At 61.8% G+C, this 54,346-nt stretch carries 54 protein-coding genes, 1 tRNA gene and 4 pseudogenes; 31 read left to right on the top strand and 28 right to left on the bottom strand.

All coding sequences use genetic code 11. The features are described 5' to 3' along the window. Positions 1-131 precede the first annotated feature (131 nt). On the top strand, positions 132-710 hold the full coding sequence (locus HJB83_RS18450; RefSeq protein ID WP_221132059.1) for a MarR family winged helix-turn-helix transcriptional regulator: 579 nt from the start codon (positions 132-134) through the stop codon (positions 708-710). A 115-nt stretch (positions 711-825) separates the two neighbouring features. Continuing rightward, positions 826-1,314 (top strand): Rrf2 family transcriptional regulator, encoded by a 489-nt coding sequence (locus tag HJB83_RS18445; protein WP_221132058.1) that lies wholly within the window; start codon positions 826-828, stop codon positions 1,312-1,314. Here the strand turns inward: HJB83_RS18445 and HJB83_RS18440 are convergent, their stop codons facing one another. The 4 genes from HJB83_RS18440 to HJB83_RS18425 form a co-directional block, all read right to left on the bottom strand. Further along, positions 1,315-2,796 carry a mechanosensitive ion channel family protein gene (locus tag HJB83_RS18440; protein ID WP_221132057.1) on the bottom strand — a complete coding sequence of 494 codons (1,482 nt, stop codon included), beginning with the start codon at positions 2,794-2,796 and terminating at the stop codon, positions 1,315-1,317. It lies immediately after the preceding gene. Positions 2,797-2,890: 94 nt separating this feature from the next. Continuing rightward, positions 2,891-3,310, bottom strand: a complete 420-nt coding sequence (locus HJB83_RS18435) for a cupin domain-containing protein (protein ID WP_221132056.1) — start codon at positions 3,308-3,310, stop codon at positions 2,891-2,893. Between the two features lie 61 nt (positions 3,311-3,371). Next, complete coding sequence (locus HJB83_RS18430) at positions 3,372-4,127, bottom strand: SDR family oxidoreductase (protein WP_221132055.1); 756 nt, start codon at positions 4,125-4,127, stop codon at positions 3,372-3,374. A 68-nt stretch (positions 4,128-4,195) separates the two neighbouring features. Then, positions 4,196-4,675 (bottom strand): carboxymuconolactone decarboxylase family protein, encoded by a 480-nt coding sequence (locus HJB83_RS18425; protein ID WP_221115751.1) that lies wholly within the window; start codon positions 4,673-4,675, stop codon positions 4,196-4,198. A gap of 132 nt (positions 4,676-4,807) precedes the next feature. On the opposite strand from HJB83_RS18425, the gene HJB83_RS18420 reads away from it, so the two are divergent. Together HJB83_RS18420 and HJB83_RS18415 are read left to right on the top strand one after the other, a co-directional pair. Next, entirely contained in the window at positions 4,808-5,725 is a 918-nt protein-coding gene (locus HJB83_RS18420; RefSeq protein WP_221132054.1) for a LysR family transcriptional regulator, read from the top strand. Positions 5,726-5,804: 79 nt separating this feature from the next. Next, positions 5,805-6,932 (top strand): ATP-dependent RecD-like DNA helicase, encoded by a 1,128-nt coding sequence (locus HJB83_RS18415; protein ID WP_207581058.1) that lies wholly within the window; start codon positions 5,805-5,807, stop codon positions 6,930-6,932. 124 nt (positions 6,933-7,056) lie between these two features. On the opposite strand, the gene HJB83_RS18410 is transcribed toward HJB83_RS18415, so the two are convergent. Beyond that, complete coding sequence (locus tag HJB83_RS18410; protein ID WP_221132053.1) at positions 7,057-7,749, bottom strand: MerR family transcriptional regulator; 693 nt, start codon at positions 7,747-7,749, stop codon at positions 7,057-7,059. 456 nt (positions 7,750-8,205) lie between these two features. Between HJB83_RS18410 and HJB83_RS18405 the strand changes: the two genes are divergently transcribed. Both HJB83_RS18405 and HJB83_RS18400 read left to right on the top strand, forming a co-directional pair. Continuing rightward, positions 8,206-8,958: a pyridoxine 5'-phosphate synthase gene (locus HJB83_RS18405; protein WP_221132052.1), complete on the top strand. Its 753-nt coding sequence runs from the start codon at positions 8,206-8,208 to the stop codon at positions 8,956-8,958. Positions 8,959-9,134: 176 nt separating this feature from the next. Beyond that, positions 9,135-10,967 (top strand): WG repeat-containing protein, encoded by a 1,833-nt coding sequence (locus HJB83_RS18400; RefSeq protein ID WP_311044282.1) that lies wholly within the window; start codon positions 9,135-9,137, stop codon positions 10,965-10,967. Positions 10,968-11,081: 114 nt separating this feature from the next. On the opposite strand, the gene HJB83_RS18395 is transcribed toward HJB83_RS18400, so the two are convergent. Next, positions 11,082-11,990 (bottom strand): SDR family oxidoreductase, encoded by a 909-nt coding sequence (locus tag HJB83_RS18395; protein WP_207581055.1) that lies wholly within the window; start codon positions 11,988-11,990, stop codon positions 11,082-11,084. 123 nt (positions 11,991-12,113) lie between these two features. On the opposite strand from HJB83_RS18395, the gene HJB83_RS18390 reads away from it, so the two are divergent. After that, a complete protein-coding gene (locus tag HJB83_RS18390; protein WP_207581054.1) occupies positions 12,114-12,530 on the top strand; it encodes a helix-turn-helix domain-containing protein in 417 nt (138 codons plus the stop codon). 37 nt (positions 12,531-12,567) lie between these two features. Here HJB83_RS18390 and HJB83_RS18385 read toward each other — a convergent pair whose 3' ends face one another. The 5 genes from HJB83_RS18385 to HJB83_RS18365 form a co-directional block, all read right to left on the bottom strand. Beyond that, positions 12,568-12,750 carry a DUF6429 family protein gene (locus HJB83_RS18385; protein WP_246762763.1) on the bottom strand — a complete coding sequence of 61 codons (183 nt, stop codon included), beginning with the start codon at positions 12,748-12,750 and terminating at the stop codon, positions 12,568-12,570. 165 nt (positions 12,751-12,915) lie between these two features. Beyond that, entirely contained in the window at positions 12,916-14,139 is a 1,224-nt protein-coding gene (locus HJB83_RS18380; RefSeq protein WP_207581053.1) for an MFS transporter, read from the bottom strand. A gap of 104 nt (positions 14,140-14,243) precedes the next feature. Then, positions 14,244-14,867, bottom strand: coding sequence for a TetR/AcrR family transcriptional regulator (locus tag HJB83_RS18375; protein WP_207581052.1), 624 nt, complete (start codon positions 14,865-14,867; stop codon positions 14,244-14,246). 59 nt (positions 14,868-14,926) lie between these two features. Continuing rightward, the gene (locus HJB83_RS18370; protein ID WP_221132051.1) at positions 14,927-15,844 is read right to left on the bottom strand and encodes a bifunctional helix-turn-helix transcriptional regulator/GNAT family N-acetyltransferase; all 918 of its coding nucleotides are present in this window, start codon (positions 15,842-15,844) and stop codon (positions 14,927-14,929) included. A gap of 261 nt (positions 15,845-16,105) precedes the next feature. Continuing rightward, positions 16,106-16,855: an aspartate/glutamate racemase family protein gene (locus HJB83_RS18365; RefSeq protein WP_221115745.1), complete on the bottom strand. Its 750-nt coding sequence runs from the start codon at positions 16,853-16,855 to the stop codon at positions 16,106-16,108. A gap of 156 nt (positions 16,856-17,011) precedes the next feature. Between HJB83_RS18365 and HJB83_RS18360 the strand changes: the two genes are divergently transcribed. From HJB83_RS18360 to HJB83_RS18345, 4 genes are all read left to right on the top strand, one after another. Further along, complete coding sequence (locus tag HJB83_RS18360) at positions 17,012-17,476, top strand: Lrp/AsnC family transcriptional regulator (RefSeq protein WP_207581049.1); 465 nt, start codon at positions 17,012-17,014, stop codon at positions 17,474-17,476. Between the two features lie 225 nt (positions 17,477-17,701). After that, complete coding sequence (locus HJB83_RS18355; RefSeq protein WP_207581048.1) at positions 17,702-18,226, top strand: BA14K family protein; 525 nt, start codon at positions 17,702-17,704, stop codon at positions 18,224-18,226. Positions 18,227-18,512: 286 nt separating this feature from the next. After that, positions 18,513-19,778, top strand: coding sequence for an NAD(P)/FAD-dependent oxidoreductase (locus HJB83_RS18350; protein ID WP_221115744.1), 1,266 nt, complete (start codon positions 18,513-18,515; stop codon positions 19,776-19,778). A gap of 417 nt (positions 19,779-20,195) precedes the next feature. Further along, positions 20,196-22,163 (top strand): translation factor GTPase family protein, encoded by a 1,968-nt coding sequence (locus tag HJB83_RS18345; RefSeq protein ID WP_207581046.1) that lies wholly within the window; start codon positions 20,196-20,198, stop codon positions 22,161-22,163. 221 nt (positions 22,164-22,384) lie between these two features. Here the strand turns inward: HJB83_RS18345 and HJB83_RS18340 are convergent, their stop codons facing one another. Further along, on the bottom strand, positions 22,385-23,431 hold the full coding sequence (locus tag HJB83_RS18340; RefSeq protein ID WP_207581045.1) for an NAD(P)-dependent alcohol dehydrogenase: 1,047 nt from the start codon (positions 23,429-23,431) through the stop codon (positions 22,385-22,387). A gap of 200 nt (positions 23,432-23,631) precedes the next feature. On the opposite strand from HJB83_RS18340, the gene HJB83_RS18335 reads away from it, so the two are divergent. The 3 genes from HJB83_RS18335 (at position 23,632) to HJB83_RS18325 (ending at position 27,382) form a co-directional block, all read left to right on the top strand. Beyond that, positions 23,632-24,540, top strand: a complete 909-nt coding sequence (locus tag HJB83_RS18335; RefSeq protein WP_207581044.1) for an AraC family transcriptional regulator — start codon at positions 23,632-23,634, stop codon at positions 24,538-24,540. A 104-nt stretch (positions 24,541-24,644) separates the two neighbouring features. Then, positions 24,645-25,700 (top strand): glycosyltransferase family 2 protein, encoded by a 1,056-nt coding sequence (locus tag HJB83_RS18330; RefSeq protein ID WP_207581043.1) that lies wholly within the window; start codon positions 24,645-24,647, stop codon positions 25,698-25,700. After that, positions 25,700-27,382 (top strand): hypothetical protein, encoded by a 1,683-nt coding sequence (locus tag HJB83_RS18325; RefSeq protein ID WP_221115742.1) that lies wholly within the window; start codon positions 25,700-25,702, stop codon positions 27,380-27,382. Before HJB83_RS18330 ends, HJB83_RS18325 begins: the two co-directional genes overlap by 1 nt. Positions 27,383-27,400: 18 nt before the next feature. Here the strand turns inward: HJB83_RS18325 and HJB83_RS18320 are convergent. Further along, positions 27,401-27,765, bottom strand: a pseudogene (locus HJB83_RS18320) (DUF4087 domain-containing protein). 21 nt (positions 27,766-27,786) lie between these two features. Continuing rightward, positions 27,787-28,266 carry a hypothetical protein gene (locus tag HJB83_RS18315; RefSeq protein WP_207581041.1) on the bottom strand — a complete coding sequence of 160 codons (480 nt, stop codon included), beginning with the start codon at positions 28,264-28,266 and terminating at the stop codon, positions 27,787-27,789. A 141-nt stretch (positions 28,267-28,407) separates the two neighbouring features. Here HJB83_RS18315 and HJB83_RS18310 point away from each other — a divergent pair, with 141 nt between their 5' ends. Then, positions 28,408-29,073, top strand: a complete 666-nt coding sequence (locus HJB83_RS18310; RefSeq protein WP_221132050.1) for a TetR/AcrR family transcriptional regulator — start codon at positions 28,408-28,410, stop codon at positions 29,071-29,073. A 49-nt stretch (positions 29,074-29,122) separates the two neighbouring features. Then, a complete protein-coding gene (gene ilvC, locus HJB83_RS18305) occupies positions 29,123-30,142 on the top strand; it encodes a ketol-acid reductoisomerase (protein ID WP_207581039.1) in 1,020 nt (339 codons plus the stop codon). Positions 30,143-30,506: 364 nt separating this feature from the next. Here ilvC and HJB83_RS18300 read toward each other — a convergent pair whose 3' ends face one another. Continuing rightward, positions 30,507-31,466 (bottom strand): LysR family transcriptional regulator, encoded by a 960-nt coding sequence (locus tag HJB83_RS18300; RefSeq protein ID WP_221132049.1) that lies wholly within the window; start codon positions 31,464-31,466, stop codon positions 30,507-30,509. 83 nt (positions 31,467-31,549) lie between these two features. Between HJB83_RS18300 and HJB83_RS18295 the strand changes: the two genes are divergently transcribed. Next, a complete protein-coding gene (locus tag HJB83_RS18295; protein ID WP_221115739.1) occupies positions 31,550-32,074 on the top strand; it encodes a hypothetical protein in 525 nt (174 codons plus the stop codon). Positions 32,075-32,175: 101 nt separating this feature from the next. Here HJB83_RS18295 and HJB83_RS18290 read toward each other — a convergent pair whose 3' ends face one another. From HJB83_RS18290 to HJB83_RS18270, 5 genes and pseudogenes are all read right to left on the bottom strand, one after another. Beyond that, positions 32,176-32,763: a class I SAM-dependent methyltransferase gene (locus tag HJB83_RS18290; protein WP_221132048.1), complete on the bottom strand. Its 588-nt coding sequence runs from the start codon at positions 32,761-32,763 to the stop codon at positions 32,176-32,178. Next, entirely contained in the window at positions 32,753-33,085 is a 333-nt protein-coding gene (locus tag HJB83_RS18285) for a type II toxin-antitoxin system RelE/ParE family toxin (protein ID WP_221132047.1), read from the bottom strand. Before HJB83_RS18285 ends, HJB83_RS18290 begins: the two co-directional genes overlap by 11 nt. Beyond that, positions 33,072-33,320: a type II toxin-antitoxin system ParD family antitoxin gene (locus HJB83_RS18280; RefSeq protein WP_221132046.1), complete on the bottom strand. Its 249-nt coding sequence runs from the start codon at positions 33,318-33,320 to the stop codon at positions 33,072-33,074. Before HJB83_RS18280 ends, HJB83_RS18285 begins: the two co-directional genes overlap by 14 nt. 116 nt (positions 33,321-33,436) lie before the next feature. Further along, positions 33,437-33,655 (bottom strand): annotated as a pseudogene (locus tag HJB83_RS18275) (PIN domain-containing protein); the annotation flags it as partial. A gap of 66 nt (positions 33,656-33,721) precedes the next feature. After that, positions 33,722-34,822: a branched-chain amino acid aminotransferase gene (locus tag HJB83_RS18270; protein ID WP_207581034.1), complete on the bottom strand. Its 1,101-nt coding sequence runs from the start codon at positions 34,820-34,822 to the stop codon at positions 33,722-33,724. Between the two features lie 312 nt (positions 34,823-35,134). On the opposite strand from HJB83_RS18270, the gene HJB83_RS18265 reads away from it, so the two are divergent. After that, positions 35,135-36,355: a PLP-dependent aminotransferase family protein gene (locus HJB83_RS18265; protein ID WP_221115734.1), complete on the top strand. Its 1,221-nt coding sequence runs from the start codon at positions 35,135-35,137 to the stop codon at positions 36,353-36,355. Between the two features lie 293 nt (positions 36,356-36,648). Here HJB83_RS18265 and HJB83_RS18260 read toward each other — a convergent pair whose 3' ends face one another. Further along, on the bottom strand, positions 36,649-37,707 hold the full coding sequence (locus HJB83_RS18260; protein WP_207581032.1) for an aldo/keto reductase: 1,059 nt from the start codon (positions 37,705-37,707) through the stop codon (positions 36,649-36,651). 143 nt (positions 37,708-37,850) lie between these two features. Between HJB83_RS18260 and HJB83_RS18255 the strand changes: the two are divergent. The 7 genes and pseudogenes from HJB83_RS18255 to HJB83_RS18225 all read left to right on the top strand — a co-directional run. Then, positions 37,851-38,369: pseudogene (locus HJB83_RS18255) on the top strand (TOBE domain-containing protein); the annotation flags it as partial. A gap of 561 nt (positions 38,370-38,930) precedes the next feature. Next, positions 38,931-40,040 (top strand): endonuclease/exonuclease/phosphatase family protein, encoded by a 1,110-nt coding sequence (locus HJB83_RS18250; protein WP_221132044.1) that lies wholly within the window; start codon positions 38,931-38,933, stop codon positions 40,038-40,040. 8 nt (positions 40,041-40,048) lie between these two features. Then, positions 40,049-40,819, top strand: coding sequence for an NUDIX hydrolase (locus HJB83_RS18245; protein ID WP_207581030.1), 771 nt, complete (start codon positions 40,049-40,051; stop codon positions 40,817-40,819). Positions 40,820-41,052: 233 nt separating this feature from the next. After that, positions 41,053-41,964, top strand: coding sequence for a PhzF family phenazine biosynthesis protein (locus tag HJB83_RS18240; protein ID WP_207581029.1), 912 nt, complete (start codon positions 41,053-41,055; stop codon positions 41,962-41,964). A 221-nt stretch (positions 41,965-42,185) separates the two neighbouring features. After that, a tRNA-Lys gene (locus HJB83_RS18235) sits at positions 42,186-42,261 on the top strand. 154 nt (positions 42,262-42,415) lie between these two features. After that, positions 42,416-42,712 carry a hypothetical protein gene (locus tag HJB83_RS18230; protein ID WP_207581028.1) on the top strand — a complete coding sequence of 99 codons (297 nt, stop codon included), beginning with the start codon at positions 42,416-42,418 and terminating at the stop codon, positions 42,710-42,712. A gap of 60 nt (positions 42,713-42,772) precedes the next feature. Further along, positions 42,773-43,075 carry a hypothetical protein gene (locus HJB83_RS18225; protein ID WP_207581027.1) on the top strand — a complete coding sequence of 101 codons (303 nt, stop codon included), beginning with the start codon at positions 42,773-42,775 and terminating at the stop codon, positions 43,073-43,075. Positions 43,076-43,327: 252 nt separating this feature from the next. Here the strand turns inward: HJB83_RS18225 and HJB83_RS18220 are convergent, their stop codons facing one another. Then, positions 43,328-43,639: a hypothetical protein gene (locus tag HJB83_RS18220; protein ID WP_207581026.1), complete on the bottom strand. Its 312-nt coding sequence runs from the start codon at positions 43,637-43,639 to the stop codon at positions 43,328-43,330. Positions 43,640-43,953: 314 nt separating this feature from the next. Between HJB83_RS18220 and HJB83_RS18215 the strand changes: the two genes are divergently transcribed. Then, a complete protein-coding gene (locus HJB83_RS18215; protein WP_207581025.1) occupies positions 43,954-44,769 on the top strand; it encodes a chromate resistance protein ChrB domain-containing protein in 816 nt (271 codons plus the stop codon). A 1-nt stretch (position 44,770) separates the two neighbouring features. After that, positions 44,771-46,192 carry a chromate efflux transporter gene (gene chrA / locus HJB83_RS18210; protein WP_207581024.1) on the top strand — a complete coding sequence of 474 codons (1,422 nt, stop codon included), beginning with the start codon at positions 44,771-44,773 and terminating at the stop codon, positions 46,190-46,192. Positions 46,193-46,283: 91 nt separating this feature from the next. On the opposite strand, the gene HJB83_RS18205 is transcribed toward chrA, so the two are convergent. Further along, positions 46,284-47,615 carry a hemolysin family protein gene (locus HJB83_RS18205; RefSeq protein ID WP_207581023.1) on the bottom strand — a complete coding sequence of 444 codons (1,332 nt, stop codon included), beginning with the start codon at positions 47,613-47,615 and terminating at the stop codon, positions 46,284-46,286. A gap of 183 nt (positions 47,616-47,798) precedes the next feature. After that, entirely contained in the window at positions 47,799-48,182 is a 384-nt protein-coding gene (locus HJB83_RS18200) for a VOC family protein (protein ID WP_207581022.1), read from the bottom strand. A gap of 316 nt (positions 48,183-48,498) precedes the next feature. On the opposite strand from HJB83_RS18200, the gene HJB83_RS18195 reads away from it, so the two are divergent. After that, positions 48,499-48,825, top strand: coding sequence for an RcnB family protein (locus tag HJB83_RS18195; protein WP_221115731.1), 327 nt, complete (start codon positions 48,499-48,501; stop codon positions 48,823-48,825). A 269-nt stretch (positions 48,826-49,094) separates the two neighbouring features. Here the strand turns inward: HJB83_RS18195 and HJB83_RS18190 are convergent, their stop codons facing one another. The 3 genes and pseudogenes from HJB83_RS18190 to HJB83_RS18180 form a co-directional block, all read right to left on the bottom strand. Continuing rightward, the gene (locus HJB83_RS18190; protein ID WP_221131969.1) at positions 49,095-49,262 is read right to left on the bottom strand and encodes a hypothetical protein; all 168 of its coding nucleotides are present in this window, start codon (positions 49,260-49,262) and stop codon (positions 49,095-49,097) included. Beyond that, positions 49,259-50,466 (bottom strand): annotated as a pseudogene (locus tag HJB83_RS18185) (GTP-binding protein). The gene HJB83_RS18190 and the pseudogene HJB83_RS18185 overlap by 4 nt, the downstream one beginning before the upstream one ends. 119 nt (positions 50,467-50,585) lie before the next feature. Next, entirely contained in the window at positions 50,586-51,611 is a 1,026-nt protein-coding gene (locus tag HJB83_RS18180) for a zinc ABC transporter substrate-binding protein (protein WP_311044138.1), read from the bottom strand. Between the two features lie 102 nt (positions 51,612-51,713). Between HJB83_RS18180 and znuC the strand changes: the two genes are divergently transcribed. Genes znuC through HJB83_RS18165 form a run of 3 tightly spaced genes read left to right on the top strand, consistent with a single transcriptional unit; the run spans position 51,714 to position 53,840 of the window. After that, positions 51,714-52,637, top strand: a complete 924-nt coding sequence (znuC, locus tag HJB83_RS18175) for a metal ABC transporter ATP-binding protein (RefSeq protein ID WP_207581018.1) — start codon at positions 51,714-51,716, stop codon at positions 52,635-52,637. Beyond that, positions 52,630-53,445, top strand: a complete 816-nt coding sequence (znuB, locus tag HJB83_RS18170; protein WP_221131968.1) for a zinc ABC transporter permease subunit ZnuB — start codon at positions 52,630-52,632, stop codon at positions 53,443-53,445. The genes znuC and znuB overlap by 8 nt, the downstream gene beginning before the upstream one ends. After that, positions 53,442-53,840 (top strand): Fur family transcriptional regulator, encoded by a 399-nt coding sequence (locus HJB83_RS18165; RefSeq protein WP_207581016.1) that lies wholly within the window; start codon positions 53,442-53,444, stop codon positions 53,838-53,840. Before znuB ends, HJB83_RS18165 begins: the two co-directional genes overlap by 4 nt. Positions 53,841-54,107: 267 nt before the next feature. Here HJB83_RS18165 and HJB83_RS18160 read toward each other — a convergent pair. Continuing rightward, positions 54,108-54,346: hypothetical protein (locus HJB83_RS18160; RefSeq protein ID WP_221115728.1), on the bottom strand; the 239-nt coding region annotated here is incomplete at its 5' end.

Below are 54,346 nucleotides of genomic sequence, written 5' to 3'. Positions count from 1 at the left end.
CCTCCCGCTCGTATCGGCTGAACAAAGTATCTTCTCGAGAAGATATATTCTGAAAACTGTCTTCTTGTCAAGATATCTTCCTCGCCCCGGATGGAAGGTGTATGTCTTGCCTGTGGTGATAAGAGGCAGAGATGACGAATGGAATTGCAGGGGACGACCATCGCTCCCCGGACAAGGGGCGCTCCGGAGAGGACCATGTCGACCGGCTGCGTCGACAATGGGCTGTAGAGTTGCCGGACCTCGATACGGAGCCGATGGCGATTCTCGGGCGGACGTTTCGGCTGTCGAACCTAGTGCGCCCCAGCATCGAGGCGACCTTTGCCGATTTCGGCCTCGACCGCGGCGAGTTCGATGTGATCGCGACGCTTCGCCGGTCCGGACCGCCTTACCGGTTGACCCCGACCGACATATATTCGGCGCTGATGATCTCTTCGGGGGGCCTGACCCACAGGCTTGACAGGCTGGAGAAGGCGGGCCTGATCCGTCGCGAGAAATCGCAACGTGACGGGCGCAGCGTGCTGGTGGCATTGAGCGAGGCTGGCGCCGCACACGCCGAAAAGGCTTTCCGCACCGACATGGCGGGCGAATCCGCGTTTTTGCAAGCACTTGATGCGAACGAGCGCGAGGCGCTGGCGACGCTGCTGCGCAAGCTGCTTGCCGGAATTGAAAATGACCAGGCGCTAAGTGGGAACGAAGACACGGACAGCTAAATATCACCGCTCAAACAGAACACGCTGCTTTTACTGGTCGTTTACATCATGTCGATTTTCGGATAGCGTATATCCTTAAATCACTTCCTGAAACAGCCATCACGCGAGTTGCTGAATGATCCTGAAAAGCCAGGTCGAGTGGGCGCTTCATTGTTGCGCCATCCTCGCAGGCCTGCCAGAGGGCAGGTACCTTTCCACCAAGGCGCTCGCAGAGCTTCATGGTCTGCCGAAGGAATACCTCTCCAAGGCGCTCCAGAGCCTTTCGCAGGCGTCGCTGGTCGAGACCACGCTTGGCCCGACCGGTGGCTACAGGCTTGCGAGAGGGCCTTCGGAGATCAATTTTCTCGAGATCGTCGAGGCGGTCGAGGGAAAGGCGCTGATCTTCACCTGCACGAACATCCGCGAGAACAATCCATGCCGGCCGGCAGGCTATTGCGACAGCAAGCCCTGCGCAGTCGCCCGCATCATGTGGGAAGCCGACGAGGCCTGGCGCGATACGCTGAGACGGGTCCGGCTTTCCGATCTGGTCGGCACCTTGTCCGAGGAAGTGCCGGCCGAGCTTTGGCGGAGTACCTTCGAATGGGTTCTCAAGCGCGCCGGCTGATTACCCCCTGAAGATTGTCCTGATGGTTTTCAGGATAGCGCGCGCGCTGTGGGCGGGTTCCGCGGGCAGGGCGGCAACGTCGCGGAATCGCTCCGCGCGGAGGGCGAGGTCTTCGGCGATTTCTTCCGCCAGCGCCGGACGCTCATTCAGCAGCGGCGCGAAGGCTTGCTGATCGATTTCATAGACCGTCACGGCGGTAAGAGCCTCCAGGGTACAGACTTCCCGCATGGCCGCGAGCAGTCCGGTCTCTCCGAAAAAATCACCCGGCGCGAGCCGCCCGCGTTCCCAATCTCCGTGCCGCGCCGCGATAATGCCGGCCCGCACCATCATCAGGGACGGCAGCATTTCGCCCTCCCGCACGATCACGTCGCCCTTGCGGAACTCACGCACGGCGGTTGTCTCGGCGAGTTTCTGCTTTTCATCGGTCGTCAGCGCCGCAAAGATCGGTATGGCCTCGATCAGTTCGAGCGGCGTTACGCGGGGCGCCCGTGCGCTCTCTTCGGTCGGCAGATCGCCCGTCAGGACCGAGGCGGCCGCCGGAACGGCCAAAAGCAGGCCGGCCGATTTGCAGTGACGGTAGACGAGATCGAGCACCTCGTTTCGCGCCGTCGCGCGCTGGCTGGGGCTCGTCACCCGGAACTGTAGCTCGACCTCCAGTGCCGTGGCGTCCAGCCCCCTCAGCGCCACGACCGGCGGCGGCTCGCGCACGATGGAATTGCAGCTCGCGAGCGCCGACAACATCACTTGGCGGACCGATGCCGGCATCCGTGTCGGGGCGATGCGGATGGTGAGGATCAGCAGATGGCTTTCGTCCGGCCGGCTTACATTCGTCACGGCGAGCTTGGCCAGAAAACTGTTCGGCAGAACGACGAGATTGTTTGCGCTGGTCAGGATGTGCGTCGCACGCCAATTGCTTTCGACGACGCGTCCCTCTGTGCCGTCGCTCAAAAGAATCCAGTCACCGATGATGTATGGCCGGCCGAGGGTCAGCGCGATGCCGGAGAAGACGTCTGCGAGCGTGCTCTGCAGCGCAAGGCCGAGAATGATGGCGACGACGCCCGAGGTCGCAACGAGGGTGCCGATCGGCACGCCGAAGACGAAGGCCAGAACGGACAGGGCCATGCCGATATAGACGACGCCAATGACGAGATCCTGGAGCAGGCGAGCCTCTCGTGGACTGCCTTCCAGCACCAGATACAGCCTGATGAAACCGATGACGGCCCATGCCAAATGAATCCACCAGAGCGTTTTCGCGACGATGACGAGCAGGGCCTGCGGATCCTCGGACTCATATCCTTGAAACCGGTGGGGTTCGATGCCGCTGCCGACGAGGATCAAAGTCATCGCGGCGAAGAAGAATATCTGCACCACCAGCCGCGTCGTGGGCCGTTGGCGGGAAAGCAGGTGCCAGACGACGATCCCGGCGAAGCCGACTGTTATGAGCGATATCAGAGGCTTGCCGAAGAGCGCGTCGTAGATCATCTGTCTTTGTCTCCGGGAGGGGCGGGCGGCGTATGATTCAGCATGTCGGCCGCCAGCGCAAGCATCGGCCCGCGCGGACGGGTTTGGCGGCCACTTACTTCTTGAGGGGATAGGTCAGCTCTTTCTGGTTGGTGTCGACCACGAAGACGGCGAGCAGGCGGGCGGGCTTGGTTTCGCTGCCGTTGGCGCTGACGCCGTGCCGGTCGCCCGGCATTTCGGAGAAACTCTCGCCGGCATGATAGACCTTGACGGGGCCGTCATTGACCTGGCTGCGGATCGCTCCTTCGAGCACGGTGGCGTAGATGAAGGCCGTGTCCGGATGGGTGTGGCCTTCGGTGAAGCCGCCCGGCCCATATTCGACCAGCACGCCCTTGATACTCTTGCCCGGCACGTTCGGAAGCTCGTGCTCATAGACGAGGGTGACCTTCGCAGACTTGCTGTTGTCGTGGGCGCTGGCGCCGGTGGCAGTCAGAAAGGCGAGGGCGACGGCGGCGAGGACTGAGGTTTTGATCATTGGAATCTCCATATTGCTTGGATGAGCAGGACGCGCCTGAGCGGCCGCGTCCTGGCGCAAATCACTTCGGCTGGGCGGATTTTGCGAACCGTTGTTCGAAGGTGATCGAGCCGAGGCTGCGGCTGTCGTCGGAAACGAGCGACTGGTCGTTGAGCCGGACGCCGAAATATTTCGCTTCCGGATCGGCTTCGACGGTACGCGGGTCTTTCATCGCCTTCAGATATCGGGCGACGAGTTCGCTCAGGCGCGCCCGTTCCGGACCTGATATCTCGATTGTGGCGTTGGCGGGCGCGGAGAGCGCCACATCCGCCATGACGTCGGCGACGTCGTCGGAGGCGATCGGCTGGACATAGGCCGGCGACAGGCGAACTGTGTGGCCGACCGTTGCCGATTGGGCGATTCCGCCGAGGAATTCCATGAATTGCGTCGAATGCACGATGGTGTAGGGAATGCCAGACGCCTTGATCAATCTTTCCTGAGCGAGCTTGCCGCGGAAATAGCCGCTTTCCTGCAGTCGCTCGATACCGACGACGGAGAGAGCGACATGGTGTTTTACCCCGGCAACCTTCTCGGCGGCGAGAAGATTGCGGCCCGAGGTCTCGAAGAATTCGAGCACGGCCTTGTCTTCGAAGGATGGCGAATTGGCAAGGTCTAGCACCACTTCGGCGCCCGACAGCGCGTTCGCCAGTCCTTCTCCCGTGATCGTATTGACGCCTGAGTTCGGCGAGGCGGCAATCACGTCATGCCCGCGCTTGTGCAAGCGTTCGACAGTCTTTGAACCGATGAGGCCGGTTCCGCCGATGACAACGATTTTCATAACAGATCTCCGTTCGCTGCCGGGGTGCGACAGCGTCAAAGGTGAATCTTCTCAATGAATTGTGGGGTTTAGTTCAAGCCTGATTTGTCGAGGCCATAGGCCTTGTCGGCCGAGCCGGGGACCGTCTTGAAGCCGACATTGACGCGGTTCCAAGCATTGATGGCCATGACGACAAAGGTCAGATCGGAGATTTCCTTTTCGGAAAGCTGGCCGCGAACCCGTTCGTAAATCTCGTCGGGAATGCCGCCCTCGGGAAGCTTCGTCAGCGCTTCGGTCCAGGCAAGGGCTGCGCGCTCGCGGGGAACGAACAGGTTGGATTCCCGCCAGATGGCGACGTGATGGAGCCTGAGCTCGGTCTCACCATGGATCTTTGCCTGCTTCACATGCATGTCAAGGCAAAAGCCGCATCCATTGATCTGTGAAGCGCGGATCTCGATCAGGGCCTGAAGCTTCTCGTCGATCACGCTGCTCTTCAGCGCCATGCTGAATTCCATGAATTTCTTGAAAAGCTCGGGGGACTGCTGGGCGTAGTTCAATCGCTGGCTCATGTCATCTCTCCTCTAATTAAGGATATTTAGTATCCTTATGGATAAAAGATATCCTTAATTGCTGGACTGTAAAGCCATTCTCGCTTAGTTTGGCTGCATAAGGCCTATGCGCAAAAGTATGAGGGGGCAGGGATGGATATCGTTTCGGCATTGCGAGCCTTCCAACGCGTCGTGGAGACGGGCTCGTTTTCAGCGGCGGCGCATGATCTCGACGTGACACAGCCGGCGGTTTCACGGCAGGTCGCAGCCCTTGAAGGCCATTTCAACACGCGCCTCCTACATCGCACGACGAGCGGCCTGTCGCTGACGGCGGAGGGGGAACGGATGCTGCCGATGGCGCTGAGGATTCTTGAAGCGGTGGAGGAACTCGGCGATGCGGCCGGATCGGATGGGGCCATGGCTTCGGGGAGGGTCAGACTCAGCGTCCCCGCGCCGCTCGGCCTCTATCTCAGCGAACGGTTGGGCGATCTTCTTGCCGTCCATCCGAAGCTTTCGGTCGAACTGCTCCTCAGGGAGCAAAGCTCCGATATGATCGAGGAGCGCCTCGACCTCGAAGTGCGGCTGGGCTCGGTCGCTGACAGCAGCCTCGTTTGCCGGCGGATAGGTTGGACGACGGCCTTCCTTGTGGCATCACCCACCTATCTCGCGCGCAAGGAAGCGCCGCGGGCGCCGAAAGACATCAGGGAGCACGAATGTCTGTGCTACAACAGGGCCGGCGGAGCTTCCACCTGGTCGTTCTCGAATGGCTCGGAAGACATTTCGGTTCGGATTTCGCCGCGCCTGACCGCCTGCAGCGCCGTCGCCATTCACAGGGCAGCCCTTGCCGGCGCGGGCCTGGCGGTCCTCTCCCATATCATCGCCGTCCCGGATATCGCCGCTGGCCGGCTGATCCCCTTGATGGAGGATTTTCAACCAAGCCGCCTGCCGATCACGGTCGTATATCCCTCGAGGCGCAACATGCCGCTCCGCGTCAAGACGGTTCTGGATTTTCTGACCGATGCGATCGGGCGGGACCCGTCGATGTGCGCGAGCGGCATGGGCTGGCAGTAGAACGGATGATCGTCCCGCCGCGCGATTTGCCGTTTTCCGCCTTGCCTAACGCCCGCGAATCCTGCCAAGTCGTCCGATCATGCAATTTGCGCCGCAACAAGACGAAGCCCTCAAGGCTGTTTCGAAATGGCTGAATGAAGGGCGTTCGCCGCTCTTTCGCCTATTCGGCTATGCCGGAACGGGCAAGACGACGCTTGCCAAGCATTTCGCCGAGAATGTCGACGGTGATGTGCTGTTTGCGGCCTTTACCGGCAAGGCCGCACAAGTGTTGCGCTCGCGCGGCGCCTCCAACGCCCGGACGATCCATTCGCTGATCTACCGCCCGCGCGGCGAGGAAGCGGTGGAGGACGAAGAGACCGGCAAGACTTCGATCGCACCGATGTTTTCGATCAACCGGCAGAGCCCGGTCGCCAAGGCGGCGCTGATTATCGTCGACGAATGCTCGATGGTGGACGAGGCGCTCGGCAAGGATCTGATGAGCTTCGGCACGCCGATCCTGGTGCTCGGCGATCCCGGCCAGCTGCCGCCGGTCACCGGCGGCGGTTACTTCACCAATCAGGATCCCGATTACCTGCTGACCGATATCCATCGCCAGGCGCGCGATAATCCGATCATTAAGCTCGCCATGCAGGTGCGCGAGGGCAATGAGGTGATGTACGGCGATTACGGCACGGCCAAGGTGATCTCGAAGAACGAGGTGACGCAGCAGCTGGTACTCGATGCCGACCAGGTGCTCGTCGGCACCAACAGGACCCGGCGGCGCTACAATCAGCGCCTGCGCGAGCTGAAAGGCTTCAATGCCGATTACCCGCAGACCGGCGACAAGCTCGTCTGTCTCCGGAACGATCCCGCCAAGGGCCTGCTGAACGGCTCGCTCTGGCAGGTGATGACCTCGTCCAAGGAAACGACGAAGCCCGGCATCAATCTGCTCGTCCGGCCCGAGGATGACGACATGGACCGGGGGGCCGCCAAGATCAAGCTCCTGAAACAGGCCTTCGAGGATGTCGAAGGCGAGATTCCCTGGAACACCCGCAAACGCTACGACGAGTTCGACTACGGCTATGCGCTTACCGTTCATAAGGCGCAGGGCTCGCAATGGAACGACGTCGTGCTGTTCGACGAGAGCTGGGCCTTTCGTGATACGCGCGAACGCTGGCTTTATACCGCGATCACGCGCGCGGCGGAGACGCTGACGATCGTGCGCTGACCTCGATCGCGCCTCGCGATTTTGGGCGGGAAGTCGACGGTGGCGGCCGTCGGGAATGATGCGTGCAAGTTTGCACGCGGCTTGCGTTAGGCTTGCACGGGACGTGCGTTAGGCTTGCACGTGGTTATGCCTGGACGATGCCGAGCAGAACAGCCTTGGCGATCGCCTGGAAGCGGTTGTTGGCGCGGAATTTCAGGATGATTCCGGCTTCGAGATCCCTGGTTTCGTCATGTTTCAGGTCGAGCGCTCGGGCGATTCGCTGGGTGGAATAGCCCTCCGCCATCAGCTCCAGGCACTGCCGCTCCTGCGGGGTCAGGCTTGCGCTGTCCTGGTTGTCGTTCAACGGCGGCTCTTCGACACTGGCGTCATAATCCAGGAGGTCGCCGACCTGCTGGAGCTGGCGGTGCAGGGTCGACATCTCGGCCGTCAGCTCACGTTTGCGCACCTGCAGCGCTTCGCGGAACATCGCCTCGGCTCTTTCCTGCGACTCGGCCTTGCGAAGCTCGTCCATCAATTCCTGGATGACGGCGATCGGCATTCCGGTCTCACGGCAGACGGTGATGACCGCCATGCGCATCACATCGTCTTGTCCGTAGACCCGCATCAGGCCGATGCGATTGGCCGAAACCAACCCCTTCTCTTCGTAGAAATGCAGCGTCCTGTGCGTAACGCCGAATGCGTTGGCCATATCGGCGATTGGCACGGGACCGTCCGGTAGATCCGGCGGCAGCGCGGCCGAAGGCAGGAACCGGTATTTTGACCGGGCCTCCGAAGCGATACCGGCGGCAGCAAACAGGCGTTTGGAACCGTCTGGCATGAACCCTCCTAGGGCATAGTGTTGCACCTCATGCGGATTTGCCAGTTGCTTCCCAGGCGCGGCGAGTGGGGTTTTCCTCTGGGCGTTCTTGTCATTGGGAAAGAAGCAGTACGCGGCCTACGTTTACGCGATACAATGTCCATGTTATGCGTGAACGATCTTTTTTATAAGTGCTAAAAGTAATCTCTTTTAAATGGGATAGCAACGCGACGACGTGATTTGCCCGGGTTTCTGGGTGTGCTGCAGCAAAACACGCGCTGCATTGCAGCATCGGTCGGCCGTCTTCAAAGGCGACGGGAATTACTGTTTGCGGTACGCGGGGGAGGGTGAATACCCCCACCGACAGCGATGGCCATCAACAATCGGCATCGCATCCATCTGCGAATCTCCTTGGTCATCTCAAGGCACTTGGCTTAAAAGCAGGGGCCTTTGTTTTAGCACCGATGGATATCAGCCATGCCCGCCAAGCTCTCTGTGAACCTCAACGCCATTGCCATGCTGCGCAACCGGCGCGATTTGCCCTGGCCGAGCGTCGAAGCGCTCGGGCGCATTGCGCTTGCCTCCGGCGCCAGCGGCCTGACGGTGCATCCGCGCCCCGACCAGCGCCACATCCGCTTTTCCGACCTGCCGGTCATTCGCAACCTGATCGACGACGAATTCCCCGAGGCCGAGTTTAATATCGAGGGCTATCCCACGCAGGCGTTCTTCGAACTCTGCGCCGGGGCGGCACCGGAGCAGGTGACGCTGGTGCCCGACGATCCCGCCCAGGCGACCTCGGATCACGGCTGGGATTTCCGCAAGCACCGGGCATTTCTGACCGATGCCGTCGCGCGGCTGAAGGCGATGGGATGCCGGGTCTCGCTGTTTGCGGACGGCGATGGCGATGCTGAAGCCATTGATATCGCCAAGGCGGTCGGCGCCGACCGGATCGAACTTTATACCGGTCCCTATGGCGGCTGCTACGACGCGCCGGAACGGGCGGCCCCGATCCTCGACGCGCTCGGACGGACGGCGGATGCGGCGCTGGCGATCGGCCTTGCCGTCAATGCCGGCCACGATCTGACCGTCGAAAACCTGCCGGCGCTGGTGAAGCGCATTCCCCAGCTTGCCGAGGTTTCGATCGGCCACGGCCTGACCGCCGACGCGCTGGAATACGGCATGGCCGAGACGGTGCGGCGGTTCTGCCGGGCGTGCGGGCAGGCGGTTTAAGGAAGGGCTGTTTCCTTCTTGCGTATTGGCGGCAACTAATTTGATACGCTGCAAAGGTTTCCCGTGCTCATGGGGTGAAGGCGCTGGATTCCTGTACTCATGACCTCCGACCTGCGGATTGGCCATATTTCCAACACACGAGCATCTCCTAGTTCTTTCAACCGGGGGGCGTTAGGGTGAGCGTTGCTACACGTCAATTTATGTTTGTCGCGGCGGCATGGGCGAGTTTGCTCTGCTCCGTTGGAACCGGCGTCGCCGATCCCCGGCCGGAAAGATGGGTGGAAAGGTGCGGCGGCGTCTACGCTCTTTGCGGCTATATCGACAGAGCGACGTTAGAACCGCGGATTGATCGCAAGTTCGAAGTTGCGCTTCCTTTCTCGGAGGGGCTGGCCGCCGTGCGCTCCGAGGGGAAATTCGGCTATATCAATTCGAGTGGAGAGATGGTGATCGCGCCTGCGTTCGACCTTGCCCGCGGATTTCGCAAAGGCCACGCCGAAGTGGTGGTCGCTGACAAGGCAGGAATTATCGACAGAACGGGCAAGTTTCTGCTGTTGCCGTACTATGCGCGTGCCATTCCATTCGGAGCCGGGGCGGCGCTCGTTCGTCCCGGCAAAGCGGTCGCGTCGGATTCTTTCGGCTTCCTGCGTTTTATGTTCGGGGAACTGTTTTTTGAGAGGAGCGATCGACCCTATCTGCTCGTCGATCTGCCTTCAGGAAAGATACTGAAGGACGAGCTGGCCATTAAAGAATTCGAATTCGGCACTTTCGTTTGGGCAGCTCAGCCGGGAGATAAACGATACGGATTGCTTGCTCCCGACGGAACCTGGAAGGTCGAGCCTCGCTTCGAAACAGCCAGCAAACTCGGTGGAGGAAGAGCAATTGTCTGTTATGGCGGTTCGGCCGGACACAAAGGACAGTCCAGCCAACGTGACCGGGCCGACGCCACCCAATGCGGCGTGATCGGCCGGGACGGCCAAACTATTCTCGCCCCACAGCAATTTAGGATCCAGGATCATCGAAACGGGTTTTACCGTGTGGCCAAAGACCAGAAATTGGGCGTCCTTGACGAGGCGGGACGGTTGCTTGGCGGTCGTCTGTTTGACGATGCGAGACTGCCGGATTATTCCGGTGAGGTGGCCAGGGTATCGGTGGACGGCCAGTGGATCGGGCTCAACCGGGCCGGGGATCTGGTGCCCGACCCGGAGGACGGGAAGGCGTGGGCGGCATGTCCTTCGGGTCTCAAATTCATCCACCGCGGTAACCTTATTCAGGTCGTCGGAGCGGATGGAAAGCCGACCGTTTCGTATCTTTTTGACAACACGTACATGACCTGCGAATTCCCCGTATCGGTTCGGTACAATGGAAAATGGGGGTTTCTCAAGCAGGACGGTAAACTGCTTGTCGATCCACCATCATTTCAGAGCCAATCTGGTTTCAGCGGTGGCTATGCCGGCGTCGATGTTCAGGGCAAATGGGGAATACTGGACGCCAACGGTGTGTTAGCCGTCGCTCCGCAGTTCGATGAGTTGCAGCCCGATTCCGGTGCCTATGCGGTATCGAAGGATGGGCGGAAGTTTTGGATCGACGCATCAGGACGTGAAGTCTCCGAGCCGCGCCGCCTGGAAGACCGGCGATCAAAGTTGCGTTGCGGACCCGACGGCGGACAGCGCGTCTCGAGGAATTCGAACGGAACCTTGCTTTGGGGCATTGAGGATGCCGCCGGGAACACTGTCGTCGAGCCGAAATATCGGGCCATCACCTGTTTCCGGGATGGTCTCGCATGGGTTCCGCTCGACGAAGGACGAGAATGGTGTGCAATCGATCGGAATGAGCGGAAACGCGAGAGCGTCGCGTGTGTCAAGAACTGGGCTGACAGCAATGTCGCCGACGCGCGAACTGAGACAATGTCCGACGATCCCTATGAAAGCGGCGTGCTCTGGATGCGGGCCGAGCTTGAATACGGACTTGACCTCAGGGAAAAACCGCCTGGCTTCGTTTCGCAATTCTGAGGGGCGACCCTGCGCGTCGGTGCGGTGAGCGACACATCTGATGTGATCAGGGATCCAGTGTCCAGAATCGGAGTCCGCTCATCCCTGCCGCGAGCGCAGGGATGAGCGGAAAGCTCAATGGCCTCCGGCATTGCCTGAAGCCGTCAACGCAGCCTTGTGCGCCACGAAGAAATCCTTCAGCGGCTGCGGCTGTTTGCCGGTCAGCTTGGTGAAGTCTCCGGTGACGATGTCGAATTTGCCGGCGCGGATGTTGGCGTCGGCCGAAACCAGCATGTCGGCGACGAAACCGGGAAGGCCGGCGCCGCGGATGCCCTGGCCGAGCTGCTCGTCGTTGACGTCGACCACCTCGAGCGGCTTGCCGGCGACATCGGAGACGATGGCGGCGATCTGCCGGTTGGTGAGCAATTGCGCGCCGGTCAGCGTATAGGTGGCGCTCTCGGAGGTGCCGGAGGCAAGGGCGGCGGCGATTGCCAGGGCGCAGTCGTCACGCGAAATGGTCGAGACCTTGCCGTCGCCCGTGGCGCTGTACCATTTGCCGCCCTGCAGGTTGTGCGGCATGCCGTGCAGGTAATTGTCGTGATACCAGGCGTCGCGGATGATCGTATAGGCGATGCCGCTTGCCTTGATGGCGTTTTCGCTGCCGAGATGATCCGGCGCGAAGGTGACGAGCGAATCGTCCGGCGCCGGCATCGAGGTATAGGCGATGTGCTTGACGCCTGCCTTAGCGGCAGCGGCAACGGCTGCCTTGTGCTGGGTGAGGCGCTTGCCGGGGGTATCCAGCGCATCGGTGCTGATGATTAGCAGCCGGTCGATGCCGGCGAAAGCCTTCTCCAGGCCTGCCGCGTCATCAAAATCGGCCTTGCGGGTGACGACGCCCTTGTTTTCGAGTTCGGCGAGCTTTTCCGGGCTGCGCGTAGCCGCCACGATGCTGCCGGGAGCGACCTTATAGGTCTCGATGAGATGATGGATGACACGCTGGCCGAGCTGCCCGGCGGCGCCGGTGACAAGGATGGTTTCGTTCATACGTCGTTTCCTTCTGTGTTCTGGGGGTAGTCTCGAAAAGAGAGTAACACTAGAATAGGAATTGACTCGGCGATGTAAAGGAGGCAGTTTTTCGGCTCTACGTTACCAAAAGGGAACCAGCAGATGAGCGGTGCGGTCGTCAGTCTGAAGAACAGAATGCCGGGGGCGCGGCGCGAGATCGATCTGGCTGGCCTCGATTTTTCCAATTGTCCCGTCAGGGACATGATGCAGCAGATCGGCGGCAAATGGTCGACGCTGCTGCTCGAAGTGCTGGCGGCCGAGCCCCGCCGCTTCGGCGAGCTGCGGCGCATGCTTCCCGATATATCGCAGCGCATGCTGACGCAGACGCTGCGTGATCTGCAAAGGGACGGTTATGTCGCTCGCGAAGTCTTCCCGACCAAGCCGCCGAGCGTCGAATATTCTATGACGGATCTCGGCCGTTCGCTCTACCGGCCACTGTCGCAACTGTTGAACTGGGCGGAAGCGAACCACGACGCCGTTCGCGCCGCCCGTTCGCGTTTTGATTCAGCCGATAGTTAGTAAGGTAGGTCACGTTTCTAGAAACCGGAAACGGTGATCATTCCGGCGGTCGAGTAAAAAGAGCGCGGAACAATTCCTCAGATCGTCGCAAACCTTCGTCGCTCAGGACGACGGATTTGGCTTTGCCTGCGGGATTTGCGATCAGGCCCTTCCGATACAGACGGTCCATTGCGTCCCAGTCGAAGCCTTTCCAAGCTCTGTCCTCGTCATGCAGCGTCAGTCATAGCAATGCCAGAACAGCGTCATCGATCTTGTCTTCGTCTATGTCCATGCTGGAACATCCCATGCAGAAACGAAAATTCGGCAGCAGTGAGCGGATGCGTAGGCTGCTGCCGGGATGTCCGCATTTATAAGCCGGCACTGTCAAGGTTTTAGATATCCGGTCTCAGATTTTGCTTTCCTGCTTGCCGCGGTGTTCCGTCAGAAACAACAGGAAGGCGAGCGCCGGGAAGGCGAAGCCGATCCAGGCGGTCATCGTCCAACCGCCGGTCGCGTAGGCCCAGCCGCCGAGCGCCGAGCCGAGCGCGCCGCCGGCAAAGAAGGTGGCCATGAAGAGGCCGTTTAGCCGGCTGCGATGTTCCGGGTTCAAGCCATAGATGGCGCGCTGGCCGCAGACGAGATTGGTCGTCACCCCGAAATCAAGCATGATCGCCGCCACCGTCAGAAGGATCAGGGCGGTCAGCGAGCCGTCCGCGGCGAAATGGCTGATCAGGAAGGAAGCCATTCCGAGCAGCATGGCAAGCGTCGAGGCAATTTTCGTCATGCCGCGATCGGCAAGCCGGCCGGCGATCGGCGAGGCGATGGCACCGGCAGCACCGGCGAGCGCGAAGAGGGCGATGCCGTTCTGCGTCAGGCCGAAGGCCGGGCTTGCGAGCAGCAGCGGCGTCGTCGTCCAGAACAGGCTGAAGGCGCCGAACATACCGGCCTGATAAAGCGCCCGGCGCTGCAGCACGCGCGAGGTCAGCGCCAAGTGGCCCATGGAAGCCAGCAGCTCGCTGTAGCGTAGCTTCGTCTTCGGCACGCGGACCGGCAGGTTGGCGCGCAGGATGACGGCGAGCACGATCATCAACGCTGCGGTGACGTAATAGACCACATGCCAGGACGAGGCCTCGGCGACGAAGCTTGCGAAGGGGCGGGCCAGCATAATGCCGCAGAGCAGGCCGCTCATGACATTGCCGACGACCTGTCCCCGTGTCGCATCGGGGGCCATGTTGGCGGCAAAGGGAACCAGGACCTGAACGGCGACCGATGAAAGGCCGATGCAGAGTGAGGCGACGAGGAAGGCCGTGGGTGTTGAAGCCAGCGCCGCGCCGATCAGCGCAACAGCGGAGACGGCAACCAGCAGCAGCACAAGCCGGCGGTTCTCCGTGAGGTCACCGAGCGGCACGATCAGCAGCAGGCCGAGGCCGTAGCCGATCTGCGTCAGCGTGACGATCAGGCCGGTTGCGGCAGGCGTGAAGCCGAGCTCGGCGCTGATTAAGCCGGCAAGCGGCTGGCCGTAATAGAGATTGGCGGCCACCAGCCCGCAGGCGGCGGCAAAAAGAAAGGTGAGCCAGGGGGATAGCGCCCGTGGAATGGCCTTATCCGGCGCGGTGGCTGAAATGCTCATCAGAAACTCCGGTATGGTTGAAAGGATTAATCGCAAATCGGTCTGCCGGCAGCCACCCGTTTCCGGCCGCGCAGGGGAATGCTGGCATTCCCCTGGGGGAAATGTCAGGTCACCAGCTTCATCGCGGCTTCGGCAGCGGCAGCCATTTCTTCGCCGCTGCGTTCCGTCTTGCCGATGACGCGCATGCCCTTGGTGAGGCAGAGAAGCGCAAGTGCGACCGCCGATATATCGATATGCGCCGAAATCGAGCCGTCGGACTGGCCGAGGCGGATGAGGTCGGCGAGAAGCGTCTCGTCGGTCATGAAGGCGGTGGCGACACGTTCGGCCGCCTCTTCGTCGAAGAGGGCGAGATCGCTGGCGCTGCCGACGACGAGGCAACCCTGCCTGCCGATTTCACCGTGCGAAGAGCCGGCAAAGAAGGTGATGAGCGCATGGAGCTTGTCGCGGCCGGTCTCGGCACTTGCCAGCCTGGCATCGAGCAGGCCGCGACGCACGGCGCGGTAGCGGTCGAAGGCGGCGAGGAAGATGCCGCGCTTGTCGCCGAAGGCCTTGTAGACGCTTCCGGCGGCCAGCCCCATGGCCTCGGTGAGTTCGCTGATCGAGGCGGCATGATAGCCGCGCTCGGAAAAGACGCGCAGGGCTGCGTCGAGTGCCGCCTCCGCATCGAATTCCCGCGGACGACCGCGGCTCCGGGTCTTCTCTTGATGGTCGAGGGTCGTTGCGTTCATGTTCGCCTAATTAGGAAATGATCGTTTCCAAATCAAGCGAAATTTTGCGACGAAGCAAGTCAGAGGGTGAGGACCCAGGTCTGGCCATTCGCTTCGGGGCCGAACATTCGATGTCTCTCCTCGGAGACAAGCCGAAAGCCGGCCTTGATATAGATGACGCGGGCCGTCTCCAGCATGTCATTGGTCCAGAGCGAAAGCTCGCGGTAGCCCTTCTGCCTGCAAAAGCGGATGCATTCGTCGACCAGCAGCTTGCCGAGCCCGAGGCCGCGGGCCGATTTGTCGACATAGAGCAGCCGCAGCTTGGCGATGCCGTCGCCGCCATTGGTGACGAGGACCGAGCCGACATTGACGCCGCCACGTTCGGCGATCCAGCAATATTCCTTGGCGGGATCGAAGTTGGCGAGAAATTTGCCGGCGACCTCGGCGACCAGCGCCTCGAAGCGCAGGTCCCAGCCATATTCCTCGGCGTAGAAGCGGCCCTGGCTCTGAACGATCCAGCCGATATCGCCGGCGCGGTGGGCGCGGATGATGGCGGGTGCGGGCTTGGCCGCCGGGTCGAGCAGGGCGCGGATGGTATGCATGGCCGAGACGACGGCTTGCGGTTCGCCGATCGCCAGATCGTCAAAACGGGCGGCGATCTGGGCATTGGCGCGCCGGCCGAGTTCCTCGAACTGCGCGAGTCCCCGGTCGGTGACATTGATGATCTGGCTGCGCAGGTCGGCCGGATCCGGGCTGGTCTCGATCAGCCCCTCGGTGCGGAAACGCTTGAGGATGCGGCTCAGATAGGCCGGGTCGAGATGCAGGTCGCGGACAAGGGCTGCGGCGCTGACGCCGTCATGCGAGCCGATCTCGAAGAGAATGCGGGCATCCGTCAGGGTGAAGGGCGAGTCAAGATAGGCCTTGTTCAGCAGGCCGAGGAAGTTCGTGTAGAAGCGGTTGAAATCGCGGGCGGTTTCGATGAGGGCGGAATCGGACATGGGCGTGATCTCCAAGGGAGACACGGAGATCTCCAGATGGAGATCTCGCCAGACTGCGGGGCAAAGCACGCTCTTCACTCGGCGTCATCCTCGGCCTTGTGCCGAGGATTTGCTGCCTGTCAACCGGAGGCAGATGCTCAGGACAAGCCCGAGCATGACGAAGGAGGGGTGGCCGACTGTGCCAACAAACTGAAAAAAGATCTCCGAACGAAGACATTTTTCATGCATTTAGTTGACTGAGTCAACTAAATTGTGGCGCGGTCAAGCCGCCTCTTCTGTCTCCGCCTCTTCTGTCTCCGCCTCTTCTGTCTCCGCCTCCTCGTCGCCGAGAGCGAAATCCACCGCCGCGCGGGCATGGATCGCGGTAGTGTCAAAGCCCGGCAGTGGCAGGCGGTTGGGATCGAGGATCAGGCAGATCTCGGTGCAGCCGAGGATGATGCTGTCGGCGCCGTTATCCATGGCGCGGTCGATGATATCGATCAGCTTTTCGCGCGAGCTGTCGAGCACCCTGCCGGCGCAGAGTTCGTTGAAGATGATGTCGTGCACGATGGTGCGGTCGGCGGCGTCGGGCACCATGATGTCTAGGCCGAGGCTCTTCATCCGGTCGGCGTAGAAGCCGTGCTCCATCGTGTAGCGCGTGGCAAGCAGCAGCGGACGCTTGCGGCCGGCCGCATGCAGCGATTTCGCCGTCTCGTCGATGATATGGATTAGCGGCACGGACACCTTTGCCGCGATTTCATCGGCGATCAGGTGCATGGTGTTGGTGCAGATGAGGATACAGCCGGCGCCTGAAGCCTGCAGCCGTTCCGCAACTGCGCCGAGGCGGCGGGCCGCTCCAGCCCAGTCGCCGGCCTTCTGAAGAGCGACGATCTCCTCGAAATTGACCGAATGCAGGATGAGCTCGGCCGAGGCGAGGCCGCCCCTGCGGGCGCGCACCATCTCGTTGACGAAGCGGTAATAGACCGCCGAACTTTCGAAACTCATGCCGCCGATCAGGCCGATCGTTTCCATCTCTTCATGCTCCTCATGCTTCGAGTTTCGAAAATAATGCCGCAGTTCTGGCGCGGCGTGTTTGCATTATTTGTCCCTTACGTCCAATACATGCTATTATTTTGCGCGATTTGGAGAGATCGTGCAAAATCAGGGCGGAAGGGTTATTTCTTACACATGTTGGACGATCGCGACAGGCGCATTCTCGACATGCTGCAGAAGGATGCAGGCATATCCGTGACCGATCTGGCCGAGCGCGTGGCGCTTTCGGTGTCGGCCTGCTCGCGGCGGATCCAGCGGCTGGAAGAGAGCGGCCATATCGCCCGGCGCATCATCGTGCTCGACCGGGAAAAGATGGGCGTGCCGACGACGGTCTTTGCGCTGGTCAAGACGGCGCATCATTCCGACGAGTGGACAGAGACCTTCCGCCGGATCATCGCCGACATTCCCGAGATCGTCGAGGCGCACCGGCTGACCGGCAATCACGATTACATCCTGAAAATCGTGCTGCCGCGCGTCGAGCATTACGACGTGATCTACAAGCAGATCGTTCGCAAGCTCGAACTCTTCGATGTTTCGGCGTCGATCTCGATGGAAGAATTGAAACATGGAATGGCGATACCCGTGGGCTACGCCCGGTAGTCTCGCCAACGAACCTCAGCTTCTGGGGATCGACGATGCGCGACACGTTTACAGCCTTCTGGAAAAGGCAAGGTGCGGATTGCACGAGGAGCCGATAATTCTCAGCACCAGCGATAGCGATTAATTTGTCTCCAGACGGAACATTTTTCGACATATTGCGTTCACCTTTGGTTCAGGAGGAGGGGAAGATGTCTCCTCCACTTGGAGGAGCAGAGGAGAACAGTCATGAGAAAGCTAAGCGTCGCCGCGTTATGCTTGATCATAGGTGTGCCGGGCATCACGCCGGCTCAGGCGTTTCCGGCTATCAACCCACCCAGGATCGAAGCACAGCAGCAGATAGAGCAGGTGCAATGGCGTGGCCATGGCGGCCACGGGGGTGGCGGCCATTACGGGGGTGGCGGCCATTACGGAGGCGGGTATTACGGGGGGCACCACCATAGTGGAGCGGGCTGGGGCTGGGCCTTGGGTGGTCTCGCTGTCGGCACCATCATTGGCGGCGCCTTGTCACAGCCCTATTACGGCTCGTACTACGGGTCGCCCTACGGCTATTACGGCTCGCCATACGGCTACCGCCGGCCCTACTACGGCTATTACGGCCGGCCATATCAGAACTATGCATCATCAGCCTATTATGGAGGGGGAAGCAGCCACGAGAGTTGGTGTTATGCGCGCTATCGTTCGTACAGGGCGTTCGACAATACCTTCCAGCCCTATCACGGACCCCGTCGCCAGTGCGTCGGTGCCTATTGATTGGACGACGCATATGCCGCTTGTGAACTGGTTGCAGGCCCGACGACCGTCCTGCGACCCGTTCGCACGGCATGTCTGCCTTGCACCCAGCCGAAGCTCGCTCCGGGCAACTAAAACCCGACTGGCTTTCCGCGCCGGAACTTCGCCGGGATCATTGCAGGAGTAGCCGATAATCTCAGCGCCATCGACTGCGATCGGCGCAGGGGAGACATGCCGAAACGGCGGTTGCAACCATTGCGCCGAGGGCCACATTGGCTTTGTGCAAAATGGCGCAAAGGGGTATGTCATGAGCGACCATCATGTCGTCGTTGTCGGCGGCGGTTTCGGCGGGCTGCAGCTCGTCAACGGGTTGAAAGGTGCCGGCGTCAGGATCACGCTCGTCGACCGGCGAAATCACCATCTCTTCCAACCGCTGCTCTACCAGGTGGCGACGACCATTCTCTCCACCTCGGAGATCGCCTGGCCGATCCGCCGCCTCTATGCCGACCGGCCCGATGTGAAGGTGTTGCTCGGCGAGGTCACCGGTGTCGATAGCGGCGCCAGGACGGTGTCCCTCCGCAACGGCATGACTCTGGGTTACGATACGCTGGTGCTGGCGACCGGGGCGACGCATGCCTATTTCGGCCGTGACGAATGGGAGCCAGTGGCGCCGGGCCTGAAGACGCTCGAGGATGCGACGACGATCCGCCGGCGCGTGCTGCTCGCCTTCGAGAAGGCTGAGATGGAGAGCGATCCTGCCGTGCGCGACGCGCTTCTGACCTTCACCATCGTCGGTGCCGGGCCGACTGGCGTCGAGCTTGCCGGCATCATCGCCGAGCTTGCGCATTTCACGCTGCCGAAGGAATTCCGCAACATCGATACGCGCAAGACCCGCGTCGTGCTGGTCGAGGCCGGCCCGCGGGTGCTGTCGAGCTTCGCCGAGGAGCTTTCGGCCTATGCCCAGACGGTGCTGGAGAAACTCGGCGTCGAGATCCATCTCGGCAGGCCGGTGACCGAGTGCAGCGCCGACGGCGTGAAGATCGGCGATACCTTCGTCGCCAGCCGGACGATCGTCTGGGCAGCCGGCGTCACCGCCTCGCCGGCGGCACGCTGGCTCGGCGTTGCCGCCGACCGGGCAGGGCGCGTCGTCGTCGAAAAGGACTTGAGCGCACCGGGTCTGTCCGATGTCTTCGTCATCGGCGACACGGCATCGGTCATGCGCGAGGATGGCAAGCCGGTGCCGGGCATCGCACCGGCGGCCAAGCAGCAGGGCGGCTACGTCGCCAAGGTCATCCGCGCCCGCCTGTCCGGCAAGCCGGCGCCCGCATCCTTCCGCTACCGGCATCAGGGCAGCCTGGCGACGATCGGCCAGAGTGCGGCGATTATCGATTTCGGCCGCATCAAGCTGAAGGGCTGGATCGCCTGGTGGATCTGGGGCCTTGCCCACATCTACTTCCTGATCGGCACCCGCTCGCGCTTCTCCGTCGCCTGGAGCTGGCTATGGATCTATCTCAGCGGCCAGCACAGCGCCCGGCTGATTACGCAGCGGGAGACGATGCGGGAGGAGGGGTAGGACTCGGCGGTGTGTATGGCGATCCTGCGGATTGCCTAAAGTGCATCTCGGAATGCGCCCTCTCTCCGGCCTCATCTGAGGTGCCCCGGAGGGGCCTCGAAGGACGGGGCCGGCCACCGGCGCGTCACCAGCGATTCGGCCCGCAGCACGCTCCCGCATAGTCACCCGCCCTCGTGGTTCGAGACGGCCCTCTGGGCCCCCTCACCATGAGGGCTGATCGGTGTGCTTGGCGCCGCGCCACGCGCAGGGATACACCCAGGCTTGACACATCTGCCCACGCGCCCTTAGCATTCCACCCGCGTCGCCCAACCACCGGGCGCTCCGCATCCAGCCGTCGCGATCAGCGAATAGAGGTTCCAATGCGCCGACTCACTTCTCACGAAAATCACATCCGAAATTCTGAGAAGTTGGTGGTTCATGCGCACTTTGAATCTGGGCATCCTCGCCCATGTGGATGCGGGCAAGACTAGTCTTACCGAAAGACTGCTTTTTGACGCCGGGGTCATCGACAAGCTCGGCAGCGTCGATACAGGCAATACACAGACGGACACGCTCGAACTCGAACGGCAACGCGGCATTACGATCAGGGCCGCGGTTGTGTCGTTTACGATCGGCGACAGGACCGTCAATCTGATCGACACACCCGGCCACCCCGATTTCATCGCCGAGGTCGAGCGGGTGCTTGGGTTACTGGATGCCGCGGTCGTCGTCGTTTCGGCGGTCGAGGGCGTGCAGGCGCAGACGCGTGTGCTGGTGCGGGCGCTGCGGCGACTTGGCGTGCCCTTCGTCTTCTTCATCAACAAGGTCGATCGCCTCGGCGCGCGGTATCCGGACGTGATGGAAGCGCTTGCCGCGCAACTGGCGGTGCGTCCCATCGCCATGTCTTCCGTCATCGACGCCGGCAGCAAGCTTGCCCGGGTGGAGGCTCTGGCGCCGGGAGACGAGCCGCTTTTTTCGGCGCTCTGCGAGGCGCTCGGCGAGAACGACCAGGCGCTGCTCGATGACTATGTGCTCGCCCCCGAACGACTGACCACGGAAAGGCTCAGGCGCAGCCTGGCCGATCAGGTGGCAAGGGGCCTGGTGAATCCCGTCTTCGCAGGAGCGGCCATGACCGGCGCCGGCCTGCCGGCGCTAAGCTCGGCCATCGCGACGCTGTTGCCCGGGCGGCGGCTTGATCCGGACGGGCCGGTCGCCGGCAAGATCTTCAAGATCGAGCGCGGCTGGGGCGGCGAAAAGCTCGCCTATCTCTACCTGACTTCGGGCACCGTGCGGCTGCGGCAATATCTGGATCTGCCCAGGGGCGAGGATCGGGTGACCGCAATCCATGTGTTCGAGGCCGGCCGCAGCCATGGCGCCGCGCGCTTCTGCGCCGGCCAGATCGCCCGCGTCGGCGGCCTTGCCGGCGCCCGGATCGGCGATGCGGTGGGCAGCGATCCGGCCTCGGGCGGGCGGGCGTACTTCGCTCCGCCGACGCTCGAAACTCGCGTGCTTGCCCGGCGGCCCTCGGACAGCGCGGCACTTTGGCTGGCACTGAACCAGATGGCCGAGCAGGATCCGCTGATCAATCTGCGCAGGACCGAGGAGACGAATGAAGTCTTCGTGTCGCTCTATGGCGAGGTGCAGAAGGAGGTTATCCAATCGACGCTGCTGACGGATTTCGGCCTCGATGCGGGTTTCGAGGAAAGTACGCCCATCTTGGTCGAGAGACCCGCCGGCACCGGGGCCGGCCTGCAGATCCTCTTCAAGGAGCCGAATCCGTTTCTCGCCACCATCGGCCTGCGCGTCGAGCCGCGTCCTGCCGGCGCAGGCAACAGCTTCGCGCTGGAGGTGGAGGTCGGGCAGATGCCCGTTGCCTTTTACCGGGCGGTCGAGGAAACCGTGTTCGAGACGCTGAAACAGGGCATTTTCGGCTGGCAGGTCATCGATTGTCATGTGGCGATGACGGCGGCGCGGCACAGTTCGCCCGCAAGCACCGCCGCCGATTTCCGGCAATTGACGCCCTGGGTGCTGGCAACGGCGCTCTCGGCTGCGCAAACGGTCGTCTGCGAGCCTTTCAACCGCTTTCACTTGGAAGCGCCTGTCGAGAGCCTGAGCAGCGTGCTCACTTTGCTGGCGAAATCCGCTGCGGCGACGTCGGATTCGGTGATCGCCGATGGCGTGGCGCGGCTCGAAGGCACTCTGGCGTCTCAGATGGTTCAAAGCGTCCAGCAGCAATTGCCGGGCCTGACGAGCGGGGCAGGGACGATGGAAACCGCTTTCGAACACTATAACCCTATGGCCGGGCCGCCACGCCTGCGCCGGCGCTCGGGGCCTGATCCATTCAACCCCGTCGAATATCTGCTGCGTTTGCTGGGCCGTGCCGAGAGCGTGTCGCGAGACGGTTGAGCTTGCCTGAGAGCCCAAAAGTCCAAGAGAGCCTCATGCTGAGGTGCGCAGGCCGAAGGCCGGAGCCTCGAAGCACGGGGCGGGCGCTCTGGCGAGCCACGGAGCGGCGTTTGCGGGGGTGCTTCGAGGGGATCCTGCGGATCGCACCTCGGCATGAGGGCGGCTGAGGATGCCGCTCGCTATCGACGAGGCGGCTCCCAAAGGAGCCGCCTCTCGTTTCCTCAAGCCGCCAGCGAGGCGATGTCGATGACGAAGCGGTAGCGGACGTCGCTCTTCAGGACGCGTTCATAGGCTTCGTTGACCTGCTCTATGTTGATCTTCTCGATCTCCGAGACGATGTTGTGCTTGCCGCAGAAGTCGAGCATTTCCTGGGTTTCCTTGATCGAGCCGATCATGGAACCGGCGAGGCTCTTGCGCCCGCCGATGACCGAGAAGGCATGGACCGGAACCGGATGCTCGGGAACGCCGACCAGTACCATCGTGCCATCGGGCTTCAGGAGGCTGAGATAGGCGTTCCAGTCGATCACCGTGCCGACCGTGTTGATGATCAGGTCGAAGGTGCCGGCCAGCTTGGTGAAGGTTTCTGCATCGCTCGTTGCGTAATAGTCCTTGGCGCCGAGCTTCAGGCCGTCTTCCTTTTTCGACAGCGACTGCGAGAGTACGGTGATGTCGGCGCCCATGGCCGCGCCGATCTTCACGCCCATATGGCCAAGGCCGCCCATGCCGACGATCGCGACCTTCATGCCGGGGCCGGCCTTCCAGTGGGCGAGCGGTGAGTAGAGCGTGATGCCGGCGCAAAGCAGGGGAGCGCCTGCATCGAGCGGGATATTGTCGGGAAAGCGCAGCACATAGCCTTCCTTGACGACGATAGAATCGGAATAACCGCCAAAGGTCGGGGTCGCGCCGTCGGCTTCGACGTCGTTATAGGTCTGGACCAGACCCGGCATGAAGTGCTCGTAATCCAGGTCGCGCGTGGCGCAGCCGACGCAGGAATTGACGAAGCAGCCCACACCGACGCGGTCGCCGACCTTGAACTGGGTGACCTTGGAGCCGACGGCGGAAACGACGCCGGCAACCTCGTGGCCGGGCACCATCGGGTATCTGGAGTTGCCCCATTCGTTGCGGGCCTGATGAATGTCGGAATGGCAGACGCCGCAATATTGCACCGAGATGACGACGTCGTCATCGTTCGGCTCACGGCGCTCGAAGGTGAAGGGGGTTAGCGGCTTGGAGGCGTCGGTCGCGGCGTAGCCTTTTGCAATAGGCATGGGAACCTTCCTTTTGGATTTTGGAGGTAGGGGTTGATCGGGATGGCGGACTATTGCCCGGAACTGCGCGACGGAGGTAGAGTGATCCTCTCAGCTTTTTGCACGATCCTGCAAAAATGCCGGGAGCGGCCTATTTGGGAAGTGCCGGAGCTACTTACATAAAAGCTGCCCAATTGGCGTCAGACAGAAAGAGTTGCCGCATGACATTGCCTTTCAGCCCCTATCAGGAAATCGTCGACATCGCGCTGCGCTTCACGCCGGGTGACGGCGCATTCTCGACTGATATCGGCAATCTTCACCTCAGCCGTTGCTCCAAGCCCAGCGATCCGCTGCACAGCAGCTACGGGCCCTGTTTTGGCTTTGTCCTGCAGGGGGCCAAGAGGCTGCGCCTCGGCACGGAACTGATCAGCTACGGGACTGGGGACTATCTGCTGACCTCGCTCGACCTGCCGGTCGCCTGGCGTGTCACGGAGGCGAGCCTTGAGGTTCCGCATCTCTGCCTGGCGCTGGCAATCGATTCCGAAAAGCTGCTGGAGTTGCTCAGCCGCATCGATATTCCCCGCCCTGCCGCCCATACCGATGGGCAGCGCGGCATGGTGGTGAACGTCGCGCCGCCGGAGCTTTTGGATGCTGCCGTCCGCCTGCTGCGCTTGCTCGATCGTCCGGGCGACATTCCTGCCATGGCGCCGCTGATCGAGCAGGAAATTCTCTACCGGGTGCTGACCGGGCCGGATGGCGCGCGGCTGATCAACATCGCCACGGCTGACAGCCACAGCAACAGGATCTCGCGCGCCGTCGCCTGGCTGAAGGAGAATTTTGCACGGCCGCTGCGCATCGAGGATCTTGCCGACCGCGTCAGCATGAGCGTCTCGTCCTTCCATCACCACTTCAAATCGGTCACAGCGATGACGCCGGTGCAGTATCAGAAGCAGCTTCGCCTGCATGAGGCGCGCCGGCTGATGTTCGTCGAGCGCCTCGATGCGGGCACGGCCGGCCACCGCGTCGGCTATCAGAGCCCGTCGCAGTTCAGCCGCGAATACAGCCGCCTCTACGGCGCCTCGCCCGCCCGCGATGTCGACGGCGGGCGCGAGATCATGGCGGCGGAATAGCGCGCCGGCGCGCGCGACGCGCCAAGGCACGGCGCGGCATTAAAGGATGTTTGACGTTTCGTGGCTAGTCTGGCGCCGAACATCGAGCAGGCACCGCTGTCCGCATGACGCAAGCACCACTCCTTTCCATCGTCGCGCCTTGTCATAACGAGGAAGAGGGACTGCGCGAGTTCTGCCGCCGCGCCGCCGCTGCTGCCCAGAGCGTCGCCGGCGATGCCTTCGAACTGATTCTCGTCGATGACGGCTCGTCCGACGACACCTGGAAGATTATTTCACATCTGGCGGCTGATGTGCCGCAGGTGCTCGGCGTTCGTCTGCTGCGCAATCACGGCCATCAGCTGGCGGCGACGGCAGGGCTTTCGGCGTCGCGGGGCGAGCGCGTTCTTTTGATCGACGCCGATCTGCAGGACCCGCCCGAGCTGCTTTTGATGATGATGCCAATCATGGAGCGCGGCGCCGATGTCGTTTACGGCCAGCGCACGCGCCGCGAAGGCGAAAGTTGGTTCAAACTCGCGTCCGCTTCGCTTTTCTATCGCGCGCTTTCCAAGCTCGCTTCCGTGACCATCCCGCGCGATACCGGCGATTTCCGGCTGATGCGCCGACGCGTCGTCGATATTTTGCTGGCGATGCCGGAGCGCGATCGTTTCATTCGTGGCATGGTCAGCTGGATCGGCGGCAGGCAGGTGGCGCTTCCCTATGAGCGCGACGCCCGTTTTGCCGGCACGACGAAATATCCGCTGCGCAAGATGATCAATTTTGCACTCGATGCGATCACCAGCTTTTCAACGACGCCGCTGCGTATAGCCACATGGCTCGGCATGATCAGCGCCGGCGTCGCGATGGCGCTGCTCGTCTTCACCTTCGTTCGCTGGTTGCAGGGCGAGACGGTCACTGGCTGGTCGTCGATCATGGCTGCGGTCAGCGCCTTCAGCGCCATCCAGCTGATCTGTATCGGCATCATCGGCGAGTATCTCGGGCGTCTCGTACAGGAGAGCAAGAAGCGGCCGATGTTCATGATCGAAACAATCCTGCGCGGCGGCGAACCGGCCGAACTGCCCACCACTTTTTCGGAGATGAACGCCGGCGACAAGCGCGCCGCGCTGGATGCAGCCCTCGCATCCGGTGAGCTGCGGTCGCAGAAGAACAGTCGGATCGGTTGATGGACCGGATTGCGAGGTCTCCCATGGCGGCAGCCGAGCCTGGGGAATGCACCGCCCCGCAGGATTCGACTATTGCGATCGTCGCTTTCGTCACACTTGCCGCGATCCTGGTCGTGCTTTTTCCCTTTCCGCCAGTGCTCGACTACGCCAATCACTACGCCCGCATCTGGCTTCTTTCCGGCGGGATCAGCGAGCAGCCGTTTCCTGAAATCTACGCGGTCGATTGGAACCGCACCTTTACCAATGTCGGCATCGATCTTCTTGCCACCTGGCTGGGGCCGGTTGTTGGCGCCGACAGGCTGGCGCGGGCCTTGCTTTTCCTGGCGATCGTGCTGCCGCCGCTTGGCGCGATCGCCTTGCATCGCGCCCTTTTCGGCGGCCGGCACTATTGGCAGATCGCAATAACGTCGCTTGGCTGGTGCTCGACGATGATCGGCGGCTTCATCAATTTCCAGATCGGCCTTGGTATGGCCTTGTTCTTCGCCTGCGTCGATTTACGGCTGCAGGGCCGAAATCCCGGCCTGCTGTTTGCCTGGCGGCTTGCCGCGGCATTGCTGCTGACGTCAATGCATATCTTCTCGCTCGGCTTCTACATGGCGATCGTCTGCGGCCTCGAATTTTCCTGGCGCTTCGACATACTGCGATTGAAGGCGGGCGTCGTCAGGCTTGCCGGCCGGTTGGCGCTGGCGCTCGGGACCTGCATCCTGCCGCCGCTCGCGCTCTATCTCCATACGGCAGCTTTGCCCAATGCCGGTGGTGATGGACTTGGTATTGTCTGGAACGACGGCGTCGCCCTTATCGCCATCAATCTGCTGTCGGCCATCGTCACCTACGTCCCGCTGGTGGATGTCGTGCTGATTTTGCCGCTGATCCTCGTTTGCACGCGTGCCGCACGGGCGGGCGACATCCGCGTGCATGCAGGTCTTGCCGTCGCCGCCTTCGGCCTACTGCTTTTCTCCTGTGTTTCGCCACGGCACATGCTCGGCACCGGATGGATCAGCTGGCGCTTTCCGATCATGACGGCGCTCGTCGCCATGGCGATGGTGTGCCCCTTTGCCAATCTCACGCGCCGGCAGTCCCTGTTGCTGGCGCTCGTGGTCAATCTTGCGGTCTTCGGCCGTACAGCCTGGGTCGGGTGGAACTGGTGGTTGGCACAGAAGGATGTCGGTGCTGTCGAGCGTGTGCTGAAAAATGTGCCGGCCGGTGCGGCTGTGCTGCCTCTGGGGCATGAACCCACGACAGTGGTCGGTCTTGCCCACTCCAATCGGTATTTTGCCTGGGGGCTGGATACTTTCCGGCACCTGCCGACGCTCGCCGTTCCCTTCTCCCATGCTTTCGTGCCGACGGTCTTCACGGCAAAAGGCAAGCAGCCGTTATCCGTTCTGCCGCCGTGGTCTGAGATCGCGGTCCCTGAAGGCAATCTGCTGTCGATCGGCGTGCTTTCATGTCCCGCAATGATGCGGGAGTATGGAGACTTTACGCCCTATCTTTCGGACTGGCGCAGACGTTTCGATTTTATTCTTGTCGCTAATGGCGATGTTTCCGACCGCTATGTCGGCACCTTCATGCCGGCGGGCCTGACGTTGATCGAGGATGCCGGTTTCGCAAAGCTTTACGCGATCGATAAGACGATGACGGCAGAGCCTCTGTCGATCCCGGCTGGCTGCGCTACGACGTCATAGGCTGCGCCTCTTCGCGGATCAGCCAGGAAATTTCAGCGCCTTGTCGGCACGGCATTTGGCGAGCGCAAGCTGGCGGAAGGAAAGGATTTTCGTGATGCGTTCCTTGCCATCCGTCTCGACGTTCATGCAGGCGCAGGCATAGCCGTAATTGCCGTTGCTCCTGACATAATCATTCTCGGAGATATCGGGGATCAGCTCCATGCCTTCGGGTTCGCCGTTCTCGTCACCCTGGTCATGATCGTCCAGGTGTTCTCGGCATCCTCGAGCCACCAGTTGGCGGGGGTCGGGTTCTCGATCCAGCCGCAATGGGTCTCGGCGGCCCGCGTATTGGTTGCGACCACAAGAGCTACGGTCATGACCGCGGCGGCTATCCGGTATTTCATGGCTTTCCTTGTTGCCTGATTTCAGTTGTTGATCGCGATGATCGCCCAATGGCTCGCCTCGCAGGCGCTGTCTTCGCAGACGGCGCCCATCCAGACTGCGCCGTTTGCGAGCATGACGCCGTCGCTGTTGACGAAGAGATCCTGATATTGCTGGCGCCCGACGGCGCTGCGCGTTTCCGGTGTCACCAGATCACCGAAATTGTCGATGAAATCCTCAGCGCTCTCAACGTCATAGCTCTCGCCATCGGCCTTGACCGTCAAAGGGTATTCGGCAAGGCCGGCGATGGTTTCGGCGTCGCCCGAGCGCATGGCCTGAACGAGTTGGCGCAGCGGCCGGTCAAATCCTGCGGCATCGCCGTGCAGTTCCTCGATGCGGTTATAGACGTCGCTGTCGGACTGGGCGAGAGTGTCTGAGCCGCCAAGGAAAATTCCTACGAGCAGGAAAACAGCTGCAGACAGACGTGACATCGAAGCCTCCGGGAAAATCGCGTAGCGCGGCATTATGCGATCGCTGAGCGGCGGTGCCTATCCAATTCTGGTGTTTCAGCGCGGTTTCCCGTACTAAAAAAATCTATCCGGGCTTCTTGACGGCCTGATCGGTTTGTCGCATAAACCTCAAGAACCGTACCGTACGGTACGTATATGGGAGCCATGACCGTGTCAGTCGATACCGCAGAGCCGAGCGAATTTTCGCCGCGCCAGAACGCCGTTCTGGAGCAGGCGCTGCGGTTGCTCGTCGATGGCGGCGAGAAGGCGCTGACGACGTCTGGTGTCGCACGTGCTGCCAATTGCTCGAAGGAAAGCCTCTACAAGTGGTTCGGCGATCGCGATGGGCTGCTGTCGGCGATGATTGCCTATCAGGCGAGCAAGGTGCGCACCTTCGAGCGCAATGGTGAGCGGCTAACGGCGGCGAGCCTGCACGATCATGTGGTGATTTTCGCGCGCGATCTGCTGGAGGTGCTTGCGGGCGACGTCTCGCTGGCGCTGAACCGGCTGGCGATCGGCCAGTCGAACCGCGACGGCTCGAAGCTCGGCAGGCTGCTGCTCGAGCGCGGCCGCCGCCAGATCGACCGCCGAGCCATGGCGCTGATCGATGCCGGAAAGAGGGCAGGGCTCCTGCGGTTTTCCGATGCCGATGAGGCCTATCACACGCTTTACGGCCTTGTCGTTTCCGACTTGCATGTGCGCATGCTGCTCGGTGAACCGGGCCTCCAGGATACCGCACGCCAGGCGGAGAGGGCGGTCACCGCCTTCCTCAGGCTCCATGGCACGGACAAGGTTCTGGCGGAGATGCCGGTTCTCGGCTGATTTCGCTTTAATGACAGTCAACAAGACAAGCAAAGGGAAGGAAATTCAAATGCGCGTCTATTACGATCGTGATGCCGATCTCAACCTCATCAAGGCCAAGAAGGTCGCCGTTATCGGATACGGTTCGCAGGGCCGTGCCCATGCGCTGAACCTCAAGGACAGCGGCGCCCAGAACCTCGTCATCGCGCTCAAGGCCGGCTCGCCGACCATCAAGAAGGCCGAAGCCGACGGCTTCAAGGTCATGACGGTTTCCGAAGCCGCCGGCTGGGCCGATCTGATGATGATGGCAACCCCCGACGAGCTGCAGGCCGACATCTACAAGGCGGAGATCGCGCCGAATATCCGCGACGGCGCTGCGATCGCCTTTGCTCACGGCCTCAACGTGCATTTCGGCCTGATCGAGCCGAAGGCTTCGGTCGACGTCGTCATGATCGCGCCGAAGGGCCCGGGCCATACGGTTCGCGGTGAATACCAGAAGGGCGGCGGCGTTCCCTGCCTCGTTGCCGTTCATCAGAATGCTTCCGGCAATGCGCTTGAACTGGCGCTCTCCTACGCCTGCGGCGTTGGCGGCGGCCGTTCGGGCATCATCGAAACCAACTTCCGCGAAGAGTGTGAAACCGACCTCTTCGGCGAGCAGGTCGTTCTGTGCGGCGGTCTCGTCGAGCTCATCCGCGCTGGTTTCGAAACGCTCACCGAAGCCGGTTACGCGCCTGAGATGGCCTACTTCGAGTGCCTGCACGAAGTGAAGCTGATCGTCGACCTGATCTATGAAGGTGGCATCGCCAACATGAACTACTCGATCTCGAACACGGCCGAGTGGGGCGAATACGTCTCCGGTCCGCGTATCATCACCGCCGAGACCAAGGCCGAGATGAAGCGCGTCCTCAACGACATCCAGACCGGCAAGTTCACTTCCGATTGGATGCAGGAATACCGCGCCGGCGGCTCGCGCTTCAAGGGCATCCGCCGCCTGAACGACAGCCACCAGATCGAGGAAGTCGGCGCCAAGCTGCGCGGCATGATGCCCTGGATCGGCAAGAACAAGCTGGTCGATAAGTCGGTCAACTAAGCGGTTTCAAGGGTGCGTCGCACGGGCCTTGGTTCGTGCGGCGCGCTTGTTTTTTTGTTTTGGGCATGTCGTCTCCCAAAAACCGCTACATTGTGCGCAGTAGCGGTCGGCGTCCACGACCTGATGGCCGTTCACATGTTGGCAAAGCCCTCGGCCTATCGATCGACGGCTCGTTGATTTTCGATCGATGCATCGACGTCGGTGGCGCCAGCCGCATTGGCCGCATCGCCGTGGGAGAGCGGGCTGGGATCACAAGGACCGGGCAACGATATTGGATTGTTGAGATCGAGGGCAAAGGCGGCTCGCCACCTGAGATCGTGGAACTTGCGATGCTCGTGCTCGATGATTTCAAGCCGACCGGGAATCATTTTACTGGCTTGTCACCGTTGCCCCGAATGCGAGTCTTGCCGGCCGCATCCGGACGGTTCTTCATGTGATCGATGAAGGCGCGCAGTTTCGGCGTCATTTGCCGATGGCTGGGATAATAGAGAAATACGCCCGGCGCCGTCGGCGCGAATGATGCCAGCACCTCGATGAGCTTTCCCGCCCTGATCTGTTCGACGGCGATCGGCTCCGGCACCTGGGCTACGCCCATCCCCTCGATGGCTGCGCCGAGCATGGTCGGGAAGTCGTGGGTGATAAGCGGCCCCGCGACGGCGATCTCGATGGCGCGGCCCTTGTCGTCGAGCGACCACGGCGCGAGCGCGCCATTGGAGCGGCGTATTCTGAGGCATGCATGGTGACGCAGGTCGTCCAGGGACGCTGGAAGATCCCGGTTGGAGAAATAGATCGGGCTCCCGACGATGATGAACCGAAACGGCGGCGTCAACCGAACCGCGATCATGTCGGCATCGATGAACTGGCCCATTCTTATCCCTGCATCAAAGCCTTCGACGGCGAGATCGACCAGTTTCTCGCTGGCGGCGATCTCCACTTCAATTTCGGGATAGGCTTGGGAAAAGGACGCAATCAGCGGCTCGAGCAGGACCGGGACAACGGCACGCGGCACCGAGAGGCGCAGCCGTCCGGTCGGTCGTCGTCCAAGCTCATGCGCGACGGCGCTTGCGGCGATGAGTTCTTCGAAGGCCGGTTTTGCACGCGAAAGGAAACGCTCGCCAGCTTCCGTCAGCCCGACGCTGCGCGTCGTTCGGATGAACAGGGCTGCGCCGATCCGCGCCTCCAGCGTGCGCACGGCCTGGCTGATCGCCGAGGGAGTGACGCCGAGTTCCGCCGCCGCCCGGCGAAAGCTGCGGTGCTGGGCAACGCTGAGGAACGCCTCCACCCCGTCGAGCGCGCCCTGCCTGACTGTGAAGTTCTGCTTCATGCCCCGTCCATATTATCCCGAATAGTCGCCGGTGTAAGCGGCCGTATATTGCGCTGGAAACCAGCAGCCAGACAGGAGGCAAAATGTCCCCGGCCGCCATCTTCCAGCTTCACCTGCTGCTCGGCTACGTCGCCTGGCTGCTTTGCATCGGCGTCTATGTCCTGCCCCGGCTCAAGTCGATGGACCGCGCCGGGGCGCAACGGGCGGTCGCAACGCTCCATAGCTTCCGCTTCTTCGGCCTCGTCTTCATCCTTCCCGGCGTCGTCGGTCCCGATCTGCCGGCCGGCTTTGCCGTCACGGCCGCCTATGGCGACCTTGCTGCCGGGCTACTGGCCATGCTGGCGCTGATCTCGTTCCGCATCCGGCCACTGTTCTGGCTGCTCGTCATTGCCTTCAATCTCGTGGGCGCCGGTGATCTCGTCATCGACTATTACCGCGGCGCCCAGTCCGGTCTGCCTGTCTTGGCGGGGCAGCTAGGCGCAGCCTATGTGGTCGTGATCGTCTATGTACCGCTGCTGATGATCACCCATATGGTTGCGCTCTATTTGCTTGTGCGCCGGCAGTCCATTACCGCTCAAACCCTTCGCGGCGATCCTGTTGCCAACTGACCGGCCAGGACGGGGTGACATGCTTTCGAGAGGTAATTCCGCGCTTTGGGCGATATGCATCAAGCTGCTGCAGTTTAAGGCCGGGGCGAAAGCTTCGGCCTTTATCGTTCCGCGCTCACCGTCAGCCAGCGGGTCGGCTTGCCATCATAGCCGCCGCCGTCGCTTTCCTCGATGGCGATGTTGTACCAGCCGTCTTTTTTCAGCAATTCCGACAGCCATTCGGCGGACGGATAGTTGTAATAACGCCCGAGGCCGTCAAGGCCTTCCGCTTCTCCCGCCTTGAAGCTTGCGTGGAGGAAGCCGCCGATTTTCAGGGCGCGGCGGATGCGGGCGAAGACATCGGGCAGTTCAGCCCTCGGGACGTGGAGAAGGCTCGCATGTGCCCAGACGCCGTCGAAGGCGCTGTCGGCGTCGAGCTCCTGGAACAGCATGACCTTGACCGGCCTGCCGATCCGCACTTCCGCCTGTCTGGCAAGCTCGGCGGAGCCATCCGTCGGTGTCACCTCGAAACCCTGCGACAGCATGTAGGCGCTGTCCTGCCCGCCGCCGCAGCCGAGTTCGAGGATTGCGCCACCCGGTGCAATACCGGCGAGGAAGGCATCGAGCTGCTGCCTCGGCAGGGTGCGTGCCCGGTCGGCGTATGTCTCGGCGTTTTTCTCGTAAAAGGCGGAGGTCGTGTCACGAGGCATGCGGGTCGGCCGTTCGGGGGCGTCGGTTGGATTGAAGGTGTCTCTCGGGAAGCCGGTCGGCGCCGATAATGTCGATGACCAGGATGCCTTCCGGTATCTCGCGGTAGAAGGCGACATGGCGCATGTGGAGGAGGCGCCGAAGGCCGGCGCCGAGTTCGTCGCACTCGTCTCCCATGGAGGGCACGCGCGAAAGAAGCAAGAAAATTCTGTCCCAATCGAGAAGATAGGCATCCGCCTGCGCCTCGCCGAAATGCAGGCTGGCATATTCGTCGATGCCCGACAACACGGCGTCTGCGGTTCGGGTCAGCCTATAGGTGGTCACGCAGCTTCGCCTTCGTTTCCAGCAGAATATCGGCAATGCGCCGGTCGCTGATGCCGCTTTCCTCAGCCAGCCTCAGAATCTCGCGCAGTTCTTCGTCATCGAGCTTGCGGTGGTTTTGATCCTTCAGGACGAGTTCCGCCAGATATGCGCCGGCACTGCTGTATCTGCCGCTTGCAACACGGCGTGCGACGTAGTCCGCCAGATTATCCGGAAGGGAGATCGTCATTTTCGCCATTGAATTCAGTGCCGTCCGTCCATGCCGGTGTCGGCGTCCCCGATGCCAGATTACCATTTCCCACTTTATCATAGAAGCGTTGAGCGCCGCCGTCGAACACTTGGGTCACATCAAGGTCAGTCTTTTTTATCGATGGAGACGACCCGCTCGAAATCCTTGAAATGGGCGTCGCAGGTCAGAATATCTGCATCATGGTGCTCGGCCGTCGCGTAAATGATCGCATCAGCGGTGGCAAGTTTGAGGGCTGCCGATATCTCCGCGGCACGGTGGGCAAGCGTCGTGTCGAGGGGCACCACCATGCATCTCGCGGTATCGGCGATGAAGCTGTCGATGGCGGGCGACGGACAGCGGCGCCCACCCTGTCGGTGTTGACGCCGCCGTTCGCGTGGAACGTCCGAAGTTCAGGTCGGGATCAGGCGCGTCCAGCCGTGCGCATCGTTCGTTACGCCCTTTTGCAGGCTGACGAGTTGTTGGCGCAGTTCGCTGGTCAACTTGCCGGTCTGTCCGTCTCCGACCAGAAACTCGCCGCCGGCATGTCGAACCAGGCCGATGCCCGCCAGGACGGCGGCAGTGCCGCAAGCGAACGCTTCGACGAGCCTGCCACTGGCAGCGTCGTCTTGCCATTCCGCGAACGAGTAGGGGCGCTGCTCGACGCGCAAGCCCTTTTCTTCGGCGAGCACGATCACGGAAGCCCGGGTGATGCCCGGCAGGATCGTGCCGCCAAGGGGCGGGGTCACCACTGATCCATCGTTCATCACGAAGAAGACGTTCATGCCGCCGAGTTCTTCGACCCAGCGATGCTCTGCGGCGTCCAGGAAGACCACCTGATCGCAACCCTTTTTGGTCGCCTCGGCTTGCGCCACGAGGCTGGCTGCATAGTTTCCGCCGCATTTTGCAGCGCCGGTGCCGCCGGCGGCTGCACGTGTGTATTCGGTCTCGACCCATAGGGAAACCGCCTTTGCGCCGCCCTTGAAGTAGGCGCCGACCGGAGAGGCGATGATGCAGAAGACATATTCCTGAGCCGGACGAACGCCGAGAAACGCCTCGTTGGCGAACATGAAGGGGCGAAGGTACAGGCTGGCGTCGCCGGACGGAATCCAGGCCTTGTCAACGCGGACCAGCTCTTCGACCGCCTTCAGGAAGAGTTCTTCGGGCACAGGAGGCATCGCCATGCGGGTCGCCGACTGCGCGAAGCGGCGTGCGTTCTCTTCAGGCCGAAAGAGCAGAATCCGGCCATCATCCGCCTTGTAGGCTTTCATGCCCTCGAAGATTTCCTGAGCATAGTGCAGCACGGCGCTCGCAGGATCGAGCTCCAGGGGCCGCCTCGGCGCAACCTTTGCATCGTGCCAGCCATCTTCGGCAGTCCATCGTGCCAGGACCATATGATCCGTGAAGAGCTTGCCGAAACCGGGAGTCTCGAGTGCCTGGATGCGATCGGCGTCCGAGACGGGAGACTTGTGGAGTTCGATTTTGATTTCAGGGGAGGCTGACGTTACGGTCATTTCTGGCACCTTGATAGTAAATTGAATAGTGGCGACACTACCGCCGCCGAGTAGGTCTTGAAAGGGTCTGAATCAGCCAGTTTCGACTTTGATCAGAGGAATAACCGTTTGATGTGGCTGACGTCGAGCAGCAAATTCGCAACCGATGCCTTCGACGTCGGATGGCGGCTACATCAAGTGAAATCCCGAACATCAAAGGCTTTTGAATATAAGATTCCAACATGTCACCATGACAAGAAAATAGGTCAGCATTGTTGACATAAATTCCCCGGCATGGTCTGCTGCAGGGAATAGAAAATACGAGGAAACCCCATGCTGAACTGGGACACCATGTTTGCGTCGCGCTCGTCGCGCATGCGCGCATCCGAGATCCGCGAGCTTTTGAAGCTTCTCGACCGACCTGACATCATTTCCTTTGCTGGCGGCATTCCGGATCCGGCGCTGTTTCCCGATCAGGAGTTCAAGCAGGCCTATGCCGATATTTTCGCTGGCGCTGCCGTCAATTCGGCGCTGCAATATTCGGTCAGCGAAGGCTACAAGCCGCTGCGCGAATGGCTGGTCCGGCAGATGGCCGATCTCGGCATTCCCTGCGAACTCGACAATGTCTTCATCGTCTCCGGCTCGCAGCAGGGCCTCGATTATCTCGGCAAGTTGTTCCTGTCGCCGAACGATACCGCGCTGGTGACATGGCCGACCTATCTTGGCGCGCTGCAGGCCTTCAACGCCTATGAGCCGGCCTACGACCAGTTGACACCGAACGGCAACCGAACGCCGGACTCCTACCGCGCGGCCGCAGCGGCAGCCGGCGGCAAGGTGAAGTTCGCCTATCTCTCCGCCGACTTCTCCAACCCGACCGGCGAAACGGTCGATCTCGATGGCCGCCGGAAGGTTTTGGCGCTGGCCGAAGAACTTGAGATCGCCGTCATCGAAGACGCCGCCTATCAGTCGTTGCGTTACGACGGCGACCCGATCCCGCCGATCCTGGCGCTGGAGATCGCCGAGAAGGGGCATATCAACGATACGCGCACGATCTATTGCGGCAGCTTCTCGAAGACGCTGGCGCCCGGCCTTCGCGTCGGCTTCGTCGTCGCAAATGCCCCCGTCATCCGCAAGCTGGTGCTGATGAAACAGGCGGCCGACCTGCATTCTTCGACGATCAACCAGATGGCAATTGCCGATGTCGCCGAGCGCGGCTTCGATGCCCAGGTCGCCAAGATCAAGGCCACCTACAGCCGTCGCCGCGACTGCATGCTGGCGGCGCTCGAGAAATATATGCCCAAGGGCACCAGCTGGACGAAGCCGGAAGGCGGCATGTTCATCTGGATCACACTGCAGGAAGGCATGGACGGCGCCAAGCTGTTGGCGAAATCGCTCGAAACCGCCAAGGTCGCCTTCGTGCCCGGCAAGGCCTTCTTCGCCGATGGTTCGGGCGCCAACACCTTCCGCGTCAGCTTCTCGTGCGCCAACGAGCAGATGATCGAGGACGGCATCGGTCGCCTGGGCGCGCTGATTGCGGCCGAGATCGGCGGCTGATCGCTGCAGGTTGCGGCGAGGGTGGGCGTGGCGTGCGCGCGAGCTGGGGAGAAGATGCCGGCAGGCAGATGAGGGGGTGAGCGGCGAACGCCGCGAATGCGCCGAGCGCAAGCGAAGGCAAGCAAAGGCCCGCCGTGTGGCCCCCTCATCCGACCCTTCGGGCCCCCTTCTCCCCGGTGGGGAGAAGGGGGAGCAGCCAGCCAGCGCCAATCAGAAGATCGTCGTCCAGCCTTCGTTCGCCGTTTCGCTCTTGCCGTAGCCGACGCGGTCGACCACGGCGCCGTCATGATCGCCTATCGCTGAAGATGCGGGCCGAAAAGCTCGAGATCGGCTTCACCGAGCCTGTCGCTGACCGTGTTCAGCTGATGCCAATAGGGATAGATCACCGGCGGCAGGCTGACGGCGTCGAGGCGCTTGCGCTCCTCGCCCGTGAGCGTCAGTTCGGCGGCGGCGATGTTGTCGCGGAACTGGGCGTCGGTGCGGCCGCCGATGATGACCGAGGTCACTGCCTTGCGGCCGATCAGCCATGCGAGCGCCACCTGGGCGGCTGAGACGCCACGTTCCTCGCCGATCGCGACCAGCGTCTCGACGATATTCCAGAGGCGGTTTTCGTCGCGGATCGGCGGTTCGGTCCAGCCGGCGAACTGGCGCGTGCCTTCGGGAGCAGCCTGATTGCGGCGATGCTTGCCGGAAAGCAGGCCGCCGGCAAGCGGGCTCCAGACCAGCACGCCGAGGCCCTGGTCGATTGCGATCGGCAGCAACTCGTATTCGGCGTCGCGGGCTTCCAGCGTATAATGGATCTGCTGGCTGACGAAGCGCTGGTAGCGGTGCTCGTTGGCAATGCCAAGCGCCTTCATGATGTGCCAGCCGGAATAGTTCGAGCAGCCGACGTAACGCACCTTGCCCTGCTTGATCAGGGTGTCGAGGGCTTCCATCGTCTCTTCGAGCGGCGTCTGGCCGTCCCATTCATGCACCTGGTAGAGGTCGATGACATCGGTCTTCAGGCGTTTGAGGCTCGCTTCGCATTCCCTGATCAGGTGGTAGCGCGACAGGCCCTGATCGTTCGGGCCGTCACCCATGCCGAAACGGGCCTTGGTGGCCAGCAGCACGCCTTGCGGCCGTTTGCCGGAGAGCACATCGCCGATGATGTTTTCGCATTCACCATTGGAATAAGCATTGGCGGTGTCGATCAGGTTGATGCCGGCATCGATGCACATATCGATCATCTTGCGCGCCTCCGAGACGCCGAGGTCACCGACGGTCTTCGCCCATCCGACGCCGCCGAAGGTCATTGTGCCCATGGTCAATGTGGAGATCTTCAGGCCGGAACGGCCGAGCGAACGATATTCCATTGAAACTCCTCCTTCATCGAAAATGATTGACGTACCGCAAAGCGGCTCGATGGCAATGGCCGGGCGTTCACGCCTGCGTGAAGCGCTCGCGTTAGCTTACGCTTTCAATTAATTCCAAGCGAGGATCATCAAACGGTCTCTTCGCCAATCTCGACCAGCATCTGAAACAGGAGATGGAGGAGACTTTTCGCGAGTTTCACCAGCGCTCCGGCGCGACAATGATCTACGTCACCCACGACCAGAGCGAGGCGATGGCGCTGGCAACCGACGTCGCCGTGATGTCCGAAGGCCGCCTGCTGCAGGTGGCGCCGCCGGCCGAGATCTACGCACGGCCGGAGGGGCATGTTGTCGGAGGGCTGATCGGGCGAGGGGCCGTCCTTACGCTGCCGGTCATGGGAAGCGAACGCCATCTGGAGTGGGACGAGCTGCAGGATGCACTGCAGGCGGCCAATACCGATGGCGCCGATATCCTGGTGCGGCCGGAGGATGTGATCATCGGCGGCGAGGGGGCTCCGGCAGTTGTCGAAACCGTGCTGTTCGAAGGCGAGCGCTATGCCGTCAAACTCACGCTCGGCAACGGCCAGACGCTGCGCGCTTTCAGCCGCGTGGCTGTCTTGCCCGGTGAAGCGGTGCGCGTCGTCATCCGCGCCGGGTGGCGGCTTGATGGAGGAAGTCTCGACTTTTACGGTGAGCCAGTTGAAGATCGGCAATATAAGATTGAAAATCGCGGTTATCTTCTTACGAATCGCCAAAAAATTGAATATCTCTTCCGAATTCGATCTAGCCATCCATGATGTAAAGCAAACGGCTAAGTTATTACGAACGCAATGGACTAAGCAAAACCCCCGCGATAATCAGTTTATTGAGGGACCATACTCGCATTCCAGTTCAAGTAAGGCGTATTCGATCCGTTTTCGTGCTTTCGGCGGTTCTTTTGAGTGCCGCGAGCGTGCTTCAGGGATGCCCATCTTTACAGCCGCAGAAACGGGATGGCGAATGGAAAACCCGAACGTTTAAGCCAAGTGAATTACATGGCAGTTCGAGCAACGGGAGCTCATCGAGCAGTTCCAATAGCGCGCCGAGCCAACCTCACGACTCCGCCACCTCAAGCCCGCCCAGCCATATCTAGGCGCAGAGGGCATTTGTCCGCAACTTTCTTGGCCGCGCCACCTTTTCCTGCGGCGATTGCCGGTTAAGGTACTGCTCGCAACCGGACTCCTGCCATGTCGCTTCGCCTCGCCACCTTCAATGTCGAAAATCTCCTGACCCGTTTCGATTTCACCGGCTTTCGCAACCAGCTACGCCAGGACCGCGTCATCAAGCTTTTCGAGGTGTCGAGCGAGGGTGTCTATCAGCAGCTTGAGCAGGCGCGGGTGATCGCCGCCACCGACGACACCAGGCAGATGACGGCGCTGGCGATCGCCGATGCGGATGCCGATATCCTCTGCCTGCAGGAAATCGATAATATGGCCGCCCTTCAAGCCTTCGAATATGGTTATCTCTTCCGCATGGTCGGAAACGGCTACCGGCAGAAATATCTGGTGGAGGGTAATGACAGCCGCGGCATCGATGTCGCCGTGCTGATGCGCGAGGAAACGCGCGACGGCCAGAAGATCGAGCTCAGGGGTATAAGAAGCCATGCGATGACGACCTATCGCGATCTCGATCTCTTCGACGAGGAGCTGGCGCTTATCAACCGCGTCGACGACAAGATCTTCAAACGCGACTGCCTGGAACTCGATCTTCTGATCGGTGGTCGGCCGTTCTCGCTCTATGTCGTGCATTTCAAGTCGATGGGCAATCCGCGCGACGGGCTGGACGGGCGGCAATCGACGATGCCGATCCGCCGCGCCGAGGCGCGCGCTGTGCGGCGCATCATCGAGGATCGCTTCGGTGCGGATCAAGCCGGCGCGAGGAGCTTCGCCATCTGCGGCGACATGAACGATTATCAGGAGCGCGTCGATGTCATCGGCCGCCGCGGGGCCGGCTATCGTTTCGAGCACCACGATGAGGCCGAGAGCGCACTCGACGTTTTCAGCCATGACGGCTTTGCCGAAAACGTCGTGCGCCGCCGCGAGCCCCTCGACCGTTGGACGCTCTATCACGCGCGCGGGCCGCAGGAGCAGTGGCTCTGCCAGCTCGATTATCTCTGGCTTTCACCTGATCTCGCCGCCCACAATGCCGGCCGCCTGCCGGAAATTGTCCGCAGCGGCCAACCCTACCGCACCATCTTCCCGCCGGGGCAGGAGGTGGAACGTTACCCGCGCACCGGCTGGGACAGGCCGAAAGCGTCCGATCATTGCCCCGTTGTCATGACACTGGATCTCCCCTGAAAGCGAACATGAAAACGAATTTGAACATGAAATTTCCGACGAGCGACCTTTCCGATGATTTCGCCGGCTGGCCGCCGGAGGCGACGGTTTTCCCGATCGCCGGCGTTAATCTGCGCGTCCTGCCCGGCAGCCATCCCTTCGTCCTCGCCGAGGAGGCAGCGATCCGCGAAAACTGGGCCAAGGAAACGGCCGCCAACCCGGCGCTGTTCGATGGGCGCTTGGTGTTCCAGCAGCGGCTGTCGTTCAGTGAAGACGGGATTGCGGGCGAGGGCTACGTTACTCCCTTTTCCGCTTTCATGTGGTGGCGCCGGCAGCCGCAGCGTCAGGGCGGCCTGCATATCTTTGCCTATCCGGTGCTCGAAAGCGCCGACGGCGCGCTGGTGGCGATCCGCATGGGCGCCCACACCGCCAATCCCGGCCAGGTCTATTTCGCCGCCGGCTCGCTGGAACAGGAGGACATCGTCGACGGGCGTTGCGACATCGAGGCCAATATGCGCCGCGAAGTCCACGAAGAGACAGGCCTGGACCTCGCCGACGCGGCGGCCGGGCCGGGGCTCTACGCCAGCTATTCCAGACGCACGGTAACGCTCATGCGGCTCTTCCGCTTCGACATGACGGCGGACGAGATGGTGAAGCGGATCGAAGCCCACATGCTGGTCGCCGAGGACAAGGAGATCGCCGGTGCGGTGGCCATCCGCTCGGCGGACCCCTCGGCGCATCCTTATAACATCTCGATGCTACCGGTGATTAGCTGGTATTTCGGCAAGGCGGGCGCATAAGAGGCGGGAGGCCGACCTCGTCTTTCGAGGCCACTGCGGGGCACTTCAGATGAGGTCGGAGAGAGGTCGCGGCATCCTCCACGCCCCGCATCCTGAGGCACCCAGGCCAAAGACCGAGCCTCGAAGGACAGGCCGCAGCTTTTGCTCCTTGCACCCATGCGGACTTAGCGCCTTGCACTCGGCCGTTTGGTCGGGCAGGTTGGCGGCGCGATGACCGATTCAAGGAGGCCGATGTGGCGCGCAGCTACAGCGTCTATGACGTGTTCACCGATCGAAAGCTTGCGGGCAACCCCCTGGCGGTGATCTTCGACGGCGACGATCTCAGCGACGAGGCGATGCAGGCGATCACCCGGGAGATCAATCTCTCCGAAACGGTGTTCGTGCAGCCTTCGAGCAATCCCGCCTATGCGGCGAAGCTCAGGATATTCACGCCCGGGCGCGAACTGCCGTTTGCGGGCCATCCGACGGTCGGTACGGCGGTGGCGCTGGCCGAGCGGGCGCATGGCGCTGCGACGCTCGATCTCGTTACGGTGCTTGAGGAAAATGTCGGGCCGGTGCGCTGCGCCGTGCGGCTGCGGGAAGGCGAGGCGAGTTTTGCGGAATTCGACCTGCCGCGTAAATCGCAGCCGGCCATCATGCCGCTCGACAAGCTCGGCATGGCCGATGCGCTGTCGCTGAAGGTGACCGAGATCGGCTTCGAAAATCACGTGCCCTCGGTCTGGAGCGCCGGCGTTCCCTTCCTGCTCATCCCGGTGCACGATGTCGGAGCCGCGCAGCGGGTGGAATTCGATCCGCAGCTCTGGGAAAAGATCGTGCCCTTCGTCGACGGTGCGCTTGCCTCGGCCTATGTGTATTGCCGCGGCGGCGTCAACCACGTGGCGAAGTTCCATGCGCGCATGTTCGCAAGCGGCATGGGGATCGTCGAAGACCCGGCCACCGGCTCGGCGGCGGCAGCACTCTCCGGTGCCATCCACCATTTCGACCGGCTGACGGACGGGCATCACCCGATCATGATCGAGCAGGGCGTCGAGATGGGTCGGCCATCCTTCATCCACCTGCATATCGATGTCGACGGCGGGGCGATTTCCAATGCGCGGATCGGCGGCCAGGCGGTGCGACTGGCCAGCGGCACGCTCGACCTTTGATTTCATCAGAGCGCCGCGCGTCCGATAGCTAAGAACGCCTTATCGCTTTGAATCTGCGCATAATCCTTGCCGAAAATCGGTTCCGATGGTCGGGGTTGCGCGCTGCATTGCAGCCATGCCGAAAAATCTTCGCGATTAACCAAAGAAAATTCGCCGATGTGCTGGACAAGCCTGCCGATCCTGTTTATACGCCCCGTCACACCGCGCAACCAAGCGCGAACGGGTGATTAGCTCAGTTGGTAGAGCAGCTGACTCTTAATCAGCGGGTCGTAGGTTCGAGCCCTACATCACCCACCAAAATCTCTTGATAATATTGAATTATTTGAATTCAGGCCGGATTTTCCGGCCTGCCGGAGACTGTTCCGGACTGGGCGGCATGGTCGGGCTGTCCGCAGGTCTGGCAGCGTCGATCTCAGCGCCCTATTTGCTCTCTCATAAGTGGGAGGGGTTCATGAGAAGCGTCATTCTAGCCATTGCGTTGTTGCTGCCGTTGCCGGCCTTTGCCGCTGGGGCGAAGGAGGTCAAGGCAAGCGAGCATAGCTGCAGCGAGCTTGCGCAGATTATCCGTCAGAATAAAAAGGTCTTTGTCCGCGTCGGCTTCGGTGGCCGCAGCTTCCGCTATCCGCCAGCGCAATGCAGCATGGGCGACAAGCGCGCGACGACGAGTTTTCGCGATGCGGGTGGGAAGCAGTGCATTCTCGACTATGTCTGTGTCTTCGATCCCGCGTCGCCCTATAACTTCCCTTAGCTTTTGAGGCATGAATCGGTGCGATGCCTCAACTTCATATCTGCATATTCAGGAGTTTTCATGAAAAGCGTTGTGCTGGCCGTTGCGCTGTTGTTTCCGTCCGCAGCCCTCGCCGTCGAGGCGGTGGAAGTCAATGCCAAGGATCATAGTTGCGATGAGCTTTCCCAGATCATCCGCAAAGACAAAGCCGTTTTCGTGCGCATGGGCTTGGGTGGCCGCAGCTTTCGTTATCCACCGGCCAGGTGCAATCTGGGCGACAAGTACGAAACGGCGAGGTTAAGGGATGGCAACGGCAAAATTTGCCTTCTCGACTACCAGTGCGTGTACGATCCCCAGTCCTTCTATAACAGAATCCCGAAATAATTTCCGATTTCAATCGCTGATTTCAGCGTCATCACCGGCATGCATTCTTCGGTAACCCGCTCAAGAAAAAAGGCCGGGCGAAACTCGCACCGACCCTTCCTCGATCTGTCTCGATAACGGCTGCCAGTACATCCGTGGTCAGCCGTCAGAGACAAATTTATTATCCCTCAAATAGGGTTTGTTTCACAATGTTCAAGAGCCCACGGCAGAAAGAAGCCGGCGCTTTGCCGACTTCTTTCGAGTGAGCAACTGTTACTGCTGGGCAGGCGCCGCCGGCGTGGCCGGTGCCGGTGCTGGTGCCGGTGCAGGCGTTGCAGGGTTGTCAGTCGGAGCGATCGGCTTGGCCGGCGCCGGCTCGGATTGCGTCGTGGAGGCTGTTGTATCAGGGGATGTGCCGGGGGTGCTCCACTGCGAATAGGCGAATGCAGCGACAGCGATAACGGCCAATGCAGCGACCCAGACAACCCACGTATTATTGGTGCGCGGGCTAGGCGTGGTGCGCAGATCCAGATTTGGGTTCAGCGGGCGGTTCGGGTCGTTGGCATTATTGGGGTCGTACGTCATGGTACTTTCTCCTCTTTCGGTGAAAGAAGAATGCCGAAGTGGGCATTTTGTTCCGTGCAGGTGCCGGGAACCGGTTGCTATCAGGGGTTTCCGCGCCGCAGCCCGCCAGAATCGGCAGCCAGGGCCGTCTGCTTGTGGGCTTGCTTGCCCACAGCCGCTCCGACGTGAACGTTGCGCGTCTCTGTTCTATGCAAGCGTCCGCTTGACACGACGGGGTCTGTTGCCCATGGTTTTGCCATGGGGTCGCGATCACCCCACGAGGCGTCATGCTGAAGAATCGCGTCCAATAGTACCGATCAACGGAGGGACGCGTCATGCCGTCATTTCTCGAAATTTCCGCCGAAAAACTCAGCCGCCTCATCGGAACCCCCGGGGCGCCTTGCATTATCGATGTTCGCACCGAGGCGGACTTCGCACTCGATCCGCGCCTGGTTCCGGGCTCGATCCGGCGCGACCATGCCGAGGTCGCGTCCTGGGCGGGCAGCATCGATGCCGATGCCGTCGTTGTGGTCTGTCAAAAGGGCAGCAAGCTCAGCCATGGTGTGGCCGCCTATCTGCGCCATAGCGGGATCGACGCCGAAAGCCTCGAAGGCGGCTTCGAAGCCTGGATCGCTGGCGGAGCGGCGGTGCCTGATGAAAAGCTGCCGCCCCGCGACGCTGAAGGACGCACCGTCTGGGTGACGCGCGCGCGGCCGAAAATCGACCGCATTGCCTGTCCCTGGCTGATCCGGCGCTTCGTTGATCCGGACGCCGTCTTCCTGTTCGTCCCGGCGCCCGAAGTGTGTGCCGTCGGCGAGCGCTTCGGCGCCGTACCCTTCGATATCGAAGGCGTGTTCTGGAGCCATCGCGGCGAGCTCTGCACCTTCGACGTGATGGTCGAGGAATTCGGCCTGGCGTCCGAGCCGCTTCTGCGCCTGGCGCAGATCGTCAGGGCGGCGGATACCGCAAAGTTCGATCTTGCGCCCGAGGCGTCTGGCCTGCTTGCCGCTTCGCTCGGCCTCTCCAGGATGTATTCCGACGATCTGGAGCAGCTCGAGGCCGGAATGCTTCTCTACGATGCCTTCTTCCGCTGGTGCCGGGACGCGACCGAGGAAACCCACAACTGGCCCGCGCCGAAGAAGAGGGCATGAGATGGCCGAGATGACAGACAATGGCCCTACGGGCCAAACGGTGGAGAGAAATGCGGGAGAAGGGCATCACCACGGCGTCTCGTTCGGCGAAGCCTTCAAGGTGTGGCTGCGCGTCGCCGCCTTGAGCTTCGGTGGCCCGGCCGGCCAGATCGCCGTCATGCACCGGATCATTGTCGACGAGAAGCGATGGATCGGCGAGCATCGTTTTCTGCATGCGCTGAATTATTGCATGCTGCTTCCCGGCCCCGAGGCGCAGCAACTCGCCGTCTATATCGGCTGGCTGATGCACCGCACGCTGGGCGGTCTCGTCGCCGGCCTGCTGTTCGTGCTGCCGGGATTCCTGTCGATCCTCTGCCTCAGCTATATTTACGCGGCTTATGGCAGCGTCGGCATCGTCGCCGGTGTGTTTTTCGGGCTGAAGGCAGCGGTGCTTGCCGTCGTCGTGCAGGCCGTCATCCGCATCGGCGGCCGCGCCCTCAGAAACAACGTCATGCTCCTGATTGCGGCCGTGGCCTTCGTCGCTATCTTCTTCTTGCACGTGCCGTTCCCGCTGATCGTGCTTGCCGCCGGCATGAGCGGCTTCATCGGCGGCAGGTTCGGGCTTGCCGCCTTCAGGCCGGGTGGCGGCCACAAGGCTGGGAGCGGTTCGATGCTTTCGGATGCCGAGTCTGCGCTCGGGGACGGCATACCTGATCATGCGCGTCCCAATCTCGCCTGGTCGCTGCGTATGTCGGCAGCTCTGCTTGCTCTCTGGCTTTTACCCATCGCCGCCCTCTATGCAGCGTTCGGGGCACACGACGTCTTCACCGAGATCGGTCTGTTCTTCAGCAAGATGGCGGTCGTCACCTTCGGCGGCGCCTATGCCGCGCTCGCCTATGTCGCGCAGGAAGCCGTGCAGCGTTTCGGCTGGCTGAAACCCGGCGAGATGCTGGATGGCCTGGGGATGGCCGAGACGACGCCGGGGCCGCTGATCATGGTGCTTCAGTTCGTTGGCTTCATGGGCGCCTACCGCAATCCCGGATCGCTCGATCCGATGTTCGCCGCCACGCTTGCGGCAATCTTGACGACCTGGGTCACGTTCGTGCCCTGTTTCCTGTGGATTTTCCTCGGCGCGCCGTTCATCGAAAAACTGCGCGGCAATGTGGCGCTCGCCGGCGCGATGTCGGCGATCACGGCGGCTGTGGTCGGGGTCATTCTCAACCTCGCCATCTGGTTTGGCCTGCACACGCTGTTTGCCGAGGTCGCGACCGTCCGCCTTGGCGGCCTGCGGCTCGATATCCCCGTGCTGCAATCGGCCGTGCCGGCGGCAATGGCGCTGTCGGCCGCCGCCGCCATCGCGATCTTCCGGTTCAAGACATCGGTCATCACGACGTTGCTTGCCTGTGCGATATCGGGAATGCTTTGGACGCTGGCGGTAAGCTAGAGCGCTTTCAAAGGTCCGCAGCGGTAGCGTCCAGAATAGCGCAAAAATCAGTAAACTAAGCATTTCTGAGTGGGAGAAAAACCGAAATTCTTTAGGCTCCCACCCCGTCTGCGGGGATGCGCGTCGCCAGCATCTTGTCGATGCGCATGCCGTCCATGTCGAGCACTTCGAAACGCCAGCTGTCGAACACGAAGGTTTCGCCGGCTTCGGGGATATGCTGGAGCTGGTGCAGCGCGAAGCCCGCAAGCGTATGGAAATCCGCATCCGGGCGATCGCGCAGGCCCAGCCGTTCGAAGGCGTCGAAGGCCGGCATCATTGCATCGATCAACAGCGATCCGTCTTCCCGCACGACGATGTCGGGCTCCTCATTGGATCCCGGCAGATCGCCGGCGATGGCTTCGAGCAGATCTGTCTGGGTGACGATGCCTTCGAGGCTGCCATATTCGTCGATAACGATGGCGAGCCGGACAGGTGAGGCCTTGAAACTGTCGAGCACACGCACGACCGAGGTGCCCTCGTGCAGCACCAGCGGTTGCTTGATCACCGCCATCGGCCGGACCTTGCCGCCGTCGAGAACCTGGTCGAGAAGATCCTTCTTCAACACCATGCCGATCGGTTCGTCGATCGAGCCGCGGGCGACCAGCAATTGTTCGTGGCTGCATTCGCGGATGGTTTTCAGGATCTCCGCCTCGCTGTCATCGGCGTCGAACCATTCGATATCGAGACGCGGGGTCATGATGTCGGAGATCGGCCTGTCGCCGATGTTGAAGACTCGCTCGACAAGCTGCTGCTGCACCTGGTTGAGAAGGCCGGCCTCCTGGCTTTCGGCGACCAGCAGCTTGAGCTCCTGCGGCGAATGGAACGACGATTCCCCGGTTCCGGCACGAAGACCCACACCCCGCAAAACCAGGTTCCCCATGCCGTTCAGAGCAAAGATCGCCGGCTTGAACAGCACCAGGAAAAGCCCGAGCGGACGCACTACGGCAAGCGAAGTGGCTTCGCTGCGCTGAAGCGCCAGGCTTTTCGGTGCAAGCTCGCCGAGCACGATGTGGAGTGCTGTGATGATGACGAAGGCAATGACGATGGCGACGGTATGTGCACCTGTGGTCGCCCATTGTCCGGGCAGCCAGGACAGCAGAGGTTCGACCAGGTGGGCAAGCGCCGGTTCGCCGACCCAGCCCAGCGCCAGCGACGAGATGGTGATGCCGAGCTGGGTGGCTGCGAGGTTGGCGTCGAGATTGTCGACGGCGCGCTGAAGGGCTGAGGCATTCATGCGGCCGGCCGCGGCAAGTTCGGTGACACGACTGCGCCTCACCGAGACCAGCGCGAATTCGGCGGCGACGAAGAAGCCATTGGCTGCGACGAGAAGTAGCACGGCTAGTATCCCGACATAGTCGAAGAGCCCGCCCGCGGATTCGGACATGTTTTCCCTACCTCTGAAATGATGCTAGCCCGAAACTACACGCTCGCACACATGTAGCAAGGCGCAGCCGCCGTTCTTCCAGTGATGATGCCGATGCCGGCCCACCGCGTCAGATGATGTGCGCGGTTGCCCGATGCGGTGCACAAGAGGGCGCAGCCGACCGCATGATCGATGCCGTGGCGTTCATCTCTTCGGCGCCTCGAAGAGTTCGATCGGGTTTCCGGCCGGATCATCGAGCACGATCTGCTTGCCACCCATGCCTTGCACGATCTCGTTGCGAAAACGCGCGCCCGCCTGGCGCAGCGTCGCGACCTCCGCCTCCAGGTCGCCGACCTCGATCTGGATGCGATTCCATCCGCCGGGTTCAGGTTTTCGCCCGTCGGGCATTGGCTGGGAAGCTCCGCCCGGTCCCGTCGTGCCGCTGACGAGCAGACGAAACCCGTCCTTGGTCAGGATGGCGAAGGAGGGCGCGGGGTGAAGCGCAATCGAGAAGCCAAGATGTTTCGTATAGAATTCCAACGCGGCGTCGACGTCGTCGACGATGTAACGCATGCTGATGCCGGGCATAGGTTTCCTCCATTGTTATCGAGCGATCCCGCACGACGGTCCGGCGGCGCAAAGCTCCTGATCGGGTCCGCGGAGAAACGCTCCATGATTTTGAATCTGCGCCCAATCCTTCCGAAAATCGAATCCGATCTTCGGACTCCGCCGATCACGACGTCTCGAATAAAACGGCTGCTCGGCATGGCGTATAAGGCTAATCTAAAATATAAGCGCCGAGCTACAGGCTACAGATTCCGTTACGAAAGTTTAATTTAAATTTCAGTTTCGGTTCATCTTTTCGGGCCTAGTTCTCTCCCGTGCCCAACACGAGGAACCCCACATGAAAAAGATTTTTGCAGCTCTCCTTTCCGCTTCCTTCCTTCTCTCCCCGATGGTTGTCTCCCAAGCCAGCGCCGATGATTATCGCCGTCCGCCTGTCGTCGTGCAGAAGAAGGTGATCGTCGAGAAAACGGTCGTCCGGCCGCACTGGAAGAAGGGGTACCGCGTCAACGCCAGCGAGCGCCGCCGGTTTCACGACGTCAACGACTACCGCCGCTACCGGCTGGCTGCGCCGCCGCGCGGCTATCGCTGGGTCCGGGCCGACAACGACTACCTGCTGATCGGCGTCACCAGCGGTGTGATCTCCAGCATTATTGCTGGTCGCTGATTGGTGGATATGAGGAGGGCGGCTTCGGCCGCCCTTTCAGATTTTGGGAGTAATGTGGAGATCCTGGCTGGAGTGGGTATTTTGTCTCGATAGAGCGCCATCGCTTCCCCCACTGCTCATTCCTGTTCCTGTCACAGGAATCCAGCCACCGCGCGTCCGCGCGGTAAGGACTTGGGCGCTCTGGATCCCTGTAGCGAGCACAGAGATGAGGGTGGGCTGGATCCCTGTGACGAGCACAGGGATGAGGGTGGGGTGAGGTGACGCCTGCGCTAATTCTTCCGGCGCACGGCGGCGATGATGCCAAGCAACCCCTTCGGACTTCCGGCATCGACCTTTACATCCTCATCATGCGCCGACGGATGCAGCCCCTTGATCGGTGGCAACGGATAACACTCCGTGCAGACGCAGCGGTAGGGTTTGATTGCCGTTGCCTTCATGCCGCCTGGCGGTTCCAGCTGGCGAAAGGGTCGGGCAGGTTTCGCCAGCGCTCGGGCGCGAAGACTTCGGTTTCGACGAGACAGGCGTCGAGCTCTCTTCTGATCCAGGTCTCGTCCATGGGGTCGGCGCCGATGAAGACGATCTCCTGGCGACGGTCGCCCCAGACGGGGTCGAGATAGGGGCTGATGGCGCGCAGGAAGCCCGGCTCGTCCGGCCATTGTTCGCGCGGCACCGATGCCCACCACAGACCCATCTTGCCGGTGCGGACGATCGCGCCCGCCTGGCTGATTTCGCCGACGTGATGCGGGCGCGTCGCCAACCAGAAGAAGCCTTTGGCGCGCACCACGCCCGGCCATGTCCTGTCGAGAAGGGCTTGCAATTTTGCCGGATGGAAGGGACGCTTCTCGCGATAGACGAAGGAGCGGATACCGTATTCTTCGGTCTCCGGCACATAGTCGCGGAAACCGTGCAGTTCCTTGTACCAGAGCGGATGGGTCTCCGCCTTTGATATGTCGAAGCGGCCGGTGCCGAGCACCTCCTTGAGCGCCACCCCTTGCCGAAATCCGCCTCGATCAGCTTCACATCGGGGTTGAGGCCGATGATGATTTTCCGCGCGGCGTCGCGTTCCGTCTCACTTGCCGTGCCGATCTTGTTCAGCACCACGATATCGGCGAATTCGATCTGCTCGACCAGCAGGTCGACGATGGTCCTGTCGTCGCCGTCGCCCGCCGTTTCACCGCGGTCGGCGAGGAAATCGGCCGATGCGTAGTCGGCGAGCAGATTGGCGGCATCGACGACCGTCGCCATCGTATCGAGCCTTGCGACGTCCGAAAGGCTTTGGCCGTTCTCGTCGCGAAATTCGAAGGTGGTGGCGACGGGCAGGGGCTCGGCGACGCCCGTGGATTCGATCAGCAGGTAGTCGAAGCGGCCCTGATCGGCGAGCTGGCGTACCTCCTTCAGCAGGTCGTCGCGCAGCGTGCAGCAAATACAGCCATTGGTCATCTCGACCAGTTGCTCCTCCGTGCGCGAGAGATTGGCGCCGCCATCGCGCACCAGACTAGCGTCGATGTTCACTTCGCCCATGTCGTTGACGATGACGGCGACGCGCAGACCCTCGCGATTGGCGAGCACATGGTTGAGTAGCGTCGTCTTGCCGGCGCCGAGAAAACCTGAAAGCACCGTGACGGGAAGTCTGTTGTTCATGGGACCTCATCAGATTATTATTAATGTTATATCATTACCTATGAATTGCCGAAAAAAAGCGGAACGGGGTTGTCCGCCTCTTTCCGCCTCAGCTCTCTCCGCGCGTCGCCGCATGGTGGTCATGCGTTGGAGAGACAGTCCTTCATGCTGTTGGCGATGCCGCGCATGAGGGTGAAGTAGAGATCAGGACCGGCCTTCAGCGTAGCGGCTTCGGGGTCGAGCACGGCTGACTTGGCGCGTGTGCCCTCGATGACGACATCGACGAGCCGCGGCTCGAACTGCGGCTCGGCAAAGACGCAAGTTGCGCCAAGCTCGCCAACCTTGCTGTGGATTTCCGAGACGCGCTCGGCGCCGGGGATGGTTTCCGGGCTGACGGTGATCGAGCCGGCGACGCGGATGCCGTAGCGGTGCTCGAAATATTGGTAGGCGTCGTGGAAGACGATGAAAGGTTTGTCCTTGACGGGAGCGACGGCGGCGGCGATCTCCTTGTCCAGCGCCGTCAGCCGGTCGTCCAGCGCCTTGGCATTGGCCTGATAGGTCAGCGCATTGGCGGGATCGGCGGCGACCAGCGTCGTGGTGATCATGGTGGCCATCGCCTTGGCGTTCATCGGATCGAGCCAGAGATGTGTGTCGAAGGCGCCGTGGTCGTGATCATGGTCGGCTTCGGCGCCATGTGCGGCTTCGGCCTCGCTATGTTCATCGCCGTCGTCATGCGGCTCGAATGCGCCGCCCTCGCGAAACGGCAGCTTCACGAGGCCGGGCGCGTCGTCGAGTGCTGCGATGCTGGCATCCGAACCCAGAGCCTGCAGCGGTTTTTCGAGGAAGGCCTCGAGGCCGGGGCCAACCCAGAAGATCACCTTGGCTTCCTGCAAGGCCCGCGCGTTCGAGGGCTTCAGATTGTAGGTGTGCGGCGAGGCGGCGCCGTCGACGATCAGTTCCGGCTCGCCCACACCTTGCATGATCGCCGAGACCAGCGAATGGATCGGCTTGATCGAGGTGACGACGACAGGCGCATCCGCCGCACGCATCGTGCCGGCAAAGAACAGAGCGGGGATTACCAAAGCCGGGATTGCCAAAGCCGGGATTGCAAGAACCGGCATTCTGAGGGCCAGCATTTTGAGGGCAGACCCCAAGGCGCGTTTCATTGGCATGCTCCGCTTGAATTCAAATTGTTATGTTATTACATCAATTGCGTTATGCTATAACGTGTGCGATAGCAGGACGCAACAGCACTTTCGGAAAATTTGATGCTCTCTCCCGCAAAGCCCCCCGCTGGTATCAGGGCCGAACCGCTGGTTTCGCTTGAGAATGTCGGCGTCCTTCGCAACGGCCGCTGGCTGGTGCGCGGCGTCGAATTTTCCGTGTCGCGCGGCGAGATCGTCACGCTGATCGGGCCGAACGGCTCCGGCAAGTCGACCAGCGCCAAGGCGGCGATCGGCGTGTTGAAGCCCAATGAGGGCAGGGTGGAGCGCAAGGCCGGCCTCAAAGTGGGCTACGTCCCGCAGAAGCTCTCAATCGACTGGACGCTGCCGCTTTCGGTGCGCCGGTTGATGACGCTGACCGGCCCGCTGCCGGAGCGTGACATGCTTTCGGCGCTCGAATCCGCCGGCGTCGCTCATATGCTTGATGCCGAGGTGCAGCATCTCTCCGGCGGCGAATTCCAGCGGGCGCTGATGGCCCGCGCGATTGCCCGCAAACCCGATCTGCTGGTGCTCGACGAGCCGGTGCAGGGGGTTGATTTCTCAGGCGAGATCGCGCTCTACGACCTTATTAAGTCGATCCGCAATGCGACTGGCTGCGGCATCCTGCTGATCTCGCACGATCTCCACGTCGTCATGGCCGAGACCGATACGGTCATCTGCCTCAACGGCCATGTCTGCTGCCGCGGCACGCCGGAGGCTGTCAGCCGCAGCCCGGAATATGTGCGCCTGTTCGGCAGCCGGGCGGCGCAGACGCTTGCCGTCTACAGCCATCACCACGACCATACGCACCTGCCGGATGGGCGCGTGCAGCATGCCGACGGCACGGTCACCGATCACTGCCACCCCGACGACGGACATCACGCGCATGACCACGATCATGCGCACGACCACGCTCATGATCATGACGATCACCATGGACATGAGCACTCGCATGCCCATTCTCACAGTGGGGAGGGCCGCCATGCTTGACGATTTCTTCGTGCGCGCCATCCTTGCCGGCGTCGGCCTGGCGCTGACGACGGGGCCGCTCGGCTGCTTCATCATCTGGCGGCGCATGGCCTATTTCGGTGATACGATCGCTCATTCGGCGCTGCTCGGCGTCGCGCTGTCGCTGCTCTTCGAACTCAATCTGACGCTGGCGGTCTTTGCCGTCGCCGCGCTCGTGTCGGTGCTGCTGCTCTTCCTGCAGAAGCGCCAGGCGCTGTCGGCCGATGCGCTGCTCGGCATCCTCTCGCATGCCACACTGGCAACCGGCCTGGTCATGGTCGCCTTCATGAGCTGGGTGCGGATCGATCTCATCGCCTTCCTGTTCGGTGATATTCTCGCCGTTTCCCCGACCGACATCGCGCTGATCTGGGGTGGCGGGCTCTTCGTGCTCGTGGCAATGGCCTGGCTCTGGCGGCCGCTGCTCGCGGCAACCGTCAATGCCGAGCTTGCCGAGGCCGAGGGGCTGAAGCCGGAGCGCGCGCGGCTGTTCTTTATGCTGCTGATGGCCGTCGTCATTGCCATCGCCATGAAGATCGTCGGCATCATGCTCATCACCTCGCTGCTGATCATTCCGGCGGCTGCGGCTCGGCGCTTTTCGGCGACGCCGGAGATCATGGCGGTGCTCTCCTCGCTGATCGGAGCTGTGGCCGTTGTCGGCGGGCTGTTCGGCTCGCTCACCTACGACACGCCGTCGGGCCCCTCGATCGTGGTCGCGGCGCTGATCCTCTTCATGTTCAGCCTGCTTCCCGTCAGGCGGCACCGCGCGGTCATGCAAGGACAAGGCTCATGACGACACCGCAACTCACCAAGAACCAGTCGCTGGTCTTTGATGTGCTCGAAAAGGCCGAAGGGCCGCTCAGCGCCTATACCATCCTTGACAAGCTACGCGACCACGGTTTTCGCGCGCCGCTGCAAGTCTACCGGGCGCTGGAAAAACTGCTCGAATACGGCGTCGTGCACCGGCTCGAAAGCATCAATTCCTTCGTCGCCTGTGCCCATCCCGGCGACGACTGCCACAGCCACGGCATCGTCGCCTTCGCCATCTGCGAAAGCTGCGGCCAGGTGACGGAATTCCACGACCACGAGGTCGACCACCGGCTGATGAGCTGGGTGCGCGGGCAGAAGTTCAAGCCGGAGAAGACGACGATCGAGATCCGCGGATTGTGCGAGACCTGCGCGGCGTGAAGCGAGGGATGCCCGCAAGCCTCAAATGCGCTGAGCGTAGGTGAGGGGGCTACACGGCGCATCCTTCATTACCCTTCGCTTGTGCAGAGTGCATTCGCGGTTTGCCCCCATATATGCAAGGCTGCAGGCTCGCGCTCGCCGAGCGGCGGTAACGATCCGCGCGTTGGTTCCCTCACGGTACTTGCTACCGATCGATATACAAAGCGATGACTCAAAAAGGCGAGGCCGGAGACCGGCCTCACCTTTTTCGTTTCTGCGCGGATAAGCTTAGTCCGGCTTGGATTCAGAGCCGCCCTTGCCGGAGCCGCCGTTGTCGCCCTTGCCGGAGCCGCCATTGTCGCCCTTGCCGGAGCCGTTGCCGGAGCCGCCATTGTCGCTCTTGCCGGAGCCGCCATTGTCGCTCTTGCCGGAGCCGCCATTGTCGCTCTTGCCGGAGCCGCCATTGTCGCTCTTGCCGGAGCCGCCATTGTCGCTCTTGCCGGAGCCGCCATTGTCGCTCTTGCCGG

Origin of the sequence: Rhizobium sp. NZLR11 (genome assembly GCF_019685115.1) — a bacterium.
Lineage (GTDB): Bacteria > Pseudomonadota > Alphaproteobacteria > Rhizobiales > Rhizobiaceae > Rhizobium.
This window is presented reverse-complemented; position numbering and strand designations above follow the sequence as displayed.

Excerpts from the sequence above, each read along its gene's own strand:
- HJB83_RS18225 (WP_207581027.1), top strand. The coding sequence starts at position 42,773 with ATGAAAAGCGTTGTGCTGGCCGTTGCGCTGTTGTTTCCGTCCGCAGCC.
- HJB83_RS18190 (WP_221131969.1), bottom strand. The coding sequence starts at position 49,262 with ATGAAGGCAACGGCAATCAAACCCTACCGCTGCGTCTGCACGGAGTGT.
- HJB83_RS18325 (WP_221115742.1), top strand. The coding sequence starts at position 25,700 with ATGGACCGGATTGCGAGGTCTCCCATGGCGGCAGCCGAGCCTGGGGAA.
- HJB83_RS18410 (WP_221132053.1), bottom strand. The coding sequence starts at position 7,749 with ATGCCAGACGGTTCCAAACGCCTGTTTGCTGCCGCCGGTATCGCTTCG.
- HJB83_RS18165 (WP_207581016.1), top strand. The coding sequence starts at position 53,442 with ATGACGACACCGCAACTCACCAAGAACCAGTCGCTGGTCTTTGATGTG.
- HJB83_RS18300 (WP_221132049.1), bottom strand. The coding sequence starts at position 31,466 with ATGAAGCAGAACTTCACAGTCAGGCAGGGCGCGCTCGACGGGGTGGAG.
- HJB83_RS18390 (WP_207581054.1), top strand. The coding sequence starts at position 12,114 with ATGAGCGGTGCGGTCGTCAGTCTGAAGAACAGAATGCCGGGGGCGCGG.
- ilvC (WP_207581039.1), top strand. The coding sequence starts at position 29,123 with ATGCGCGTCTATTACGATCGTGATGCCGATCTCAACCTCATCAAGGCC.
- HJB83_RS18180 (WP_311044138.1), bottom strand. The coding sequence starts at position 51,611 with ATGAAACGCGCCTTGGGGTCTGCCCTCAAAATGCTGGCCCTCAGAATG.
- HJB83_RS18445 (WP_221132058.1), top strand. The coding sequence starts at position 826 with ATGATCCTGAAAAGCCAGGTCGAGTGGGCGCTTCATTGTTGCGCCATC.
- HJB83_RS18345 (WP_207581046.1), top strand. The coding sequence starts at position 20,196 with ATGCGCACTTTGAATCTGGGCATCCTCGCCCATGTGGATGCGGGCAAG.
- HJB83_RS18440 (WP_221132057.1), bottom strand. The coding sequence starts at position 2,796 with ATGATCTACGACGCGCTCTTCGGCAAGCCTCTGATATCGCTCATAACA.
- HJB83_RS18205 (WP_207581023.1), bottom strand. The coding sequence starts at position 47,615 with ATGTCCGAATCCGCGGGCGGGCTCTTCGACTATGTCGGGATACTAGCC.
- HJB83_RS18290 (WP_221132048.1), bottom strand. The coding sequence starts at position 32,763 with ATGCCTCGTGACACGACCTCCGCCTTTTACGAGAAAAACGCCGAGACA.
- HJB83_RS18355 (WP_207581048.1), top strand. The coding sequence starts at position 17,702 with ATGAGAAAGCTAAGCGTCGCCGCGTTATGCTTGATCATAGGTGTGCCG.
- HJB83_RS18245 (WP_207581030.1), top strand. The coding sequence starts at position 40,049 with ATGAAAACGAATTTGAACATGAAATTTCCGACGAGCGACCTTTCCGAT.
- HJB83_RS18370 (WP_221132051.1), bottom strand. The coding sequence starts at position 15,844 with ATGTCCGATTCCGCCCTCATCGAAACCGCCCGCGATTTCAACCGCTTC.
- HJB83_RS18405 (WP_221132052.1), top strand. The coding sequence starts at position 8,206 with ATGCCCGCCAAGCTCTCTGTGAACCTCAACGCCATTGCCATGCTGCGC.
- HJB83_RS18360 (WP_207581049.1), top strand. The coding sequence starts at position 17,012 with ATGTTGGACGATCGCGACAGGCGCATTCTCGACATGCTGCAGAAGGAT.
- HJB83_RS18280 (WP_221132046.1), bottom strand. The coding sequence starts at position 33,320 with ATGGCGAAAATGACGATCTCCCTTCCGGATAATCTGGCGGACTACGTC.
- HJB83_RS18200 (WP_207581022.1), bottom strand. The coding sequence starts at position 48,182 with ATGCCCGGCATCAGCATGCGTTACATCGTCGACGACGTCGACGCCGCG.
- HJB83_RS18230 (WP_207581028.1), top strand. The coding sequence starts at position 42,416 with ATGAGAAGCGTCATTCTAGCCATTGCGTTGTTGCTGCCGTTGCCGGCC.
- HJB83_RS18435 (WP_221132056.1), bottom strand. The coding sequence starts at position 3,310 with ATGATCAAAACCTCAGTCCTCGCCGCCGTCGCCCTCGCCTTTCTGACT.
- HJB83_RS18260 (WP_207581032.1), bottom strand. The coding sequence starts at position 37,707 with ATGGAATATCGTTCGCTCGGCCGTTCCGGCCTGAAGATCTCCACATTG.
- HJB83_RS18315 (WP_207581041.1), bottom strand. The coding sequence starts at position 28,266 with ATGCCGCGCTACGCGATTTTCCCGGAGGCTTCGATGTCACGTCTGTCT.
- HJB83_RS18335 (WP_207581044.1), top strand. The coding sequence starts at position 23,632 with ATGACATTGCCTTTCAGCCCCTATCAGGAAATCGTCGACATCGCGCTG.
- HJB83_RS18195 (WP_221115731.1), top strand. The coding sequence starts at position 48,499 with ATGAAAAAGATTTTTGCAGCTCTCCTTTCCGCTTCCTTCCTTCTCTCC.
- HJB83_RS18350 (WP_221115744.1), top strand. The coding sequence starts at position 18,513 with ATGAGCGACCATCATGTCGTCGTTGTCGGCGGCGGTTTCGGCGGGCTG.
- znuB (WP_221131968.1), top strand. The coding sequence starts at position 52,630 with ATGCTTGACGATTTCTTCGTGCGCGCCATCCTTGCCGGCGTCGGCCTG.
- HJB83_RS18380 (WP_207581053.1), bottom strand. The coding sequence starts at position 14,139 with ATGAGCATTTCAGCCACCGCGCCGGATAAGGCCATTCCACGGGCGCTA.
- HJB83_RS18425 (WP_221115751.1), bottom strand. The coding sequence starts at position 4,675 with ATGAGCCAGCGATTGAACTACGCCCAGCAGTCCCCCGAGCTTTTCAAG.
- HJB83_RS18215 (WP_207581025.1), top strand. The coding sequence starts at position 43,954 with ATGCCGTCATTTCTCGAAATTTCCGCCGAAAAACTCAGCCGCCTCATC.
- HJB83_RS18420 (WP_221132054.1), top strand. The coding sequence starts at position 4,808 with ATGGATATCGTTTCGGCATTGCGAGCCTTCCAACGCGTCGTGGAGACG.
- chrA (WP_207581024.1), top strand. The coding sequence starts at position 44,771 with ATGGCCGAGATGACAGACAATGGCCCTACGGGCCAAACGGTGGAGAGA.
- HJB83_RS18340 (WP_207581045.1), bottom strand. The coding sequence starts at position 23,431 with ATGCCTATTGCAAAAGGCTACGCCGCGACCGACGCCTCCAAGCCGCTA.
- HJB83_RS18220 (WP_207581026.1), bottom strand. The coding sequence starts at position 43,639 with ATGACGTACGACCCCAATAATGCCAACGACCCGAACCGCCCGCTGAAC.
- HJB83_RS18270 (WP_207581034.1), bottom strand. The coding sequence starts at position 34,822 with ATGACCGTAACGTCAGCCTCCCCTGAAATCAAAATCGAACTCCACAAG.
- HJB83_RS18415 (WP_207581058.1), top strand. The coding sequence starts at position 5,805 with ATGCAATTTGCGCCGCAACAAGACGAAGCCCTCAAGGCTGTTTCGAAA.
- HJB83_RS18365 (WP_221115745.1), bottom strand. The coding sequence starts at position 16,855 with ATGGAAACGATCGGCCTGATCGGCGGCATGAGTTTCGAAAGTTCGGCG.
- HJB83_RS18430 (WP_221132055.1), bottom strand. The coding sequence starts at position 4,127 with ATGAAAATCGTTGTCATCGGCGGAACCGGCCTCATCGGTTCAAAGACT.
- znuC (WP_207581018.1), top strand. The coding sequence starts at position 51,714 with ATGCTCTCTCCCGCAAAGCCCCCCGCTGGTATCAGGGCCGAACCGCTG.
- HJB83_RS18250 (WP_221132044.1), top strand. The coding sequence starts at position 38,931 with ATGTCGCTTCGCCTCGCCACCTTCAATGTCGAAAATCTCCTGACCCGT.
- HJB83_RS18295 (WP_221115739.1), top strand. The coding sequence starts at position 31,550 with ATGTCCCCGGCCGCCATCTTCCAGCTTCACCTGCTGCTCGGCTACGTC.
- HJB83_RS18395 (WP_207581055.1), bottom strand. The coding sequence starts at position 11,990 with ATGAACGAAACCATCCTTGTCACCGGCGCCGCCGGGCAGCTCGGCCAG.
- HJB83_RS18330 (WP_207581043.1), top strand. The coding sequence starts at position 24,645 with ATGACGCAAGCACCACTCCTTTCCATCGTCGCGCCTTGTCATAACGAG.
- HJB83_RS18310 (WP_221132050.1), top strand. The coding sequence starts at position 28,408 with ATGGGAGCCATGACCGTGTCAGTCGATACCGCAGAGCCGAGCGAATTT.
- HJB83_RS18265 (WP_221115734.1), top strand. The coding sequence starts at position 35,135 with ATGCTGAACTGGGACACCATGTTTGCGTCGCGCTCGTCGCGCATGCGC.
- HJB83_RS18450 (WP_221132059.1), top strand. The coding sequence starts at position 132 with ATGACGAATGGAATTGCAGGGGACGACCATCGCTCCCCGGACAAGGGG.
- HJB83_RS18375 (WP_207581052.1), bottom strand. The coding sequence starts at position 14,867 with ATGAACGCAACGACCCTCGACCATCAAGAGAAGACCCGGAGCCGCGGT.